Origin of the sequence: Nocardia asteroides, assembly GCF_021183625.1 — a bacterium.
GTDB lineage: Bacteria > Actinomycetota > Actinomycetes > Mycobacteriales > Mycobacteriaceae > Nocardia > Nocardia asteroides_A.
Map to the genome: position 1 here is coordinate 3,277,695 of NZ_CP089214.1, position 54,001 is coordinate 3,331,695.

A 54,001-nucleotide genomic window follows, 5' to 3' on the forward strand; every position below is an offset into this window, starting at 1 on the left:
GGGCCGCGCGGCGGGATGTAGGTGGGCGCGGGTTTGCCGACGCCGAGGTTGCTCAGCGTGGTGCCGATCTGCAGGTCGACCGAGAGCCAGGTGTTCGCCGAGCCGCCGAAGGTGCTCTTCATGGCCTCGTCCGGGAACGGGTAGGTCGGGATCAGCGGCAGCGCGGTGATCAGGTCCGGCGCCGCCTTGGCCAGCTCCTGCAGCGTCGGCCGCAGCGAGTTCAGGTCGCGGATCAGGTCGTCCTTCGAGGTGTCGACCACGTCGAAGCCCGCCTGGCCGAGCCGGTCCAGCTGCTGTAGCAGCCCGATCAGCTGCGGCCGCTGCTCCTCCAGGATCCGGACGCCCTCCGGCAGCTCGTCCAGGATGCCGGCGAGCTGGTCGTTCTGCGCGGCCACCCGGGAGCTGAGGGTGTCCAGCCCGTCCAGTGCCCGCGTGATGTCGTCGACCTGCTGGTCCAACCCGGCGATCAGGGTGTTCGCCTGCTCCAGCAGCGAGCGAACGGTGTCCTCGCGGCCGTCCAGGGTCTTGTTCAGCTCGGTGATCACCGGCTGCAGCTGGGCCACGCCGCCGCCGTTGAGCAGCAGCGACATCGCGCCGAGCACCTGCTCGACCTCGGTGGCGTGCCTGGTGTTGGTGACCGGGATGACCGAGTTGTCCACCAGCTTGGCCGGGTCGGGCTCCGGCGGCTTGCTCAGCTCGATGAACTTCTCGCCGAGCAGGCTGGACTGCCTGACCTCGGCGCGCGCGTTGGCGGGCAGGTCGACGCCCGCGTTCACCAGGGCCCGGACATTGGCCGTCCAGCCGTCCTCGGCCAGGCTGATCTCCTCGACCCGGCCGACCGGGACGCCGTCCACCTTGACCGCGGACTGCGGCACCAGGTCGAGCACGTCGTCGAAGCGGATGTCGAGGTGGTACGGGCTGTCGCCCACGTCGGCGCCGCCGGGCAGCGGGACGCTGTAGATGCCGTCCGCGGCGCACGAGCTCACCAGCAGGGCGGTCAGTCCGGCGGCCGCGGCGGCGGCCACTCCGCGAAGGCGGGTACGCGGGCTCATCGCTCGCCCTCCTGCTCGGTGGGCGGCACGGTGCCGGGAACGGGGGCCTGCTGCTGGTTCTCGTTGCTGAGGATGCCGAACGGCAGGATCAGCGTCGGGGTCTGCACGCCCGCGGTGATCTGGCCGGTGATGGCGGCACAGTTGTCGAGCACCGGCCGCAGCTGCCTGCCGAGCGCCTCGAACTTCGGGTCGCCGGGCATCAGCTTGGAGAGGTCGAGCAGGTTGCAGACGGCGCCGAAGGGGTCCTGCAGCTCGGGGATGTTGGCCCGCATGTCCAGGGTCCCGGACTCGCCGTTGTGGATGTTGATCAGGTTGCTCAGCGCCACCGGCAGCACCTCGACCGCGGCGGCCAGCTGGTCGCGCTGGTCGGCGAGGGTCTGGGTGAGCGTGGTGAGCTCGGCCGCGTTGTCCTGGATCAGGCCGCGGTTGGCGTCGACGAACCTGGCCACGTCGCCGAGCGCGACGGAGAGCAGCCGCAGCGCCGCGCCGAGGTTCTGCTTCTCGCCGGCCAGGAAGGTGGTGAGGTCGGCCAGCTGGCCGTTGAACTCGCGCACCTGCTGGTCGTTGCGGTTCAGCATGGCGACGAACTGCTGCAGGTTCTTCACGGTGTCGAAGATGTCGCCGCGGGAGTCGGAGAGGTAGCGCGCGGCGTGCGAGAGCTGGGTCAGGCTGTTCGCCAGCGCCTCGCCGTTGCCCGCCAGGTTGGCGGCGCCGGTGCGCACCAGGTCGTTCACCGCGCCGTCGGCGTTCGCGCCGTCCGGCCCGAGCGCCTGGGAGAGGTCGGTGATGCTGGAGTACAGCTCGTCGACCTCGACCGGGGTGACCGTGCGCTCGCGCGGGATGGTGCCGTCGCCGTCCATCTTCGGCCCGCCGCGGTAGACCGGGGTGAGCTGGATGTAGCGGTCGGCCACCACCGACGGGGTGATCTGCGCGGCCTTGGCGTCGGCGGGCACGTCGTACCCGCTGTCCACGTGCATGACGACCTTGACCTGGTCGCCCTGCGGCTCGACCGAGTCGACCTCGCCCACCGCGACACCGAGGATGCGCACCTCGGAGCCCTCGTAGATGCCGACCGAGCGATCGAAGTACGCCGTGATCTCGGTCCGGCCGACGCGGTCGAGGACCCACCAGAGCACGCCGGCCGCGATCAGCGCGGCGACCACGACCAGTGCGATGACCGACTTCGATGCCTTCCGCGCCGACCCGCGCCGGCCAGGGGATTCGGACACGTCAGTTCCCTCCCAGTGTGCGCACCGGCGGCCGGTCGCCCGGGATCTCCGGCAGTGCGGGCGGCAGCAGGTTGACGATGACCGCGTCGAACCAGCGACCGGTGCCGAGCACGTTCGCGTAGATGTTGTAGAAGGGCGCGGCCAGCTCCAGCGTCTTGGAGATGTTCTGCTGGTTGTCGTTCAGCAGCCCGATCGCGTCCCGCAGGTTGCTGAGCGCGGGGCCGATCTGCTGCTCGTTCTCCGCGACCAGGGCGCTCAGCTCGGTGGAGAGCCGCTGCGCGCTGGTGAGCAGCTGCGAGATCGCCTGCTGGCGCAGGTTCAGCTCGGCCAGCAGCTGGCCGCCGTTGCTCAGCAGCCGCTCGAACTCGGCGTTCCGGTCGGCGAGCACCTGCGTGGTCTGCTTGGTCGCGGCGAAGAGCTTCTTCAGCTCCTCATCCCGCTTGGCCAGCGTCTCGGAGAGCCGCGCGACGCCGTCGATCGAGCCGCGGATCTCCGGCGGCGTCGTCTCGAAGGCGTCCGAGAGCACCCGGAAGCTGGTGGCGAGCTGCGCGGTGTCGATCTGGTCGATGGTGCTCGCCGCGTCCGAGAAGGCGTCGATCACGTCGTACGGCGCCACCGTGCGGGACAGCGGGATGCGCTCGCCCGGGTCGGCGGGCTCGGCACCCTTGGGGTCGAGCGCCAGGTACTTCTGGCCGAGCACCGTCTTGATCTGGATGGAGGCGGTGGTCTCGTCGCCGATCCAGGCGTCCTGGGTGCGGAACTCGACCAGCACCCGGTCCTCGTCCAGCGAGACACCGGTGACCGCGCCGACCTTGACGCCCGCGATGCGCACCTCGTTGCCCGGCTTGAGCCCGGCCGCCTCGGTGAACTCCGCGGTGTAGCGGCTGGCCGCGCCGACGATCGGCAGCCGGTCGATGAAGAACACCGAGACCGTCACCAGCAGGACCAGGAGCAGGCCGAGCATGCCCATGAATGCCGGGCTGCGCTTGCCGAGCAGAATCCGGTCGTCCATCAGCGGGCCTCCCCCCGGCACCGGGGCGCCGTGTTGGTGTAGATGGGCTGGTTGACCGTCGGCAGCCCGACCGGCAGGTTCAGCTGCGGCGCGTCCGCGGTGCCGGGGCCGATCACCAGGTCGATACCGCAGAGGTAGAACTGGAACCAGGAGCCGTAGCTCCCGACCCGGCCCAGCTTCTCCATCTTGACCGGCAGGTTCTCCAGCGCGGTGTTCACGTCGTCGCGGCGCTCGGTGATCGTCCCGGCGAGCTGGCTCAGCCCGGCGATCGAGCCCTGCAGCGACGGCCGGGTCGGCTCCAGCAGGTCGGCGGTGGCGTCGGTCAGCCCGGCGAGCGAGCTCACCGACTGCCCGACCGTGTTCCGCTCCTGGGAGAGCCCGGAGACCAGGGCCTCGGTGTTCACGATGAGCTGGTCGAACTGGTCGTTGCGGTCGTTCACGGTCTGCAGCACGACGTTCAGGTTGCGGACGAGGTCGCCGATGACGGCGTCCTTGTCCGCGATCTTGTTGGTCAGGCTCGCGGTGCTCGCCACCAGGTCGCGGATGGTGCCCTGCTCGCCCTGGAAGACCTGGATGATCTCGTAGGAGAGCTTGTTCACGTCCTCCGCGGTGAGCGTGCGGAACAGCGGCCGGAAGCCGTTGAAGAGCGTGGTCAGGTTGAGCGCCGCCCTGGTGTTCTCCACGGCGATGGTGTCGCCCGCGTTGAGCTTGCGGCCCTGCTCGCCCGGGCCCTGGTCGAGCGCGATGTAGCGCTGGCCGACCAGGTTCCGGTAGCGGATGGTCGCGATGGTCGAGGCGGGCAGCCAGTCCCGGTCCTGCAGCTCGAACTCGACCTCGGCCATCCGCCGGTCCACGATCGAGACTGCGGTGACCTTGCCGACCCGCACGCCGGCGATGCGCACCTCGTCCCCCGGGTTCAGCGAGGTGACGTCGGTGAAGCGGGCCTTGAAGCCGTCGCCGCCGCCGGTGTAGTTGGCGATCGAGAGCCCGAGGATCGTGGTGGCCAGCAGGGTGACCACGATGAAGACGACGAGTTTGGTCAGCGCACCGCCGACGCCGCGCAGTGCCTTCATCGGATGCTCACCTCGCTACCGCGGAATGCGGGCGCGCCCACCCTGGTCAGCCAGCCGGGCACCTGCTCGGGTGCCACCCCGCTCGCGGCGCCGTAGATGGCCCCGAGCTGCTGCTGCTCCAGCGGCGAGCCCGCCGTTGTCGGAATGTCGGTCGCCGGGAAGGCGCCGTACTGCGGCTCCGCGAAGTACCCGGTGTCCTGGTCACCCGGGTTCCGGCTCGGGACCGGGTAGGAGCCGTCGTTGACCGGGCCGCCCGGGTACTGCCCCGGGTCGACGCCGCGCGGGAACTCCGGCACGCAGAACGGGCCGCGGTCGTCGAAGAAGCGCGGTTCGTCCTGGTTCGGGATATACCGGCCGCGCGGGTTGGTCAGCTCGATGCTGACCCGCGAGCCGGGCCTGCCGGTGCCCGGCCCGAACAGCTCGTCGATACGCGGCTTCAGCTGCGCGAAGTTCGCCATCGCGCAGGTGAAGGTCGGCGAGTACTTGGCCAGCGATTCCAGGGTGTGCCTGGAGTCGGCGGCCACGTCGATGATGTTGTCCCGGTTGGCGAGCAGGAAGTCCGTCGTGGTCGCCGCGGACGGGGTCAGCACCTGGAAGAGCACGTCGATGTCGGTGCGGCGCTGCACGATCGTCGCGTTGGTGGTGCGCAGGTTGTCCAGCGCGGTCACCAGCTGCGGCGCCGCGTCCGAGTAGGTCGCGGCCACCTGCGCGAAGCTGCGCAGGTCCTGCTGGATGTCCGGCAGGACGCCGTTCAGGTCGCGGAAGATCGAGTCCAGCTTGTCCACCGACTCGCCGAGCGCGGCGCCCTGCCCGGAGAGCGCCTGCGAGAGCGCGCCGAGCGTGGCGGCCAGGTCCTGCGGCGGGATCGCCTGCAGCAGCGGGAGCAGGTTGTCGAGCAGCTTGCTGATCTCGACGGCGTTGCCCGTCGTGTCCTGCCGCAGCGTCATCCCCGAGGTGAGGTGCTGCCCGCTCGGGGCCTCCGGGACGACCAGGTCGACGTACCGCTCACCGAACAGCGTCTTGGGCAGCAGCCGCGCGGTGACGTTGGACGGGATCTGCTCGGCCTTGTCCGGGTCGAGCGCGAGCGCGAGGGTGACCTCGCTGCCCGCGGTATCGCTCGACCGGACCGTGCCGACCTGCACGCCGCGCATCTTCACGTCCGCGTTGCGGGTGAGCGCGTTGCCGACGCTGTCGGTCTTCAGGTCCACGTCGACGGTGTCGACGAAGGTCTTGTTGTAGATCGCGATCGTCGACCAGACGAACACCGCGCACAACACGAAGAAGATGATCCCCAGCACGCGCACCCGAAGTTTCTCGGTCGCCCGCCAGGTCTGCGTCCCGCTCATGCCGAGCCCCCTCTCCGGATGAGCGAGAGCCCTCCGTGGCTACGCTTCGCTCCCGCCTCCGGGCTTGACTCGCTCATCCGGCCACCCGCACCGTCGTAGTAGTGCCCCAGATAGCAAGGCTGAGGAAGAAGTCCAGCACCATCACCAGCACGATCGCGGCACGCACCGCCCGGCCGACGGCGACGCCGACGCCCGCGGGCCCGCCGGTGGCGTGGAAGCCGTAGTAGCAGTGCACCAGGATGATGACGAACGCGAATATCAGGACTTTGAGGAACGAATAGAGCACGTCCTCCGGTGGCAGGAACAACCCGAAATAGTGGTCGTACGAGCCACTGGATTGTCCGTTGAACCAGACGTTGATCAACCGCGAGGCGACGAAGGTGCCGAGCAGCCCGACCACGTACAGCGGGATCACCGCGAGGAAACCCGCGATCACCCGGGAGGTGACCAGGAACGGCACACCGGGCACCGCCATCACCTCGAGCGCATCGATCTCCTCGGAGATCCGCATGGCGCCGAGCTGGGCGGTGAAACCACAACCCACCGTCGCCGAGAGCGCGAGCGCCGCGACCAGCGGGGCGATCTCACGGGTGTTGATGTAGGCGGTCAGGAAGCCGGTGAGCACCGAGCTGCCGAGCGCGTCCAGCGCCTTGAAGCCCTGCAGGCCGACGACGACGCCGACCGAGCCGGACATGAAGACGATCACGCCGATGGTGCCGCCGATCACCGCGAGCGCACCGCTGCCGAAGGTGACCTCGGCCAGCAGCCGCATCACTTCCTTGCGGTAGTGCACCGCGGTCTTCGGAATCCACGCGATCGCGCGCGAATAGAACGACATCTGTTCGCCGGCGCGGTCGATCACGTTCAGCGGAACGCGCGCGATTTCCCCTGCCCGGCGGCTGGCCTTCGCGAGAACCGGGGGGCGATAGTGAGTTGCCATCGATCAGGTGCCTTTGGCGGGAATGATCTGGAGGTACACGAGGGTGAGAACCAAATTCACGAAGAACAGAACCAAGAACGTGATGACCACGGATTGATTCACCGCCTCACCGACTCCTTTCGGACCGCCCTTGGGGTGCAGGCCCTTGTACGCCGCGATCACTCCGGCGAGCAGGCCGAATATCGCCGCCTTGATCTCGCCGATCCAGAGATCGGGTAGCTGAGCGAGCGCCGAGAACGACGCCAGGTAGGCACCCGGGGTGCCGCCCTGCAGCGTGACGTTGAAGAAGTAGCCGCCGGCGATGCCGACGACCGAGACCAGTCCGTTGAGCAGCAGCGCCACGAGCGTCATCCCGAGCACCCGGGGAACCACGAGCTTCTGGATCGGGTCGACGCCGAGCACCTCGAGCGCGTCGATCTCCTCACGGATGGTGCGCGAGCCGAGATCGGCCGCGACCGCCGACCCGGCGGCGCCCGCGATGATCAACGCGGTCACCACCGGAGCGGCCTGCTGGACCGTAGCCAGCACACTGGTCGCGCCGGTGAACGACTCGGCGCCCAACTGCTTGATGAGCGAGCCGGTCTGCAACGCCACCACAGCACCGAAGGGAATCGCGACGAGGGCGCTCGGCAGGATCGAAACACTGGCGATGAACCAGGACTGTTCGATGAAATCCCGCCATTGGAAAGGGCGCCGGAACGTCTTGCGAAACACGTCGAGCATCAGGGCGAAAATATTGCCGGCCTGTGCAAAGCCGGACTCGACCGGAGCCCGCAATCGCGACAGGGAAGAATCCACGATGGCGTATGTTACCCGTCGGTTCGGCTCTGGCGAACACTGGTGTCATATGACTGGGCACGGAATCTCTCGGTATCCGCTGTGCTGTATGCCATAACCTGCGTGTCGTTGCTCTGGTCGAGTGATTCGCGGATGGCGGCCTGCGCGGCGTGCGGCAGCGTGTGCATGATCTCGCGCACCCGCTCCTGCCGCCGCAGCACACCCTGACGCACCGGCATGCCGGGGGTGGCCCGCATCTGCGGAATGATCCCCTCGACCTCTTCCGCGCCACCGTGGTGGTGCCCGGCGTCAACGAGCGCCTGCTCGCGCGCCATCTGGGTCTCGTCCTTCTCCTCCGACATCCCGATCGGCCCGATCATGCGGCCGTTCAGGAACTGCTTCACCACCGGCTCCTCGGAGGTGAGCAGCACCTCGCGCGGGCCGAACATCACCAGCTGACGGCGGAACAGCATCCCGATGTTGTCCGGAACCGACCGTGCCAGGTTGATGTTGTGCGTGACGATCAGAATCGTCGCGTCGATCTGAGCATTGATGTCGATCAGCAGCTGCGACAGGTACGACGTACGCACCGGATCCAAGCCGGAGTCGGGCTCGTCGACCAGGATGATCTGCGGATCCAGCACCAGCGCCCGCGCCAGCCCGGCACGCTTGCGCATACCACCGGAGATCTCACCCGGCAGCTTGCCCTCGGCCCCGATCAGACCGGTCAGCTCCAGCTTCTCCATCACGATCTGCCGGATCTCGGACTCCGACTTCTTCGTGTGCTCGCGCAGCGGGAACGCGACGTTGTCGAACAGGTTCATCGACCCGAACAGCGCACCGTCCTGGAACAGCACCCCGAACAGCTTCCGGATCTCGTAGAGCTGCTTGTTCGAGCAGGTGGTGATATCCACCCCGTCGATGAAGATCGACCCGCGCTCCGGGCGCAACAGCCCGATCAGCGACTTCAGGAACACCGACTTGCCCGTGCCCGAGGGGCCGAGCAGCGCGCTGACCTCACCGGAGGGCAGCGTCAGCGAAACATCCTGCCAAATCCGCTGCGAGCCGAAGGACTTGGTAACTCCCTCGGTCCTGACCTCGACGCCCACGCGTACCTCCACACAGTTTCCGGCGAACGGTCCACTGTGGGAGCCGGCGAAGAGCGCCGGTGCGTCACATCACAGTGGGTCGGGCCACTGTATCCCATGCTTCTGACCGGGCACACCCCTACCTGACTGGTGAGTAACCCGTGTCGTCGCCGATATCCGCCCAGGTAGGCGCAGGAGAGGCCGAAAAAGCCGAACGGGCGGTTCCCTCCAGGGGAACCGCCCGTTCGCATGTCCTCCGCCGATTGGGGGCGGAAAAAGACCGTCTTACTTGACCGACACCTTGGCGCCGGCGCCTTCCAGCTTCTCCTTGGCGGCCTCGGCGGCAGCCTTGTCGACCTTCTCCAGGATGGCCTTCGGCGCGCTCTCGACGAGGTCCTTGGCCTCCTTCAGCCCCAGGCCGGAGACGATCTCGCGGACCACCTTGATGACCTGGATCTTCTTGTCGCCTGCGCCCTCGAGGACGACGTCGAACTCGTCCTGCTCGGCCTCGGCCTCGGCCGGGGCGGCAGCCGCGGCACCCGCGACGGCGACCGGGGCGGCGGCGGTGACCTCGAACTTGTCCTCGAACTTCTTCACGAAGTCGGAGAGCTCGAGCAGGGTCATGTTGCCGAAGGTCTCGAGCAGCTCGTCAACGTTGGCCATTGTTGTTCCTTTCGAAGTATGTGGTGTGGACGTGGGTGGCAACCACCCGGCGGATCACTCCGCGGTCTCGGCCTCGGGCTCGGCGGCCTCGGCGGGCGCGGCAGCGCCCGCAGCGCCTTCTTCGGAGCGCTTCTTCTCCTCCAGCGCGGCGGCCAGCCTGGCCACCTGCGAAGCGGGAGCGGCGAAGAGCCCGGCGGCCTTGGCCAGGTTGCCCTTGAGCGCGCCTGCCAGCTTGGCCAGCAGCACCTCGCGGGACTCCAGGTCGGCGATCCGCTCGACCTCGGACACGGACAGCGGCGCGCCGTCCATGTACCCGCCCTTGATGACGAGGGCCTTGTTGTCCTTCGCGAACGCCTTCAGCGCCTTCGCCGCCTCGACCGGCTCACCGCTGACGAAGGTGATGGCGGTGGGGCCGACGAACAGCTCGTCCAGGCCTTGCACGCCCGCTTCCGCAGCGGCGCGCTTGACCAGGGTGTTCTTGGCGACGGAGTAGGTGGCCTCGGAACCGAGGGCCCGGCGCAGCTCGGTCAGCTTGCCGACCGAAAGACCACGGTATTCCGTGATCACGGTGGCGGTGGAGCTCCGGAACTGCTCCGTGATCTCCGCGACCGCGGTGATCTTCTCGGCATTCGCCATACTTCGCCTCCTCTCTCGATGGTCGGTACGTGACGTACCACCGAACGAATGGGCCGGCGAAAGAACAAGCGCCCCGGACGCAGAGCGTTCCGGGGCGCACAGGAAACACCGTGCCGGACACTGCCCGGCGAACGGAATCCCGACCTCGGCTCTCCCTGCGTGGGCCGCCGGCACTCTGGCCGGACCTTCGACCGATTCCGTGCGGAATCGACGACCAACGGTCTTCGGTAGAACGATGGGGGGTGGGTGCGAACGTGCCGCACACCGTTGTCCAGTCTACATATGTCGTGGGTAAATCCCAAAACGGCCGGAAAAGCACAGCGGCGGGAACGCGAATCGCGTTCCCGCCGCGGCGGTTTCGTGCAGGGCGAGGACTACGCCTCGTCCTCCAGGAGGTTGCGGGTGCGGTTCGGGTCCACCGGGATGCCCGGGCCGGTGTTCGTCGACACCGTCACCTTCTTGACGTAGCGCCCCTTCGCGGTCGACGGCTTGGCGCGCAGGATCTCGTCCAGCGCGGCGCCGTAGTTCTCCACCAGCTTGGCATCGTCGAACGAGGCCTTGCCGATGACGAAGTGCAGGTTGGCCTGCTTGTCGACCCGGAAGTTGATCTTGCCGCCCTTGATGTCGGCCACGGCCTTGGTCACGTCGTTGGTGACCGTGCCGGTCTTCGGGTTCGGCATCAGGCCGCGCGGGCCGAGGACGCGCGCGATCCGGCCGACCTTGGCCATCTGGTCCGGGGTGGCGATCGCGGCGTCGAAGTCGAGCCAGCCGCCCTGGATCCGCTCGATCAGCTCCTCGGCGCCGACCGCGTCCGCACCGGCGGCCTCGGCCTCGGCGGCCTTCTCGCCCGCGGCGAATACGATGACCCGCGCGGTCTTGCCGGTGCCGTGCGGCAGGTTCACGGTGCCGCGGACCATCTGGTCGGCCTTGCGGGGATCCACCCCGAGCCGGACAGCGACCTCGACGGTCGCGTCGGTCTTGGTGGTGGCGGTCTCCTTGGCCAGCTTCGCGGCGGCCAGCGGGGAGTAGAGCGTGTTGCGATCGACCTTCTCGGCCGCGGCGAGGTACGCCTTGCTGCGCTTTGCCATGTTTGTCTGTCCTCTTTCGAAAAGTCAGCGGTGGTTGTCGGGCCTGGCCGGCCCTCCCACGGGGAGCGAGCGGAGTGCGCTCAGCTCTGGACGGTGATCCCCATCGACCTGGCGGTGCCTGCGATGATCTTGGTCGCCTGCTCCAGGTCGTTGGCGTTCAGGTCTTCCTGCTTGGTCTTGGCGATCTCGCGCACCTGGTCCAGGGTCACCGTGGCGACCTTGAGGCGGTGCGGCTCGGCCGAGCCCTTCTCGACGCCTGCGGCCTTCAGCAGCAGCTTCGCGGCAGGCGGGGTCTTCAGCTTGAAGTCGAAGGACCGGTCCTCGTACACCGAGATCTCGACCGGGATGACGTTGCCACGCTGCGACTCGGTCGCGGCGTTGTACGCCTTGCAGAACTCCATGATGTTGACGCCGTGCTGGCCGAGCGCGGGGCCCACCGGGGGGGCGGGATTCGCCATTCCGGCCTTGATCTGCAGCTTGATGATCCCGGCGAGCTTCTTCTTCTTGGGGGGCATCTTTCTTTCCTCGGTTGTCGGTCGTGCTTTCCTACAGAGCGGCTCTGCAAGTACTAGATCTTCGCGACCTGCGTGAAGGCCAGCTCGACCGGGGTCTCCCGGCCGAAGATCGAGACGAGCACCTTGAGCTTCTGCTGCTCGGCGTTCACCTCCGAGATGCTGGCGGGCAGGGTGGCGAACGGGCCGTCCATCACGGTGACCGACTCGCCGACCTCGAAGTCGACCTCGATGACCGGCTTCGGCGCGAGATCGCCGCCGGAATCCGCGCTCTGCGCGGCGGCGGCGGGCTTCTTCTGCTGCTGCGCCGCGGGGACCAGGAACTTCACCACGTCGTCCAGGGACAGCGGGGAGGGCCGGGAGGTCGCGCCGACGAAGCCGGTGACGCCGGGGGTGTTCCGCACCGCGCCCCATGACTCGTCGTTCAGCTCCATCCGGACCAGGATGTAGCCGGGCAGCACCTTGCGGCTGACGTTCTTGCGCTGGCCGTTCTTGATCTCGGTGACATCCTCCGTCGGCACCTCGACCTGGAAGATGTACTCCTCCAGGTCCAGGTTCTGCACGCGGGTCTGGAGGTTGGTCTTCACCTTGTTCTCGTAGCCGGCGTAGGAGTGGATGACGTACCAGTCACCGGGGGCGCGCCGCAGCGCGGCCTTCATCTCGGCGACCGGATCGGCGGGCTCCTCGGCGACGGCGGGGGCCGGCTCCGGCTCCGGCTCGGCGGCTGAGGTCTCCGCGGGCTCCGCGGCTTCCGCGGTCTCCGCGGGCTCGGCCGCGTCGTCCGATGCGGCGGCGTCCTGCTCGTCCGCACCGGCGACGACGGAATCCTCGACGGACTCCGCGGGGTCGGCCGGGAACTCGTCGCTGGTGTCGTTCTCCGGGGTGGTCACCGGTGCGCTCGCTTCCTGTGTCGTCACAAACATCTTCTGCCTGCCGGAGTGGCACGGCGGATCACGCCGCCCGGCTTCCCTGGGATCGGCTCCCGGTGTCGGCGTCGTCCCGCCCGGCCGGTGGGCCGGTCAGCCGAACAGCCAGTCGACACCCTTGATGAACGCCACATCGACCCCGGCGATGAACGCGACCATGAAGACCACGAACACCAGAACAACGATCGTGTAGGTGATCATCTGCTTCCGGTTGGGCCAGATCACCTTGCGCAGTTCCGCGACGACCTCGCGCAGGAACTTGATCAGGCGCTTGAACGGATTGCCCGTTCCCTCGCGCCGGGCCTTGGCGGCGGGCTTGGCAGCCGGACGTTCGATCGTGGCCACCGAACCGGCGTCGGCCGACGAGACAACGCGGCTCCGCCGCGCGGACCGTTTGCCGCTCGGCCGAGTCGATGCGGCGGTGTCCTCACCGTCGTCGGACGCATGCGCGCCGTGGCGAGTATCCCGCTCGTCGCTCACGTCGATCCTCTCTCGTCGCCGGCATTGAGGGCAGGGGCGACAGGACTTGAACCTGCAACCTGCGGTTTTGGAGACCGCTGCTCTGCCAGTTGAGCTACGCCCCTTCGGTCGGACCGATGCTGCCCGTGAGCTCGCCGGGCCCGACCACATTTCCCATCTGAAATTATAGTTTCGGTCCCACACAACACGCGCGCCACTCCTCAGAGCAGCGCGCTACGACCGGTGATCCCAGATTCCCGAGTGTACGTTACCGTCCACCCGATAAGCCAATCCGGCACCGAGCCGCAGGTCAGGACAGCTGCACCGTCGCGGTCGCGCGGCCGAAGATCTTGCGGCCCGCCGACTTCGCCACGATGGCGACGACCGCGGTCCGCGCCTCCGGATCCACCGACTTCACCTTACCGGTGTACTCGATCTCGGCGGGAGAGTCGGCGCCGACGAAGACCGGGCTGGTGAACCGGACGTTGTACTCCTTGACCGCGCCCGGATCGCCGAGCCACGAGGTGACGAAGCCGCCGCCGAGCCCCATGGTGAGCATGCCGTGGCCGACCACGTTGTCCAGCCCGACCAGCTTGACGACCTCGTCGCTCCAGTGGATCGGGTTGGCGTCGCCGGAGACGCCCGCGTAGTTCACCAGGTCGCCGCGGGTGAGCCGGACGGTGCGCGGCGGCAGCTCGGCGCCGACCTCGACGTCGGCGAGGGACAGCGCGTGCTTGCTCGCGGTGATGCCGTCGGCCGGCGGCACCGGCGCCGCCGTGACGGTCGGCGCGCTGTGCGCGGGCTCGTCGTCGCCCATGCCGTGCATGAGCACCTTGCGGACGGCCACGTTCACGTTCGGGTCGATGTCGCCGCCGGTGCGGCCGACCAGCGTGGTGTAGGTGGTGAGCACCAGCTCACCCGCCGCGTCCGAGACGATGTTCTTGGTGACGATGATGTCGCCGCCGAACGCCTGCCGGAACGAGTCCAGGTAGACGTCGCAGATCAGCTTGTCGCCGACCGCGATCGGGCGGTGGAACTCCAGCACCTGGTCGGTCTGCATGATCTGGCTCAGGTCGTAGCCGGTGACCACGTTCTCGAACAGCTTGCGCTGGGCCAGGATGCCGACCAGCGAGATGAAGGTGAGCGGAGCGAGCAGCCCGGGGTAGCCGTACTCGCGGGCGACATCTTCCTCCCAGTGCACCGGGTGGTAGTCCTGCACGGCCCGCGCGTACTCGCGCACCTTCTCGCGCCCGACCTCGTAGTAGTCGTCGACGCGGTAGTGATGACCGACCATCGCCGCCGCGTGCGCGGCCGGATCGACTTCGGTGGTGCCGGTGTTCGATGTCACGGGAGGGACTGTACCTATCTGACCCCGGACGCCGGGATCTCGTCGGACGGTTACCGCCACGGTCCGCCAACGCGAGCGGGGCCGGACATGACGTCCGACCCCGGCGGGCTGTTCACGCGGCAGTGGTCACGCGTGCCAGATCAGCGCGATTCGCGGTGCGCCCGGTGCGTACCGCAGTTCGGGCAGAACTTCTTGAGTTCCAGCCGATCCGGGTCGTTGCGCCGGTTCTTCTTGGTGATGTAGTTGCGATGCTTGCACTGCTCGCAGGCCAGAGTGATCTTCGGCCGGACATCAGTGGACTTCGCGGCCACGGCTTTGCCTTCTTTCCGGTGTTCGGTGCGTACTCTCTACATGGTAGCGATGGCCGGACTTGAACCGGCGACACAACGATTATGAGTCGTTTGCTCTACCGACTGAGCTACACCGCCTTGTGCACGGGAATTGCGAGCCCCCTAACGGAATCGAACCGTTGACCTTTTCCTTACCATGGAAACGCTCTACCGACTGAGCTAAGGGGGCATGACTGCGCTCGCACCGAACTCGGAGGACGTCCGTGTCGGTGGCTCGAAGTCTTGAACGAGGTTACACACTCCCCCGTCGCCGCACCAAATCGCCTGGTGAGAGGCGGTAAACGGCGAAGTCCCCGCCGACCGTGATCGACGGGGACTTCGGGGTGGCAGATGTAGGATTCGAACCTACGTAGGCTTTCGCCGACGGATTTACAGTCCGCTCCCATTGGCCGCTCGGGCAATCTGCCGTGGCACCTCAGTGCGATGAGCAGAATACATCCCGGGGCCCCCCGGATTGCAAACCACCAGGTCACGCGCGCTAATGTGCCCGGTGCATACATACCTCGGGGACAGGAGCACAGCGTGGCCGATTCGTCGTTCGATGTCGTGAGCAAGGTCGACCGCCAGGAGGTCGACAACGCGCTGCAGCAGGCCGCGAAGGAGCTGGGCACCCGGTACGACTTCCGCGGCACCGGCGCCTCCATCGAGTGGTCCGGTGACGACAAGGTCGTGCTCAGCGCCGACGCCGAGGAGCGGGTGAAGGCGGCGCTCGAGGTCTTCAAGGAGAAGCTGATCCGGCGGGACATCTCGCTCAAGGCGTTCGAGGCGGGCGAGCCCGCGGTCTCCGGCAAGATCTACAAGGTCACCGGGACGCTGGTGCAGGGCATCGACACCGAGCACGCCAAGAAGATCACCAAGAAGATCAGGGACGAGGGGCCGAAGGGCGTCAAGGCCCAGGTCCAGGGCGAGGAGCTGCGGGTGAGCAGCAAGAAGCGGGACGACCTGCAGGCGGTGATCTCGCTGCTCAAGGGCGAGGACTTCGGGATCGCGCTGCAGTTCGTGAACTACCGCTAGGGCAGGCGGCGGCCGCCGGCCAGCTCCTCCAGCCGGGCGATCCGGTCGGCGATCGGCGGATGCGTGGAGAAGAGCCTTGCGCCGCGCTCGCCGACCCGGAACGGGTTGGCGATCATCAGGTGCGACTGCGCCGTGAGCTGCGGCTCCGGCGGCAGCGGCGCCGCCTGCGTGCCGCGCTCCAGCTTGCGCAGCGCGGAGGCGAGCGCCAGCGGGTCGCCGGTCAGCTCGGCGCCGGACTGGTCGGCCTGGTACTCCCGCGACCGGGAGACCGCCAGCTTGACCAGCGCGGCCGCGATCGGGCCGAGCAGCGAGAGCAGCAGCACCCCGATCAGGTTCGGCCCGCCGTCCCGGTTGCCGCCGAAGAACGAGGTGATGTAGGCCAGGTTCGCCAAGCCGGAGATCACCGCGGCGAGCGCGCCGGCGACCGACGAGATCAGGATGTCGCGGTTGTAGACGTGCGAGAGCTCGTGGCCGAGCACCGCGCGCAGCTCACGCTCGTCGAGCAGCTGCAGGATGCCGCTGGTGCAGCAGACCGCGGCGTGCCGCGGGTTGCGGCCGGTCGCGAAGGCGTTCGGGGCGTTGGTCGGGCTGATGTAGAGCCGCGGCATGGGCTGGCGGGCGAGCGTCGCGAGCTCGCGGACGATCCGGTAGATGACCGGCGCCTCCAGCTCGGAGACCGGCTGGGCGTGCATGGCCTTGAGCGCCAGCCGATCGCTGTTGAAGTACGCGTACGCGTTGGTGCCGACGGCGATCAGCACCGCGATCACCAGGATCACCGGATTCCGGAACAGGGCGCCGGCCAGCACGATCAGGGCGGAGAGCCCGACCATGAGGCCGAAGGTCTTCAGTCCGTTGGCGTAGCCGTGCCCGTGCATTCCGCTCCTCGCCCCCCGCGATCCCCCTTCTCACCCTTGCTGTCCTAGGCGACAACGACCCGGACCCCGTGCGGAGTTCCGCACGGGGTGGGTCGATCGGGGTGATTCAGCCGACGCGCTCGATGGTGTAGCGGACCAGCTGCTCCAGCGCGTCGTTGGCCGGGCCCGCGGGCAGCGCGGCCAGCTCGGCGTAGGCGAGGTCGGCGTAGCCGCGCAGCTTCTCCCCCGCCTCGACCAGGCCGCGCGAGCCGGCGAGCAGGGCAAGCGCCTCGCTCACCTCCTCGTCGCTGCTCAGCGGGCGGGCGAGCAGGGTGCGCAGCCGGTCGCCGACCGGCCCCTCCTCGCGCAGCGCGTACAGCACCGGCAGGGTGTGCACGCCCTCGCGCAGGTCGGTGCCTGGCGTCTTGCCGGACTGCTCGGCGGCCGAGGAGATGTCGATGATGTCGTCGGAGATCTGGAAGGCGGTACCGACCGCGTCGCCGAGCCGGGCCAGCCGCTCGACGTGCTCGGGATCACCGCCGGAGAAGGTGCCGCCGAAGCGCCCGGCCGCGGCGATCAGCGAGCCGGTCTTCTCCCAGACCACGCGCAGGTAGTGCTCGACCGGGTCCTGCCGCTCGGCGGCGCCGATGGTCTCCCGCATCTGGCCGGTGACCAGCTCGGCGAAGGTCTCGGCGATGATCCGCACCGCGTCCGGGCCGAGCGTGGAGGTGAGCCGGGAGGCGTGCGCGAAGAGGTAGTCGCCCGCCAGGATGGCGAAGCTGTTGCCCCAGCGGGCGTTGACGCTGGGGGCGCCGCGGCGCAGCTGTGCCTCGTCCATCACATCGTCGTGGTAGAGCGTCGCGAGGTGCACCAGCTCGACCACGGTGCCCGCGGTGATCAGGTCCGGGTCGGTGGGGCGCGGGCCGAGCTGTCCGGTGAGGATCGTGAAGAGCGGGCGGAACCGCTTGCCGCCCGCCTTGGCGAGGTGCAGCGCGGCCTCCTGGAGGAAGTCCGCGCCGTCGGAGAGCTCCTCGACCAGCAGGTTCTCCACGGCGGCGAGGCCGGTGCGAACGGTCTCGGCGAGTTTGTCGTCGCCGAGTTCGACCCCGCCCACCACCGTGTTCCCCGCGCTCACAGCCGATGTACTCATCTCTTCTCCCAGCGACGCGTCCGACCCCACGGTAGAGAACCTAGCCTGTCGCGGCACGGCCGCCCATGAACACCGTCACTTGCGCGCGGGCGCGGCCCTGCGAGGATGGAGCAATGGAAGCACCGGACGTCATCCCCGCCGCGGTCGAGGTGCTCGTGGTCGGCGCGGGCCCGGCGGGCTCGGCGGCCGCCGCCTGGGCGGCCAGGGACGGCCGTGACGTGCTGCTGATCGACGGCGCGGTCTTCCCGAGGGACAAGACCTGCGGCGACGGCCTCACCCCGCGCGCCACCGCCGAGCTCGAGCACCTCGGGCTCGGGCCGTGGCTGCGCGCGCACACCGTCAACCACGGTTTGCGGATGACCGGGTTCGGCCGGGAGGAGCTGCTGCCCTGGCCGGTCGGGTCGTTCCCGACCTACGGCAGCGCGGTGCCGCGCACCGAGCTGGACGACACGCTGCGGCAGACGGCGGTGAAGTCGGGCGCGCGCATGCTGGACGGCACCAAGGCCGTCGAGGTGCTCCGCGACGGCGAGCGGGTGCGCGGGATCACCGTCAAGACCGGTTCCGGCATGCACACCGTCGAGTGCCGGACCCTGGTGGTCGCCGACGGGGTGCGCTCGCCGATCGGCAAGCAGCTCGGCCGCAGCTGGCACCGCCGCTTCGCCTACGGCACCGCGGCGCGGGCCTACATCCGCTCGGCGCGCAGCGACGACCAGTGGATCACCTCGCACCTGGAGCTGCGCAACGCCGACGGCGCGCTGGTGCCCGGGTACGGCTGGATCTTCCCGCTCGGCAACGGCGAGGTGAACATCGGCGTCGGCTCGCTGGCCACCGAGCGCAGGCCGTCGCACATCGCGCTGAAGCCGCTGCTGGAGCACTACACCGCACAGCGAAGGGACGAGTGGGCCTTCGACGGCGAGCTGCGCGCGGTGGCGTCGGCGCTGCTGCCGATGGGCGGCGCGGTGTCGAACGTCGCCGGGCCGAACTGGGTGCTGATCGGCGACGCCGCCGGCTGCGTGAACCCGCTCAACGGCGAGGGCATCGACTACGGGCTCGAGGGCGGGCACATGCTGGCCGCGCTGCTGGACGAGCCCGACCTGAGCACCGTCTGGCCGGAGCTGCTCCGCGCCCGCTACGGCCGCACCTTCTCGGTGGCGCGCCGGATCGCCGGCATGGCGACGCACCCGCGGATGGTGCCGCTCGGCGGGCCGCCGCTGATGCGCTCGGCGCTGCTGCGCCGCACCGCGGTGCGGGTGATGGGCAACCTGGTGACCGACGAGGACGCCGACCTCACCGCCCGGCTGTGGCGGGCGGCGGGGCGCGGGTCGATGCGCGCCGACGACCTCGTCCCCTTCGCCTGAGATGCCCGCCAGGCCGCCGCTGGCGCTGCTGCCGCACCTGCGCCGGGCCCGCGACCTGGCCGACCGGCACTACGCCGAGCCGCTCGACCTGACCGCGCTGGCCGCGGCGGCGGGCGTCTCCAAGTTCCACTTCCTGCGCGCCTTCGCGGCGGTGTACGGCCGGACCCCGGCCGCGTACCTCACCGAGCGCCGGATCGAGCGGGCGCAGGATCTGCTGCGCGCGACCAACCTGACCGTGACCGAGGTCTGCATGCTGGTCGGCTACAGCAGCCTCGGCTCGTTCAGCAGCCGGTTCCGCGCGCTGGTCGGGGTGGCGCCATCGGACTACCAGGCCAAGTTCGCCGACGGGGCGCCGCGCATCCCCGGCTGCTACGTCTTCATGCACGGGCTCTCGGACCGGACCGCAATTCCGGAGAAGCGGGAACCCGGCTCCGGCTCCTAGCCTCGGCGGTATGACGATCACCAATGTTTCCCTGGTCACCGTGTACGTCACCGACCAGGAGGCCGCCAAGCAGTGGTACCTGGAGAAGCTGGGCTTCGTCGGGGCCGCCGACATCAGCATGGGCGACAACGGCTTCCGCTGGGTCACCATCGTGCACCCGGACCACCCGGAGCTGGAGATCACGCTCATGGTGCCGGGCCCGCCGCTCGACCCGGAGCTGGCCGACGCCATCCGCCGGTCGCTCGCCAACGGCACGCACGGGGCGCTCGGCCTGCGGACCGACGACTGCCAGCGGACCTTCGAGGAGCTCACCGCGAAGGGCGTGGAGTTCGTGCAGCCGCCTGCCGAGCGGCCCTACGGCACCGAGGCCATCGTCCGGGACAACTCCGGGAACTGGCTGGTGCTGGTGGAGCGGAAGGAGTTCACCCCCGCCGACTTCGCCTGAGCCTCACCCCTCGGGGTGCTCGGCGAGCCACGTGCCGAAGAACTCGCGCTCGTTCTGCACCACGCGCTGGTGCAGTTGCTCGACCATGCGCTCCAGCGCGCCGCCGACCACCGGGACGTCGAACTTGGCCTCGCCGCTGATCTCCAGCACGGCGCCCTCGGCGGTGGGCCGGAGCAGGTAGTCGCCTGCGAGCTCGCCACGCACCCCGGTGGTGGCGGCGGTGAAGAAGCCGGTGGCGCGCTCGCCGTCCAGCCGGTTCCAGGTGTCGGTGCGCTCCAGGGTGAACTCGCGGCCGAGCACCGAGCGGACCACCTTGGGCACGGCGTCGCCGCCGACCCGCTCGGACATGTGGATGCGGATACTGCCCTCGCCGTCGGGGTGCTCGAGGTCGTAGTTCGCGGACTTGGCCTCGGCGAAGCGCGCGCGCCAGGCCTCGGGATCGGTGTATGCCCGGTGAAGCAGGGTCACCGGGGCGGAATAGGGCACGGTGAAGCTATAGGTGCGGGACATGGGCGCACACGCTAGCGGACCCGTCCATTAACCTGGCCCGGTGTCGGAAACCAGCCTCCGCGTGGCGCGTTCGGGTTCGCTGGGGCGGGGCGGGCTGACGGTGCTCGTCGTCGCCGCGGCGATCAGCGCGCTCATGGTGCTGCTCGTGCTCGCCGCCTTCCGCAACGACTACCTGATCAGCTCGGATCGCGGCGTGACCACGGCCGAGGTGCTCTCCGCCGGGCGGCTGCGCTCGGCCGTCATGTACGTGACGCCGGACGGCGTGACGCACAACCCCAAGGTCGGGGTGCTGTACCCGACCAACCTGACCGCCGGGCAGAACATCAATGTCGAGTACAACCGGGCCGACCCGGATCTGGTGCGGGTGGCCGGGCGCGACGCCACCGTGGCGATCATCCCGGCGGGGTCGGTGATCGTGGTCGTCTGGCTGATCGCCCTTCCGCTGCTGTGGTACCTGCCGCGGCGCAGGAAGAACTGAGCGTTCGCCGGAACTTTCCGCGCCCTTCACGAAGCCGTGGCGCCGCCGGTCACCGGAATTGCGAGGCTGGACGGGTGCGCGTAGCCATCGTCGCGGAGTCGTTCACGCCGAACATGAACGGTGTCACGAACTCCGTCCTCCGGGTGCTCGACCATCTGGACCGGCTCGGCCACGACGCCATCGTGGTCGCGCCCGACACCGTGCGCGGGCTGCCGCCCGCCCCGGATCACCAGGGCAGATTCCGGGTGCACCGGGTGCCTGCGGTCATGGTGCCGAAGATCAGCTCGCTGCCGGTCGGGCTGCCGCAGCCGGGCATCACCGCCGCCATCGCCGCCTTCGACGCCGACGTGGTGCACCTGGCCTCGCCCTTCCTGCTCGGCGCGGGCGGGCTCGGCGCGGCGCTGCGGCTCGACCTGCCGAGCGTCGCCGTCTACCAGACCGACGTGGCCGGCTTCGCCGCCAGCTACGGGCTGAGCCTGGCCGCACGGGCCGCCTGGGGCTGGACCAGGCGGATCCACGAGGGCGCCACCCGCACGCTCGCGCCGTCCAGCGCGGCCGCCGCCGATCTGGCCGCACACGGCATCCCCCGGGTGCACCGCTGGGGCCGAGGCGTCGACATCGCCCGCTTCGCGCCCTCGCGGCGCAGCCGGGAGCTGCGCGAACGCTGGCTCGGCGGCACCGAACGGATGCTGGTCGGCTTCGTCGGCAGGCTGGCGCCGGAGAAGCACGTGGACCGGCTGGCCGCGCTCGCCCGCGATCCCGGCGTGCGGCTGGTGATCGTCGGCGACGGCCCGGAGCGCGCCCGGCTCGAACAGCTGCTGCCCGGCGCGGTCTTCACCGGCGAGCTGGGCGGGCTGGAGCTGGCCGCGGCGTACGCGAGCCTGGACGTCATGGTGCACCCGGGCGAGCACGAGACCTTCTGCCAGGGCGTGCAGGAGGCACTGGCCGCGGGCGTACCGGTGATCGGGCCGGACGCGGGCGGCCCGCGCGACCTCGTCGCGCACTGCCGCAACGGCTACCTGCTCCCGGTGGAGCGGTTCGAGGAGCTGCTGCCGAGCGCGGTCGAGGCGCTGCGCGATCCGGCGCTGCGCGCCAGATACGCCGTCGCGGCCCGCAAGTCGGTGCTGCACCGCACCTGGCCCGCGATCTGCGACGAGCTCATGGGGCACTACGCCGCGGTCACCGGCTGGACGGAACGCACATCACACACGGCCTGAAGGGTGAAACACCCGTGACCGGATAGGGTCGCGGTGTGGCGAAAACAGGACAGCGCGAGACGATCCGGGCCTCGCTGGAGAAGCGGCCGGACGAGGTCGCGTCGATGTTCGACGGGGTCGCGAAGCGGTACGACCTCACCAATACCGTGATCTCCGGCGGGCAGGACCGGTACTGGCGCTGGGCGACCAGGCGCGCGCTCGATCCGCGCCCCGGCGAGCGGGTGCTCGACCTGGCCGCAGGCACCGGCGTCTCCACGGTGGAGCTGCGCCGCTCCGGCGCCTGGTGCGTCGCCGCCGACTTCTCGCAGGGCATGCTGGCCGCGGGGCGCGGCAGGCAGGTGCCGATGGTCGCGGGCGACGCCATGGCGCTGCCCTTCGCCGACGATTCCTTCGACGCCGTCACCATCTCCTTCGGGCTGCGCAACGTCGCCGACATCGACCTCGCCATGCGCGAGATGCTGCGCGTCACCAAGCCCGGCGGGCGGCTGGTGATCTGCGAGTTCTCCACGCCGGTGCTCGGGCCGTTCCGCACGGTCTACATGGAGTACCTGATGAAGGCGCTGCCCCGGGTGGCGCGCGCGGTGAGCAGCAACCCGGACGCCTACGTCTACCTGGCCGAGTCCATCCGGGCCTGGCCCGCGCAGCGCCAGCTGGCGCGGCGGATCACCGAGGCGGGCTGGTCCACGGTGAAGTGGCGCAACCTGACCGGCGGCGTAGTCGCCCTGCACCGGGGTTTCAAGCTCGGCTGACCTGCGCTTTCGTGATTCCCGCCACAGCTCACCGGAAGAATTTCCGCCGGTGAGGCGGAATGTCACCTGTCGATAACGTCGGGTAAAAACCGCGCAACCGCGCCGCAGCACCATGGACTCCATGCGGGAAGCGGATACGGTGCGCACACAGTGCTCGTACTGCGGTGTCGGCTGCGGCATCACCGTGGCGACCGGGGTCGAGCGCGGCGTGCCGGTGATCGCGAAGGTCGCGGGCGACAAGCTGCACCCGGCGAACGCGGGCAGGCTCTGCACCAAGGGCGCGACGCACGCCGAGCTCATGCGCACGGACGGGCGGATGAGCACCGCGCTGCGGCGTCCGGCGCGGGACCGCGAGCCGGAGCCGGTTCCGGTGGACGACGCCGTCGCCGAGGCCGCGGCCCGGCTGAGGGCGATCCTGGACGAGCACGGGCCGGACGCCGTCGCGCTGTACGTCTCCGGGCAGATGTCGCTGGAGGCGCAGTACCTGGCCACCAAGCTGGCCAAGGGGTACCTGCGCACGGTGCACATCGAGGCCAACTCGCGGCTCTGCATGGCCAGCGCGGGCACCGGCTACAAGCAGTCGCTCGGGTCGGACGGCCCGCCCGGCTCCTACGACGACATCGACGCCGCCGACCTGTTCTTCGTGATCGGCGCCAATACCGCCGACTGCCACCCGATCGTGCACCTGCGGATGGCGGACCGGCTCAAGGCCGGGGCCAAGCTGATCGTGGTCGACCCGCGCCGCACCGAGACCGCGGACCGCGCCGACCTCTTCCTGCAGATCGCGCCCGGCACCGACCTGGCGCTGCTGAACGGCCTGCTGCACCTGCTCGTCGCCGACGGCGCGATCGACGCCGAGTTCATCGCCGCACACACCGAGGGCTGGGACGCCATGCCGGAGTTCCTGGCCGAGTACCCGCCGGAGCGGGTCGCCGAGCTCACCGGGCTGGCCGAGCCGGACATCCGTACCGCGGCGCGGATGATCGCCGACGCGGGCGAGTGGATGTCGCTGTGGACGATGGGGCTGAACCAGTCCACGCACGGCACCTGGAACACCAACGCGGTGGTCAACCTGCATCTCGCCACCGGGGCCATCTGCCGTCCGGGCAGCGGGCCGTTCTCGCTCACCGGCCAGCCGAACGCCATGGGCGGGCGGGAGATGGGGTACATGGGGCCGGGGCTGCCCGGCCAGCGCAGCCTGCTCTCCCCCGCCGACCGCGCCTTCGTGGAGACGGCGTGGGAGCTGCCGCCGGGCACCATCCGGGACGAGGCCGGGCCGGGCACCATCGAGATGTTCCGGGAGATGAGCGCGGGGCGGATCAGGGCGGCCTGGATCATCTGCACCAACCCGGTGGCGACGGTGGCGAACCGGACCACGGTGATCGCCGGGCTGGAGGCCGCGGACCTGGTGATCACCCAGGACGCCTACGCCGCGACGGCGACCAACACCTACGCCGACATCGTGCTGCCCGCCACGCTCTGGGCCGAGGCGGAGGCCACCATGGTGAACTCCGAGCGCACGGTGACGCTGCTCCGGCAGGCGGTGCCGCCGCGCGGCGACGCCAGGCCGGACTGGCTGCTGATCGCGCAGGTCGCGCGGGCCATGGGCTTCCCCGGCTTCGAGTTCGAGACGGCGGCCGAGGTCTTCGCCGAGATCACCCGCTTCGCCAACCCGGCCACCGGCTACGACCTGCGCGGCATGAGCCACGCGGCGCTGCTCGACGGGCCGATGCAGTGGCCGTGCCCCGACCCGGAGCGGCCGCGCAACCCGATCCGCTACGTCAACGACGGGGTCAGCCAGACGCTGTTCACCGCCGCGGACGGCAGCACCCCGCGGTTGGCCTTCGCCACGCCGAGCAGGCGCGCGGTCTTCCTCGCGCGGCCGCACCTGCCGCCGCGGGAGATGCCGGACGACGACCACCCGTTCCTGCTCAACACCGGCAGGCTCCAGCACCAGTGGCACACCATGACCAAGACCGGGCGGATCGGCAAGCTCACCAAGCTCACCGGGGAGCCGTTCCTGGAGATCTGCCCGGCCGACGCGGAGCGGCTCGAGATCCGGCCGGGCGACGGGATCGAGATCACCTCGCGCCGGGGCCGGGCGGTGCTGCCCGCCCGGATCTCGGATCGGGTGCGGCCCGGTGACTGCTTCGCGCCGTTCCACTGGAACGACGAACACGGCGAGTACCTGACCATCAACGCCGTCACCAACGACGCGGTCGACCCGGTCTCCTTGCAACCGGAGTTCAAGGCCTGCGCGGTGGCGCTGCGCCGGGTGCCCGCCGCACCCCGGCCCGCGCCGCAGCCCGCCCCCGCGGCGCACCCGCTGGCCGCGGCGCTCGGGCTGGACGGCACCGCGCCGACGCTGAGCGAGGCGGAGCGGATCTACCTCTCCGGCTACCTCGCCGCGCTGCAGTCGCTCCCGGTGACCGGGCAGCCGGTGCTCCCGGTGACCGCGCCGATCTCGCCGGGCAGCCGGATCTGGATCGACGGGTTGCTTGCCGGGATGTACTCGCGGGCGGGCGAGGCCGCCGACGCGGCGCCGGAGCGCGCGGTGACGGTGCTCTGGGCCTCGCAGACCGGCACCGCCGAGGAGCTGGCGGCGAGCGCAGCCGGGCGGCTCACCGCGGCCGGGTTCAGCCCCCGGCTGCGCGACATGGACGCCTGCGACCCGGCCGAGCTCGGCGGCGACGTGCTGGTGGTGAGCAGCACCTTCGGCGACGGCGGGCCGCCGGACAACGGCCGCGACTTCAGGGAGCGGCTGGCCGAGCATCCCGGGCGGTTCAGCGGCATGCGGTACGCCGTCTTCGCGCTCGGCGACTCCTCCTACGACGACTTCTGCGGGCACGGCCGCAAGCTGGACGAGACCTTCGCCGCCCGCGGCGCGCAGCGGTTGCTGACCAGGGTGGACAGTGAGCCGGAGTACGACGAGGCGGCGGATGCCTGGTTGGACGCGGTGCTCGCGGCGCTCGGGTCGGGTGGTCCCGATGCCGGGCCCGCGGGCGATAGCGCTGGTCGCGGCCCCTCGGGCGCTGACGGCGGCCCCTCGGGCGCGAACGGCGGCCCCGCGGGCACCGGCGGTGTGCCGGTCGGCCCCGGCGGGTTTCCCGGCGGCGCCGACGGCCGCCCGGTCAGCACGGGCGGGGTACCGGCCAACGCCGGCGGCGCACCGCTGAACAGGGGCGGCATCCTGCTCGGCGCGGGTGGTGGCCCGGGCAGCATGCGCGCCGGAGCGGGGGGTGCCTCCAGCCCGGCCGGGGGCGGGATCGCGACGGCGGTGCGCCCGGCGACGAAGCGCGCCGCGCGGTTCACCCGCAACGCGCCGGTCCGCGCGCCCCTGGTGCGCAACGAGGTGCTCTCCGCGGGCAGCGCCAAGGAGGTCCGCCGCTTCGGCTTCGACCTGCGCGACCTCGACGTCCGCTACGAGGCGGGCGACGCGCTCGGCATCTGGCCGCGCAACGGCGACGCGCTGGTCGCCGAGTGGCTCGCCGCCACCGGCCTCGACGGCGCCCGCCCGGTCGAGGTGGACGGCGCCGACCTCCCGCTGGCCGAGGCGCTCGCCACCCGCTACGACATCACCAGGGTCAGCAACGACCTGCTCACCTTCGTCGCCGAGCACCATCCCGGCAACAACCAGCTGGCGAAGCTGCTGCGCCGGGACAACCGCAACGAACTCGACAGCTACCTCTGGGACAAGCAGGCGGTCGACGTGCTGCGCGACTTCCCGGTCCGCGCCGACCTGGTGGAGTGGCTCGGCGCGCTGAAGAAGCTGCAACCGCGCCAGTACTCGATCTCCTCCAGCCCGCGGGTGAGCCCGCACGAGGTGGAGCTCACCGTCGGCGTCGTCCGCTACGCCGAGCGCGGCGGCGTCTGCTCCACCTTCCTCGCCGACCGGGCAGGCACCGAGGTCCCGATCTTCCTGCAGCGCGCGCCGCACTTCCGCCCGCCGCTGGACCGCACCGCCCCGATGATCATGGTCGGCCCCGGCACCGGCATCGCCCCCTTCCGCGGCTTCCTGCACGAGCGCCGCGCGCTCGGCGCCCCCGGCCGCAACTGGCTCTTCTTCGGCGACCAGCACGCCGCGCAGCACTTCTACTACCGCGCCGAGCTGGAGGACATGTTCCGCTCCGGCTTCCTCACCCGGCTCGACCTGGCCTTCTCCCGGGACCAGCGGGAGCGCGTCTACGTGCAGCACCGGATGATCGAGCACGGCGCCGAGCTGTGGTCCTGGCTGCGCGACGGCGCGTACTTCTACGTCTGCGGGGACGCGGCCAGGATGGCGACCGACGTCGACGAGGCGCTGCTCACCATCGCCAGGGTGCACGGCAAGCTCGACGACGACGGCGCCCGCGCCTTCCGCAAGCAGCTCGTCGCGGAGAAGCGCTACGTCCGGGACGTCTACTGAGCGGCGGCCAGCGGCGGGTCGAGCCGGGCGAAGTCCGGCAGCCGGTGGTAGGGGTAGCGCGGATAGGGCGGGGTGGTCGCGCTGGCGGCGTCCAGCCGGGCCAGCTGCTCCGGCGTCAGCGCGACCTCGAGCGCGCCGAGATTCTGCCGCAGCTGCTCCTCGTTCCGCGCGCCGACGATCACGCTGGTCACGGTCGGCCGGGTGCGCAGCCAGGCCAGGGCGAGCTGCGGCACGGCGTGGCCGGTCTCGGCGGCGAGCTCGTCCAGCACGTCGACCACCCGGTACAGCCGCTCGTCGTCCACCGGCGGGCCCGCGGCGGCGGTTCGGTGCAGCCTGCTGCCCGGCGGCAGCGCGGCGCCGCGGCGGATGTGCCCGGTCAGCCGCCCCCACCCCAGCGGTGACCAGACCAGCGCGCCGACGCCCTGGTCGTGGCCGAGCGGCATGAGCTCCCACTCGTAGTCCCGGCCGACCAGCGAGTAGTAGACCTGGTGCGCGACGTACCTGGTGAGCCCGTTCCGGTCGGCGGCGGCGAGCGACTTCATGAGCTGCCACCCGGCGAAGTTGGAGGCGCCGATATAGCGGAGCTTGCCCGCGTGCACCAGGTCGTCGAGCGCGCTCAGCGTCTCCTCGACCGGGGTGCGCGCATCGAAGGCGTGCAACTGGAACAGGTCGATGTGCTCGGTGCCGAGCCGGCGCAGCGCCGCCTCCACCGCGCGCACCAGCCGGGCGCGGCCGGTGCCGGCCTCGTCGGGGCCGGGGCCGGTCGGCAGCCCGGCCTTGGTGCTGATCAGCACCCGGTCGCGGCGGCCGCGCAGCGCCGCGCCGAGCACCTCCTCCGAGGCGCCGTCGGAGTAGACGTCGGCGGTGTCGAAGAGGGTGACGCCCGCCTCCAGGCAGATGTCGACCAGCCGCCGGGCGGCGGCCACGTCGGTGTCGCCCCAGGCGCCGAAGAGTTCGCCGCGGCCGCCGAAGGTGCCCGCGCCGAATCCGAGCACGGGCAGGACGAGACCGGAGGCACCGGATCGCCGATACTCCATGACCACTCCTAAAGGGTCTATAGTTCCGTTAACTCGTCCGACGGTACGCCCGAGCGGCTACAAATGGAACTGGAGACCCGTTATGACTTCGGACCCGGGGTCGGTCCGGCCCGGCGGGCGCACCGCCCGGGTGCGCGCGGCGGTGCTGCGGGCCGCGGGCGACCTGCTGGCACAGCGCGGCCTCGGCGCGCTGGATCTCACCGAGGTGGCCGCGCTGGCCGAGGTCGGCAAGACCACCGTGTACCGGCGCTGGGGCACGCCCGCCGGGCTGGTGACCGACCTGCTGGTGGCGATGGCGGAGGAGTCGGTGCCGCGCGCCGACACCGGCACCCTGCGCGGGGATCTGCTTGCCAATGCCCGGCTGGTGCTCGGCACGCTCACCGACGCCAGGCAGGGACGGCTGTTCCGCGCGGTGATCGCGGCCGGGACGGCCGACCCCGCGACCGAGGTTGCGCTGCGGCGCTTCTACGACGTGCGGCTGGCGGAGTGGGCGCCGTGTGTCACCGACGGGATCGCGCGCGGGGAGGCGCCGGTCGGCACCGATCCGCGGGCGGTACTCTCCGCGGTCTCGGCTCCGCTCTACTACCGGCTGTTGATCAGCGGCGATCCGCTCGACGATGCCGCCGCGGTGCGCGCCGCCGAAGCGGCCATGGACGCGGTCGCAGCGGGCCGGTTCGTCGCGTCGACCCGAGCCGCGGCGGAGTAGGCGCGACCCGGGCCTGCGCCTCAGGCGGCCCAGTCGGCCCTGCGACCCGTGCGGGCCAGCACCCGGTCCAGGCGGGAGGCGTCCCCAGCGACCGGCTGGACCGGGCCGAAGAGCCCCGGCGTCCCCTCCGCGGGCACCTCGGCGAGGAACTCCTCCAGCACCTCCAGCTCACCCGGCGTCACGTCGAAGGGCAGCCCGGTGGCGCGGGCCAGGTCCCACCCGTGGATGACGAGCTCGTCCAGCGCCACCGCCGCCATGGCCGGCGCGGGCGCGGTGACCCCGCCCGCCTCGGTCTCCCCTGCCCACGCCGCCGGCTCGCGCCAGGCACTGACCAGCGCGTTCAACCGCGCCGGGATGAGCGTGCGCCAGTCAGCGGGCAGCTCGCTCGCGGCCACCTCGGGCGGCTGCGAACCACCGGCCTCCTTGACCGCGGCCTGCCGGAATGCCTCGGTGAGCCCGGCGACGTGCCCGAGCAGGGCGGCCACCGGAACACCGGGGCACGGGGTCGGGCCGGTGAGCTGGTCGTCGCCGATCCCGGCGACCAGGGCGGCCATCCGGTCGGCGGCGACGGCGAAATCGAAGGTGGGGGCGGCAGTGGTCACGGCGGATCTCCTGTTCTCGGAACGGGCTCTCCCCGATACCGACGGAGCCGGCCCGCGGAATTCATCGCCGCGCCGTGGGTATGCCTGGTGCGGACGGAAACCCCCGAGGAAGAGGAGCGCACGATGGTAGATCGCAGCACGCCCGCCACGTTCGAGGTGTCCGAGGCCGATCAGGCCGATCTGGCCGACCAGTCCCGCCCGGTCGCCCCGGACGACGACGCGCCGCCGCCGGAGGTGCCGGGCGACCTGTGGAGCGCCGACCCCGCCGACGTGGTGGAGCAGCGCATCGAGGTCCCGCTCGACGACGAGCGGGAGTAGCGCTCAGCCGATGGCGGCGCGCACCGAGGCGTGCAGCTCGCGCAGCCCGGAGCGCTCGGTCGCGACCTCGAGCACCCGCACCCCGTGCGCGTGGCCGGTGAGCGCCGCCGCCAGCTCGGCGGTGTCCACCTGCCGGTGCGGGATGCGGTAGGCCGCGCAGAGCGCGGCCAGATCCATGCCGTGCGGGGTGCCGAAGACCCGCTCGAAGACCCCGGCGTACTGCGGGTCGCCCTGTTCGAGCAGCTCGAAGATGCCGCCGCCGTCGTCGTTGGCGACCACGATGGTGAGGTCGTCCGGGCGCGGCTCACCGCGGCCGATGAGCAGCCCGGCGGCGTCGTGCAGGAAGGTCAGGTCGCCGATCAGGGCGAAGGTGCGGCCGTCGTGCCGCATGGCGGCGCCGAGCGCGGTGGAGACGGTGCCGTCGATACCGGCCACGCCGCGGTTCGAGACCACGGTGATGCCCGGCCGCGGCGCGGAGACCAGCGCGGTGTCGCGCACCGGGTTGGAGGCGCCGAGCAGCAGCTGGTCGCCATCGCGCAGCGCGTCGGCGACCACGGCGGCGACGTGCAGCCCGGTCGGCTTGGGGTGCCTGGCGAGTTCGTCCCGGACGGCATGGTGCGCGCGCACGTCGAGGTCGTGGCAGCGGGAGAGCCATCCCGGGTCCGGAACGCCGGAGACGACGGCCCTGGTCCCGGTGCCGACGACATTGCCGGAGACGTCCGGCCAGCGCGGGCCGGTGGTCAGCGCGTAGACGGTGACCTCGGGGTCGGCGAGCAGCTTGGCGACCGGGCGGTGCAGGGTCGGGCGGCCGGTGATGATCGCCTGCTTCGGCCGGAGCAGCGGCAGCGCCAGCGGGTGCAGGGCGGGGCCGTGCAGCGGCGCGGTCGGCTCGGCGACGGTCGGTAGCGCGGCGAGCTCGGGCCGTAGCCCGGCGCCGTGGCCGGAGATCACCACGGTGTCCGCGGTGAGGTCGATGGCGAGCGGGACGTCGAGCGTGGCGTTCTGGGTGCGGGTCCACGGGGCATCGCCCGCGCGGCCGGGGATCGCGGGCGCGTCCGGGTCGGGGACCAGCGGCTCGCGCAGCGGGATGTCGAAGTGCACCGGCCCGGCATTGCCGGAGCGGGTGCCGCGGGCGGCGGCGAGCACCCGGCAGACCGCCGAGCGCCAGACGCTGTTCTGCCGCGGGTAGCTGCGCCCTCGCTCGGCTCCGCCGAGAGGATCGGACTCTTCTTCCGCGAGCCCGAGGCTGATGGTGGCGCGCACCTGGCTGCCGAAGAGCCCGAGCTGCTCGACCGTCTGGTTGGCGCCGGTGCCGAGCATCTCGTAGGGCCGGTTGGCGCTGAGCACCACCAGCGGCACCCTGGCGTAGTTGGCCTCCAGCACGGCGGGGCCCAGATTGGCCACGGCGGTGCCGGACGTCATCACCACCGGCACCGGGGCGCGGCCGGACAGGGTGAGCCCGATCGCGAGGAATCCCGCGGTGCGCTCATCGATGCGCATGTGCAGCCGGAGCCGCCCCGCCGCATCCGCGGCCTGCAGTGCGAAGGCCAGCGGGGCATTGCGGGAGCCGGGGCACAGGACCACGTCCAGCACCCCGCCGCGCACCAGTTCGTCGACGACGACCTGAGCCTGCGCTGTTGACGGATTCACGTCTCCAGACTTCCAGACTCGGGCCGGTGCCGCCGCGTCGCCCTGCTCACAGCCGGGCGACGCTCGCGCCGCCGGCGACAGCGGCGGCGGCGCGAGACACGGGTCAGGCCGTCGCGTGCCGCTGGACCAGCGCGCCCACCCGCGGCAGCGCCTCGACCACGTTCTTCTTGGCCGAGGAGCGCAGCGAGGAGTACACCTTCTGCAGCGCGGGGCGGGTCGAGGCCTTCGCCCGCTCGTCGGTCACCGCGAGCAGCGCCTCGGCGACCTCGTCGGACTTGGCGACCAGCAGATCGGCGAAGCTGCCGGTGCTGCCGGACGCGGTGTATTCCTGCCAGTACGGCTCCAGCTGGGCGACCAGGCGCGGAGCCAGGGACTCCAGGGCGTCGGGGACGATGGACGGGCCGATCTTCTTGACCGCCGCGTAGCCACCCTTCACAGCGAGGCCGGACGCACCACCCTTGTCCGAGACCTCGGCATCCAGGACCTCGACAGCGTCGGCAAGGAAGGCCGGCCGCTTGGCATCGTCGAGCAGGGATTCAGACAGTGCTGCAACCACTTTCAGGTTCCTCCGGAATCGGTTCGTTGTACGAGCACGCGCCACTATACGCACCGCCGCCCGCATCCACCCGGCTACGGCTGCCCCGGCAGCAGTTGAATCATCAATCCTTCGGCATCCGCGAGCAATTCGCCCTGATCATCGCGGAGCTCCGCGGTGACGAAGGTCTTCCGTCCTTCGACCCGATCGACCCGTCCGCGAACGGCCAGCGTCCGCTCCAGCGGGGTTACCTTGCGGTAGTTCACGTGCAGGTAGCCGGTTCGGCTGATCGGCCTGCCCGCGTAGTGCAGCACCGAGCCGAAGAGCTCGTCGAAGAGCAGCGGGAGCACCCCGCCGTGCGCGGCGCCGTTGCCGCCGAGATGGAAGCGGCGGAAAACGCCGGTCATCGCGACCCCGTCCGGCCCGGCCTCGGCCGTCTGCCACGGGAGCAGCAGCAGGCTGCCGCGGCCGGGCAGCTCCACCGCGCGCCCCGCCGGGCCCTGCAGCTCCGGCGCCCGGTGCGGCTCCAGCAGCGCGGCCAGCCGCTCGGCGAGCGCCGCGGCCTCGGCGTAGACCCCGTCCGGCGCGTCGACGCTCACCGCGAGATCCTGCACCCGGCGCAGCGCGTCGACGAACGGCCCGAAGCTCGGGCCGATCGGCTCCCGCGACACCTTCGGGAAGAACCGGGCGTGCTGCTCGTACCGCTCCGGGTCGATCGCGCTCAGGTCGATAACCGGTTCTATTTTCTCGCTCATCCCTGCACGCTATCCGGGTGTTGTACACCGTCCGAACGGGGGCGCTCCCGCGCTGTTTCGCCGAGCGCCGATAATCGCGGGGTGACCTTCGATCCCGCGTTGTGGCGCCCGGTACCCGGCTTCGAGAACCTGACCGACATCACCTACCACCGGCACCTGTCGCAGGGCACGGTGCGGGTGGCGTTCGACCGGCCGGAGGTGCGCAACGCCTTCCGCCCGCACACGGTGGACGAGCTGCACCGGGCGCTCGACCACGCCAGAATGACCTCCGACGTCGGCGCGGTGCTGCTCACCGGCAACGGCCCGAGCCCGAGGGACGGCGGCTGGGCCTTCTGCTCCGGCGGCGACCAGCGCATCCGCGGCCGCAGCGGCTACCAGTACGCGGACGGCGAGACCGCGGAAACGGTCGACCCGGCGCGCGCCGGGCGGCTGCACATCCTGGAGGTGCAGCGGCTCATCCGGTTCATGCCGAAGGTGGTGATCGCGCTGGTGAACGGCTGGGCCGCGGGCGGCGGGCACAGCCTGCACGTGGTCTGCGACCTCACCCTGGCCAGCCGGGAGCACGGGAAGTTCAAGCAGACCGACGCCGACGTCGGCAGCTTCGACGGCGGCTACGGCAGCGCCTACCTGGCCAAGATGGTCGGGCAGAAGTTCGCCAGGGAGATCTTCTTCCGCGGCCGCCCGTACACCGCCGAGGAGATGCACCGGATGGGCGCGGTCAACGAGGTGGTCGACCACGCCGAGCTGGAGAACGTCGCGCTGGAGTGGACCGCCGACATCCTCGGCAAGTCGCCGCAGGCGCAGCGCATGCTCAAGTACGCCTTCAACCTGGCCGACGACGGGCTGGTCGGCCAGCAGCTCTTCGCGGGCGAGGCGACCAGGCTGGCGTACATGACCGACGAGGCGGTCGAGGGGCGGGACTCCTTCCTGGAGAAGCGCGCGCCGGACTGGTCCCCCTACCCCTGGTACTTCTGATGGACATCCTGAGCAGCCGGATCATCCTGCGCCCCGGCGACTACGAGGCGACGCTGGCCTTCTACCGGGACGCGCTCGGGCTCGCGATCGCCAGGGAGTATCCGGGCGGCACGGTCCTCTTCGCGGGGCAGTCCTCGATCGAAGTCGCCGCGCACGGCGGCTCCGGCGAGCCCTCGCACTTCGGCGGCGCGATCTGGCTGCAGGTGCGCGATATCGCGGCTGCCGCCGCCGAACTCGCGCGGGCGGGGGTGCGCGTCGACCGGGAGCCGAAGCGGGAGCCGTGGGGGTTGCTGGAGATGTGGATCGCCGACCCGGACGGGGTGCCGATCGTGCTGGTCGAGATCCCCGCCGAGCACCCGCTGCGCCGCGATTCGCGCTGAGCTCGCCACCTTCGAGTTGCCAGCAAGCAAACCGAAAGGGACGATAACGACTCGGGCGAGACCCGACCGCCGACGTCCGGGAGCCATCTCGCCGCGTTCCGTCGGACGAGAGAATCGCGGTTTCGATGCCTGTCGTACCTGAGCCGTTGTCGGCCCGCTCCCGGGCGCGCCGCGCGGGTTGCCGGACCACCCGTTCCGTGTGCACGCACGCGGACATGACACGATCGCTCTCGTGAGCAAGCCCCTTCGGATCCTGCCGATGCCGACCGGGTCCGGCGTCGGCGACGTGCTCCCGCACCTGCGCGACGCGCTCGAGGGCACCGGCCCGGCATGGCTCCCGGTGCCGAACAGCGACCGGCGCGAGGCGCGCAGGCTCGGTGACGCGCTCGCCCCCGGCGAGCCGATCGACGAGGACGTGGCGCTGGTCGTCACCACCTCCGGCACGACCGGGGTGCCCAAGGGCGCCATGCTCGGCTCCGCCGCGCTGCGGGCGAGCGCGAGCGCGACGCACGAGCGGCTCGGCGGGCCGGGGCAGTGGTTGCTGGCGCTGCCGACGCACCACATCGCGGGCGTCCAGGTGTTGCTGCGCAGTATCCAGGCGGGGACCGAGCCGGTCGTGCTCGACGTCGGCGGCGGATTCCTGCCGGAGGCGCTGGCCGGGGCGATCCGGGCCATGGGCGGGGAGCGGCGGTACACCTCGCTCGTGCCCACCCAGCTGATCAAGGCGCTGGAATCGCCCGTCGCGGCGGCCGCGCTGGCCGGGCTGGACGCGGTGCTCGTCGGCGGCGCGGCGACGCCGGCCCGGGTGCTGGAGCGGGCGCAGGCCGCCGGGATTCGCGTCGTCCGCACCTACGGGATGAGTGAGACCTGCGGGGGGTGCGTCTACGACGGGATCCCGCTCGACGGGGTCAGGTTGCGGATCGAGGACGGGCGGGTGCTGCTCGGCGGGGCCACCGTCGCCATCGGGTACCGCAACCACCCGGAGCACCCCGCCTTCGCCGAGCCCGGATGGTTCCGCACCGACGACGCCGGTGTCCTCGAGGACGGGGTGCTCCGGGTGACCGGCCGGTTGGACGAGGGGATCAGCACCGGGGGGTTGCTGGTTCTCCCGCAGGTCGTCGAAGCGGTGCTCGGGACGCATCCCGCCGTCGCCGAGTGCGTCGTGCTCGGGTTGCCCGACGACCGTCTGGGTCAGCGGGTAGCCGCCGTCATCGTCCCGGTGCCAGGCGCCGAGCCCCCGAGCCTGGACGAGCTCCGCGCCCACGTCACCGCCGAACTCGACGCCATCGCCGCCCCCCGCGAACTCGCCGTCCTCGACGAACTCCCACTGCGAGGTCCGGGCAAACCGGACCGCGCCGCCCTCCGCGACCACCTCCTGGCGCACAGCTCCCGGTGAGCTCGGGCTGTCAGTTTGCCCAGGTCTCTCGTTCGGGGTTCCAGGTCGAGGTGACATCGGCGGAGGGCAGTGCGCCGAGGATGTGGTTGTAGCAGCGGCCCGCGGCGGCGAGCGCTGTATCGAGGTCGTGATGCGCCTCGGCGAGCGGGCTCCGGCGCGCGTTCTTCGGCCAATTCTTCGGCCAGGTGGGACCGGGGCTTTCGAGTTCGCGCGGTAGGGAGGGGATACCGCGGAACTCGCGCTCACGTTCGAGCGCGGCGGTGGTTTGCACGAGGTCTATGGCGAGGAAATCGCTGATCAGCAGGAGGTCGATCAGGTCGCGGTAGCGTCCCGATTCGGTCCCGGCCGAGCCGTGTCGTTCGTACATCGCGCAGATCTTGTCCGCGATCTGGTCCGCGAGCGGGTAGAGCTTAGCGGTAGCTTCCCGAGGAAAGTCCTCGCTGTCCACCAGCCGGGGAAGGGGGTGGCGCTCCACCGGCCCGACCAGTTCGCGGGTCCCGGCGACGAGGTCGATCGAGAAGGCGTCGAGTTCGGTGGTGCCGAGCAGAGCCCCGACCCGGACCTCGGCGCCTTTGCCGTTACTCAGTTCCGTCGCGGGACCGACTTCGAAGACGAAGTGGTCGATGTCGTGGTCCCGTCCGATGCGGCGCAGCTCCGCCACCGCCTCCGGTATCGCAGTGGCGGCCACGATGTCGATGTCCTTGCTGTGCCGCGCCTCCGGCAGACGCACCATCATGCTGACGCCGCCCTTCAGAATCCAGCCGTCGGGGTCGGCGTCGAAGATCCGTGCCAGAAAGCGGGCCATGACGAAGCGGCGCAGCACGGCCGGGTACGGCTGGTCATGCGCTCTCGCGAAAGACTTCAGCCGATCGGTCAGGCTCGTTCGAACCGCGGAGGGAAGGCGTGACGAGGACGCCATCAAGGGGTGCTCCTTGCTGTCGGACCGTGCTTCTCAGGACTCGAGACGTCTCGCGATGTCGGCGAGAGCGAGGGTGTTGAGCGGGACGCCGGCTTCCGCGATGAGTGCGTCGAGGAAACCCGCGCCGTCGAGGGCCCGGTGCCCGTAGCGGAAGGCGTGCGGGGCCAGAGCCTCCACGGCCTGGTCGATCGTGAGCATGCTGCCGGTGAGCGCGTCCCGTACGACCGAGGCCAGATGTCCGGAGTCCAGAGAATCCTCCGCGAGGTCACCGATCGTGCGTCGGGCCGTGGTCACCGGTAGGCCGTCGACGATCTGCCAGTCGTCGCGGACGAGGGGGCCGCGATGAATCACCACGTCGGGCAGGGATAGCCGAATCCGGCGGGTGGTGGTCAGTTCGACCTCGTCGGCCTCCAGATCTCCCAGGCGGTGCAGGCGGGCCGCGCTGCGGTGCGACACCACCCCCGTCGGCACCTCCTGGCGCGCCCGCTCCCAGGTCACGGTGCCCGGATCGAGGGCGAGCCACGCCACCCGCATCTCCAGGTGGTCGTCGGGTGGAACGCGAGCGAGCCGGTAGATGCCGTGGTGCAGCCGCTCCAGCACTCCGGAGTCGGCCAGGCGCTTGAGCTGTTGCGGAGTCGCCGAAGCCACGCGACCCGCCTGGCGGCTGGTAACGAGCCCCCGCTGATCTGCCGCGAGAGAAATCAGGTGAGAACTCTTTGACGGCATGGCGCAATAATAGCCAAATTGGGTAACTCTCGAGACACAATAAGTAATTTTACTGCCAGCACAGCGCCGTGCAAGAGCGGTGCAAGAGGTGTGCGGGCGGTGCAAGGGCGCCCGCGCACCCTTGCGACATGACAGATTCCGCACCCCTCGCGGTGGAAGCCACCGATCTGGTCAAGGTGTTCGGCACCCAGCGCGCCGTCGACGGCGTGAGCCTCGCCGTCCCCGAGGGCTCCGTGTACGCGGTCCTCGGCCCCAACGGCGCGGGCAAGACCACCACGATCCGCATGCTCACCACCCTGCTCCCCCTCGACGGCGGCGCGGCCAGGATCTTCGGCCACGACGTGGCCGAGGAGCCGACCGCGATCCGCTCGCTGATCGGCGTCACCGGCCAGTACGCCTCGGTGGACGAGGACCTCTCCGCCACCGAGAACCTGATCGTCTTCTCCCGCCTGCTCGGCCTGAGCCGCCGGGACGCCAGGCGCAGGGCGACCGAACTGCTGGCGGAGTTCGGCCTCACCGACGCCGCGACCAAACCGCTGAGAACCTTCTCCGGCGGCATGCGCCGCCGCCTCGACCTGGCCGCGAGCCTGATCGCGACCCCGCCGCTGCTCTTCCTGGACGAGCCGACCACCGGCCTCGACCCGCGCACCCGCGCGCAGATGTGGGACACCATCCGCCGCCTGGTCCGCGAGGGCGCCACGGTCGTGCTCACCACCCAGTACCTGGACGAGGCGGACCAGCTCGCCGACCGGATCGCCGTGATCGACCACGGGAAGGTGATCGCCGACGGCACCGCGGACGAGCTCAAGGAATCGGTCGGCGGCTCCTCGCTGCACCTGGTGCCCGCCGATCGGTCCCGGCTGGCGGAGGCGCGGCAGCTGGTCGCGACCTTCCTCGACGCCGAGGCCACCGTCACCCCGGAGGCCGGCCGGATCACCGCCCCGCTGCGCGACGCCGATGTCACCACCGACCTGCTGATCCGGCTGCGCGCGGAGCGGATCGCCATCGCGGAGATCAACGTCAGCAAGCCGAGCCTGGACGAGGTCTTCCTCACCCTCACCGGCCGCCCCTCCGAGGACGCGGCCGAGACCGAAAAGGACGCAGCATGACCGACACCCTCGTCTCCCCGGCCCCGCCGAAGCGGGTCTCCGCGGTGCGCCCGGCGAGCAACAGCGTGAGCCTGGCCGCCACCGTCTCGGCCTCGCTCACCATGGCCTACCGCGGGCTGCTCAAGATCAGGCACAAGCCGGAGCAGCTGTTCGACGTCACCATCCAGCCGATCCTGTTCACCGCGCTGTTCGCCTACATCTTCGGCGGCGCGATCGGCGGCAGCGTGCAGAACTACCTGCCGGTCCTGATCCCCGGCATCCTGGTGCAGACCGTCGTGCTCACCTCGGTGGTCACCGGCACCCAGCTGCGCGAGGACATGGACAAGGGCGTCTTCGACCGCTTCAAGTCGCTGCCCATCGCCAGGATCGCCGCGCTCGCGGGCGCGCTGATCGCCGACATGGTGCGCTACACGCTCGCCACCGTGCTCACCGTCGTGGTCGGGCTCGCCATCGGCTACCGGCCCGCGGGCGGGGTGGTCGGCGTGGTCGCGGCCGGGGTGGTGATCGTGCTCTGCTCGTTCGCGGTGAGCTGGATCTGGGCGCTGGTCGGGGTCACCGGGCGCAGCGCGGCCGGCGTGCAGGGCATCTCGATGATGGTCATGTTCCCGCTGACCTTCATGTCCGGCGCGTTCGCGCTGACCAGCACCATGCCCGGCTGGATGCAGGCGATCAACCACGCCAACCCGGTCTACTACATGGTCAACGCCTGCCGCGACCTGATGAACGGCAACGGCTTCGGGAGCAGCACGGTGTATTCGCTGCTCGGCGCCGTGGTGGTGATCGCGGTGTTCGCGCCGCTCGCGGTGCGGGCCTACATGCGCCGCGCGTGAGTTCCGCCGGGGGCGTCCGGTTCGCCGGGCGCCCCCGTCGTCGTCCCGGCGATCAGCGCGAGCACGCGGTGCAGCAGCCGCATCCGGCGCGCGGGGCCGAGTGCCGCCTCGGCCTCGGCGACGGCCGCGGGGCCGAGCCTGGCCTCGGCGAGCTCCAGGTGCCTGCGCACGAGCATGGACGGGAAGTCCTGCCTGGCCGGCAGCCGGGGCGCGGCGAGCAGCAGCCGCAGCCCGGTCTCCGGGTCGTCGCCGGTGGCGATCAGCCTGCTGCCGAGCGCGCAGGCGATGGCGCCGACCTGCGGGACGTCCTGGAAGGCGCCGAAGATCCGGCCCGCCGCCTCGGCCAGCTCGCGGGCGATCTTCCCGGCCGCGACCGGGTCGCCGTACAGCACCTCGGCGTCCAGTGTCGCCGCGACCAGCATGAGCACCCACGCCCCCGGCCCCCGCGAGGTGCCCGGCCAGCCGGAGACGGCGAGCGCGCGCCGGTACCGGCGCATGCCGTCCTCGATCCGGCCGCGCGCGATCAGCAGCTCCGCCTGCGCCTGGAAGAGCACGCCGAGCAGCCCGCTGACGGTGCCGTCCGGCGCCTCCGGGTCGAGGTCGGCGAGTTGCACGGTGCGCTCCAGCTCGGCGGCGGCGCGGTCAAGCGAGCCGCAGCCGATGAGCACGCCGACCAGCGCGGTGCGCGCCTCGATCAGCTCGTCGTAGGCGCCGATCCGCTCCAGCAGCCCGATCCCGCGCTCGTAGTGCCCGACGGCCTCGGCGTACCGGCCCGCCTGGCCGTGCAGCTGCGCCAGGTGCCGGTGCGCCGAGGCCAGGCTCCAGCCGTCGCCGGGGCGGAGCAGGGTGAGCGTCGTCGCCGCGTCCCGCAGCGAACCGCGCAGGTCGCCGAGGTTCTCCCGGATATTCGCGCGCAGGATCAGCGCGTTCACCCTGGCGTCCCGGTCGGGTGAGCGCACCGCCGCGGCCACCAGCCGCGGGATCCCGGTGCCGCGCGGCGGGCTCACCAGCAGCCGGGCCGTGAGCAGCACCGACGCCGAGAGGTCGGTGCGCACGGCGAGCAGCCGCCGGGTGCGCAGCCGCACCCGGGCCAGCCTGCGCAGCTCGGAGCGGTCGCCGAAGGCGGCGTGCAGGATCTGCAGCGCGGAGCCGATCACCAGCAGGTCGCCGGGCGGGTGCGGCGCGTCCGGTGGGGGCAGCGGAACGTGCAGCAGCCGCTCGGACCAGGCGATCACCTCGCCGTGCGCGCCGCGCATCATCCAGAGCACGCCGAGCGTGGGGAACACGGTGTACACGGTGACGCCGTCGGCGCGCTCGGCGGCCCAGCGCAGCGCGGCGAGCAGGTTGTCCTGCTCGGCGTCGAGTTCGCCGCCGAGCTGCAGCTGGTCCTCGCGGTAGGCCCGCGCCCCCAGGTCCTCGCAGCAGGCGCGGGCCCAGCCAAGGGTGCGGGTGATGATCTCCTCGCCCTCCCCGCTCGCGGCCAGCTGCTCCTCGCCGTACTCGCGGACCGTCTCCAGCATCCGGTAGCGCAGCCCCGCCGCGGAGTCCTGCACGGTGAGCAGGGACTGGTTCACCAGCCCGTCCACCGCGGCGGCGACCTCGCCGACCTCGGCGCCCGCGGCCACCACCTCGGCCGCGGCCAGGGTGAAGCCTGCCGGGAAGCGGCAGAGCCTGCGCAGCGCCACCCGCTGGCCCGGCTCGAGCAGGTTCCAGCTCCAGTCGATGACGGCGTGCAGGGTGCGGTGCCGCGCCGGGGAGCTGCGGTCGCCGGAGCGGAGCAGGGCGAAGCGGTCGTGCAGCCGGTCGGCGATCTCCTCGACGCTCATGGTCCGCACCCGGGCGGCGGCGAGCTCGATGGCGAGCGGCAGGCCGTCGAGGGTGTGGCAGAGCCTCGCCACGACGGCCGGGTCGATCCGTACCGACGGCCGGACCGCGCGGGCGCGCGCCGCGAAGAGCTCGGTGGCCGGGGAGCCCGAGGGGTCGATGTGCAGCGGGGGAAGGGGGTAGACCGCCTCGGCGGTGATCATCAGCGGGGCGCGGCTGGTGGTGAGCACCCGGAGCCGGGGGACGTGCGCGATGAACTCGGCGACCAGCGTGGCGACGGCGTCGATCAGGTGTTCGCAGTTGTCCAGGACGAGGAGCGTCGGCCGGGCCGAGACGGCGTCGAAGAGGCGCTGGCGCAGCTCCACCGGGCCGGTGCGCAGCGTGGAGCTGTCGAACGGCGCCTCGGAGACGCCGAGCACCGCCGCGATCGCGCTCTCGATCTCGGCGCGCGCGATCTCCGGTTCGGCGGCGCGGATGGAGGCCAGCTCGACCAGGGCGACCGCGCCTGCCTCGCGGGCGCCGAGTTCGTGAGCGACGCGAGTCTTGCCGGTGCCGCCGGGGCCGAGCACGGTGGTCACCCGGGAGCTGCGCAGCAGCACTTCGAGTGCGGTCAGGTCGGTGTCGCGGCCGAGTAGCGGGTTGGGTGCGGCGCGGACGCCGAGGCCGAGAAACGGCGCGCGCTCCGGCGCACCGGGCGCGGGTCCGGCAGCGGTCCCGTGGCGACCGGCGGGCGGCGCCGGGTGGACAGCGGCGGCGGCGTTCCCCGGCGCGATCTCGACGGCCGACGCCGGGCCGACGACCGCTCGCGGGTGCGGGGTGACGGGCGGGAGGTGGTCGCCGAGCGGCGCGATCCGCTCGCCGCGCAGGACGGCGGTGTTGAGCTCGGTGAGTTCGGGGCCGGGGTCGGCGCCGAGGCGGTCGGCGAGGCGGTCGCGGAAGGTGGCGACGGTCTCCAGCGCGGCGGCGGAGCGGCCGGTGGCGGCGAGCAGCCGGACCAGCTCGACGTGCGCGGGTTCGTCCAGCGCCAGCGCGGCGGCGCGGTGCGCGGCGAGCCGGAGCGCGCCGTCGGGGTCGCCGGTGCCCGCGCGGGCGGTGATCTCCAGCCCGTCGAGCTCGCCCGCGTAACCGGCGGCGCGCTCGCGCAGCTCGTCGGCGAGCGGGCCGGGTGGCAGGTCGGCGCCGGGTTCCCCGCGCCAGAGCGCGCGGGCGGCGAGCACGGTGGCGAGGGCGGCGGCGTAGGCGCCGGAACCGCACTGTGCGCGGGCCTGGTCGACGAGGCGCGCGCAGCGGGTCAGGTCGACCTGGTCGGCGTCGAGTTCCAGCCGGTACCCGGCCGGGCCCGCGCTCACCGCGCCGCCGGGCAGCACCGAGCGCAGCCGGGAGATCTGCGTGTGCAGCGCGTTCATCGGCGCCCGCGGCGCAGCCGCGCCCCACACATCCTCGATCAACCCCGCCGCGGCCCGGCTGCGCCCCGGCCGCAGCGCCAGCGCCGCCAGCAGCGCACGGGCCCGCGCCCCAGGCAGCGGCCACAGCGCGCCATCCCGGCGCACCGCCACCGGCCCGAGCAACCCGACCTCGAGCACCGCGAACCCGTCCTCGCCCGGCACGAAAACACCCCCCGCGTCCACCGGCGGAGACGCACCGCCGCGCGGAGTCACCACGCGCCCGATCGGGCCACTGCTCTCCGGCACCATTCCGGGATCGATCCTAGGGTTCACGCGACCGATGCGGCGCGCGTCCCGCGCGGCTCCGGTGCTCGGCTTAGAGTCGGCCCATGGCCGACTTCGAGGTTGCCAGGCGCACCGTGATCGCCGCCGAGCCCGCGCGCGTCCACGGGTTGATCGACGACTTCCACCAGTGGGTGCACTGGTCGCCGTGGGAGGACATCGACCCCGAGCTGAACCGCCGGTACGCGGGCCCCGAGTCCGGGGTCGGCGCCTCCTACTCCTGGAACGGTAACCGCAAGGCGGGCAGCGGCACCATGACTATTACCTCCAGCACCGAGCAGGAGATCGGCGTCCGGGTGGAGTTCCGCAAGCCGATCGCCGCCACCAACGACGTCCGCTTCGAGCTGGCGGGCGTGGCGGGCGGCACCGAGGTGACCTGGCGGATGACCGGCAGGCGCACCGGCTTCCTCGGGCTGGTCGGCCGGGTGGTCCCGATGGACAAGTTCATCGGCAAGGACTTCGAGAAGGGGCTGGCCAGGCTGAAGACGGCCGCCGAACAGCCCGCCTGAGCCCGGGCGCGCACCGCGCCGGATTAGGCTGCGCGCATGGCAACTGCAGCGCAATGGCTCGAAGGCGCCCGGCCGCGGACCCTCCCCAACGCGATCGCCCCTGTGCTCGCCGGTACCGGCGCCGCCGCCGCGCTGGACGCCGCGGTGTGGTGGAAAGCACTGCTGGCCCTTGTGGTCTCGGTCGCCCTGATCGTCGGGGTGAACTACGCCAACGACTACTCCGACGGCATCCGCGGCACCGACGACGTCCGGGTCGGCCCGGTGCGGCTGGTCGGCCAGCGGCTGGCCGAGCCGAAGGCGGTGCGCAACGCCGCCGTCGCGAGCCTGCTGGTCGCCGCGCTCGCGGGACTGGTGCTCGCGCTGCTCACAGCCTGGTGGCTGCTGCTCTTCGGCGCCGCCTGCCTGGCCGGCGCCTGGTTCTACACCGGCGGGCGGAACCCGTACGGCTACAGCGGCTTCGGCGAGATCGCGGTTTTCGTCTTCTTCGGTCTGTTCGCCGTGCTCGGCACCCAGTACGTGCAGGCCGAGCGGGTGGACTGGGCCGGGCTCGCCGCGGCGGTCGCGGTCGGCGCCTTCTCCAGCGCGGTGCTGGTCGCGAACAACCTGCGCGACATCCCCACCGACACCGAGTCCGGCAAGACCACGCTCGCGGTCAAGCTCGGCGACCCGCGCACCAGGACGCTGCACGCGGTGCTGCTGGCGCTGCCCTTCGCAATGACCCTCGCCCTCGCGCTGCGCACGCCGTTCGCGCTGCTGGCGCTGGTCGCCGTCCCGCTCGCGCTGCGCGCCAACGCACCGGTGCGCGGCGGCCGCGGCGGGCCGGAACTGATTCCGGCGCTGCGCGATTCCGGCCTCGCCCTGCTGGCCTGGTCGGCGGTGACCGCCGCCGCGCTCGCCTTCGGCTGAGCCCGGGATCAGTCGTCGCCGACCAGGAGCCCGAGCCCCCAGTTGACGATCGAGATGATGAGCGCGCCGACCAGCGCGGCCCAGAAGCCGTCCACCCGGAGGCCGTAGTCGGTGACCTCGGTGATGGCCGCGGTCAGCATCAGCATGAGGGCATTCACCACCAGCAGGAACAGCCCGAGCGTGACGATCACCAGGGGCAGCGACAGCACCTGGACGATCGGCTTGACCAGGGCGTTCACCAGGGTGAAGACCGCGGCGACGGCGAGCAGGACGATGATCTTCCAGCCGATCTCGTCCTCCGGGCTCACCACCTCGATCGCGCCGACGAGGTAGGCCGCCAGCCAGATGGCGAACGCGTTGATGATCAACCGGAGCGCTAGCTGCATGCCGCCATGCTAGGCGGGCGGGGTGTCGCGCAGGGGTCACAACGCGAGAGCGCTCAGGCGGCCCGGTCGAGCAGCGCGTGGATCCGGGGGCGCAGCGCGTCCCGCGCGGCGGGGCCGCCGAGCAGTTCGGTGGTGACCTCGTTGGCCCCGCGCAGGATGCCGAGCAGCAGATGCCCGGACTCGATCGAGCGGTCCTTGCGGGCGAGCGCCTCGCGCAGCGCCAGCTCCAGCGTCTTCTTGGCGTCCCTGGTGAACGGGATGTGCCCGCCGCTCCACCGGGCGAACCGCCCGCGCGGCTCCGGCGCCGCCTGCGCCAGCGCGTCGGCGCCGAACCCGGCTTCGAGGCTGGCCCGCACGGCGTCCAGGTCGATGCCGATCGAGCGCAGCGCCTCGGCGTCCTCCTCGCCGAGCGGCTCGCCGCGGCCGCGCTCGGCCAGCGCCGCCGCCACCGCGTCCCTGGTCACCCCGGACTCCGCGAGCAGCGTGCGCAGCGCGGGCTCGGCGTGGCCGAGCAGCCCGAGCAGCACGTGCTGCACATCGATCACCGGGGAGCGCAGTTCGCGGGCGTCCTCCTGCGCCAGCACGATCGCGACCCGCGCCTGTCTGCCGAACCGTTCGAACATCAGCGTCTCCTCGTGTGCTTCTGGTGGACGGCCTGTTTGCTGACCTCGAGCGCGTCGGCGATCGCCTGCCAGGACCAGCCCTGCGCCCTGGCATTCGCGACCTGGATGGCCTCCAGCCGTTCCAGCAGCCTGCGCAGCGCGAGCACCGCGCGCAGCCCGACCGTCGGGTCGGGGCTGCCCGCGGCCGCCGCCAGCGTTGTCGCTTCACTCATGCCGTCAATTTTGATTGACACCGCGGGCGTTTGTCAACAAAAATTGACGAACGGGAGGCTCAGCCGGTCCAGACCCCGGTGGCCGCGAACTTCTCCAGCACCGCCCGCGCGGGCTCCAGCCGGAAGCCCTGGGCCACCACCCAGGGGTCGTCGTAGTACGTGGTGGCGTAGCGGTCGCCGCCGTCGCAGAGCAGCGTCACCACGCTGCCGGAGCGCCCCGCCGCCAACAGCTCCGCGATCAGCGCGAAGGCCCCCCAGAGGTTGGTGCCGGTCGACCCGCCGACCCGGCGCCCGAGCACACCGCTCGCGTACCGCATGGTGGCGATCGACGCGGCGTCCGGCACCTGGATCATCCGGTCGACCACCTGCCCGACGAAGGAGGGCTCGACCCGGGGCCGCCCGATCCCCTCGATCCGGGACGACATGCCGGTGCCGAACCCCGCGTCGCCGGTCTCGTAACCGCCGAAGAAGGCGGAGTTCTCCGGGTCGACGACGGCGAGCCGGGTGTGGTGCCTGCGGTAGCGGATGTAGCGGCCGATGGTTGCGCTGGTGCCGCCGGTGCCCGCGCCGACCACGATCCACTCCGGCACCGGGTGCGCCTCCAGCCGCATCTGCTCGAAGACGCTCTCGGCGATGTTGTTGTTGCCGCGCCAGTCGGTGGCCCGCTCGGCGTGCGTGAACTGGTCCATGTAGTGCCCGCCGCACTCGGCGGCCAGCCGCGCGGCCTCGGTGTACATCTCCGGCGGCCGCTGCACGAAGTGGCAGCGCCCGCCCTGCGCCTCGATCAGCGCGATCTTCCGCGGCGACGTGCTCGCCGGCATCACCGCGACGAAGTCGAGCCCGAGCAGCTTGGCGAAGTACGCCTCGCTCACCGCGGTCGACCCGGACGATGCCTCGACGACGGTCGTCCCCTCGCCGACCCAGCCGTTGCAGATGGCGTACAGGAAGAGCGAGCGGGCCAGCCGGTGCTTCAGGCTGCCGGTGATGTGCGTCGACTCGTCCTTGAGGTACAGCTGCACCCGCCAGGCGGCGGGCAGCGGGTAGCGCAGCAGGTGGGTGTCGGCGCTGCGCTGGGCGTCGGCGTCGATCAGCCGCACCGCGTTGTCCACCCACCCGCGCGGGGTGCTGCGGTCGCAGGTCTTCACGGCGTCACGCCGGCTCGTCGTCCTCGCCGCGCAGCCGGGCGCGCAGCCTGGCCTTGTCCTGCCGACGTTTCCGGTCGACCGTCGCGATGTCCTCGTTCACCCGCGACCGCAGCGATTTGAAGAGCGTCAGCGAGAGCGGCATCGCCACGATGATCGCGAACAGCGCCGCCACCACCAGCGGGATCTCGATGCCTGCCAGCCGCGCGGCACCGACGATCAGGCCCGTGATCAGCACGACCAGGCCGAGCCGGGCCAGGGTGTAGAGGCCGAGGTTCAGCGCGAGCCGCCTGCCCGGCGCCGGCTCGCCCGTGCCTGCTCCGTCGCGCGATGGGGTTGCGTCACTCACGCCGTCAAGCCTATGCCACAAGGTTGCGCGGTCCGGGATGACCGCTTCGCACCAGGTGGGAGGTGTATCCGATTTGTCTATTACCTCCCCTTTACCAACCGTAGATCAATCGAGTACCTAGGGGTCTTCGTGCCACGATGGCGCTGTCCGATGAGGGACTGTCGAAGACGGAGAGGTTTGCTCATGACTGCTGCGACGACCGCCCAGGACGCCCTGCTCACCCCGGGCCAGGTGGCCGCGCTCTTCCACGTCGACCCGAAGACGGTGACCCGGTGGGCGCACGCGGGTCGGCTCGGGTCGCTGCGCACCCCGGGTGGGCATCGCCGATTCCGCGAATCGGAGGTCATGCGGCTGCTCGCCTCGCTCACCACCGAGGCCACCGCGCGCTGACCGTGCACCGCGCCGCCGACCGCCCGCACGTGGGCGGCGGGCGCGGTGACGCCGCGGTGAACGCCGCCCGAAACTGGGCTTAACCGCACGCCGCCGCTACCCTCGTAGCCAGGAGGTGAGCGACGTGATGTACCTGTTGGCACTCATCGCGGTGGTAGCTATCGCGGTGCTGTGCTGGAAGGGGTTCGGCCCGGCCGGGAGCAGTGCTCCCCAGCGCACGCGGACCGTCGGCCCCGACGACGATCCCGATTTCCTGTGGCGGCTCTCCCGCCAGCAGCACCGGGACGGCGAATCGGGTAAAGGTGGCGCCGGCGACCGCTAGGTGAGCCCCGCATAGCTGTGCAGCCCGCTGATCACCAGGTTGATGATGAACAGGTTGAACAGCATGGCGACGAAACCGGCGATGTTGATCCAAGCCGCCCTGGTATCGCGCCAGCCCGAGGTCGCGCGGGCGTGCAGGTACGCCGCGTAGAGCACCCAGGCGATGAAGGAGCAGGTCTCCTTCGGGTCCCAGCCCCAGAACCGGCCCCAGGCCGCCTCGGCCCAGATCGCGCCGAGGATGACCCCTGCCCCGAAGAGCGGGAAGCCGATGATCGTGGTCCGGTAGGCGATCCGGTCCAGGGTGCGGGCGTCCGGCAGCCTGCGCGCGACGGCGCCGAGGAGGTTCTCCGCTTCGCCGCCCTCCGGCTGCCGCAGCCGGTACAGGAAGAGCAGGCTGGCGATGCCGGAGACCAGGAAGACGCCGCTGCCGATGCTCACGATGGTCACGTGGATGGGCAGCCAGAACGAGCGCAGCGCGGGCACCACCGGCGCCGCGTCGGCGTAGAGCACGGTGCCGCCGAGGAACATCAGCACCAGCACCGGCACCAGCAGGAAGACCCACATCGAGCGGTACCGCTGCTCGCGCAGGAAGACCATGCCGACCAGCACCGCGGCCGCCGTCGCCATGGTGACGAACTCGTACATGTTGCCGAGCGGGAAGCGGTTGGTCGCGAAGCCGCGCAGCACGATCGAGCCCAGGTGCAGCGCCGCGGCCACCACCAGCACCGAGAAGGCCATGTTGCCGAACCGGTCGGCCAGCGGCCGCTGCGGCGGCGCCACGATCTTGCCCGGCACCGCCGGGTCGTTCCCCGCCCCGACCAGCGCGGGCTCGCGGGCCGCGACCTGCCTGGTGCGCGCCGAGGCGTACTGCACCAGCAGCAGTACCAGCACCAGCGCGTACACCACGATGGCCGACTTGAAGGCGAGGTCGCTGTACCCCGCGAGGGTCGCGTCGATCTCCATCACTGTTCTCCCGTGCTCGGGTCGATCAAGCGGGTGCGCAGCCGGTCGAACTCGGAGCCCCAGCCCGCCTGGTCGGTGCGGGCGAGCCCACCCATCTCTACTACGGTGCGTCGTTGGTCAACGGTACCGGGTGCGCTCGCGGCCGGGTAGACCCGGACCCAGACCCGCCGCCGCTTCACCAGCAGCGAGACCAGCAACCCGGCCATCATGGTCACCGCGCTGATGAGCACCCACTGCTGCGCCGGGTCGTGCGACACCTGGATGTTCACGAACTCCTTCGCGCCGTCGAAGGTGACCGTGGTGCCGTTGGCGAGCTGGGTGGACTCGCCCGGGCGCAGGTTCACCCGCGCCTCCTTGGTCAGCCTGCCCTGCCGGACCAGCTCCTGATCCAGCGCGAAGAGGTTCTGCGGGCGGCCGGTGTCCAGCCCGGTGTCGCCGCGGTAGATGTCGACCGCGACCGCCGGGTCGTCCATCCGGGGGAAGGACGAGGTGAGCAGGGCGCCGTGCAGCAGCGCGGTGGGCGCGAAGAGCCCCTCGATGGCGATCTGGTTGCGCCTGCGTTCTTCCTCGTTCGCGAAGAGCCCGCCGGGCGGGTCGATCCGGAGCACGCCGCTGGAGAGGAAGGTCCGCGCGTCGTCCGGGCGCCACTGGATGGTCTCGGTGCGGGTCTCGCCGTTCGGGAAGCGGACCGTGAAGGTCGGCGCGTAGCCGTGGCCCTGCAGGTAGACGCGGTCGCCCGCGACCCGGAGCGGGTGGTTCACCCGGAGCGTCGTGTCCCGCCAGGTGCCCGCGGCCAGGTCGGCGCCTGCCTGGTAGGAGATGTTCGAGGTGAACATCTCGGCCTGGCCGGTGTCCAGGTAGTCGGCGCGGAAATCTTTCACCCGGACGCACAGCGGGGTCATTCCGGTGCCGTCGTTCACGTTGCCCGCGCGGAACGAGTCGAAGGCGGCGGGCGAGGTGCTGCAGAAGCCGGGGCCGTCGTCGGCGATCACGATGACGGTGCCCTCGTAGCCGAAGAGCTTGCCCACCGCGATCGCGACGAGCAGCCCGACCAGGGCGAGGTGGAATACCAGGTTGCCGAGCTCGCGGGTGTAGCCCTTCTCCGCGGAGAGCGTCAGCTCGCCGGGGCGCTCGCCCGCGCGGCGGCGCACCCGCCAGCCCTTCAGCCCGGCCTCGGCGGTGGCGAGCACCTGCTCGGGGTCGCGCTCGTCGGCACCGGACCAGTGGTGCGGCAGCCTGCCGAGGTTGCGCGGGGCGCGCACCGGCGGGGTGCGCAGCGCCCGCGCGTGCTCCACCGTGCGCGGCAGGATGCAGCCGACCAGCGAGATGAAGAGCAGCACGTAGACGGCGGTGAACCAGAAGCTGGAGAAGACGTCGAACAGCTCGAACCGGTCCATCCACGGGCCGAGCGTGGGGCGGTCCGCGATGTACTCCGCGACCTTCTGCTCGTTCAGGCTCCGCTGCGGCAGCAGCGCGCCGGGGATGGCGGCCAGCGCGAGCAGGAAGAGCAGCACCAGCGCGGTGCGCATGCTGGTCAGGCCACGCCAGGTGTTGCGCACCGCGGCGAGCGCGCGGCCGAGCGGGGACTGGCGCGGCGGCGGCGTAGGCGTGGCGGCGGGCGGGCTGTCGGTCACGGTCATATCGGCAGGGTCACCTCGGAGACGAAGGCGTCGCGCACCCACGCGACGAACTGGTCCCAGGCCCCGGTCACCAGGGCGACCCCCACCGCGACCAGCAGGATTCCCCCAATGAGCTGAATGGTGCGGGAGTTGCGGCGCAGCCAGCCGACACCGTGCAGCGCCCCCGCCGAGCCGAAGGCGAGCACGACGAAGGGCAGCCCGAGCCCGAGGCAGTAGGCCACGATCAGGGTGACGCCGCGCACGGCGGTCGCGCCCTCGGTGCCCGCCGCCACCGCCATCACGCCGGAGAGCGTCGGGCCGAGGCACGGGGTCCAGCCGAGCGCGAAGACCCCGCCGAGCAGCGGGGCGCCGAGCAGCCCGGTGATCCGGCGCGGCTCCATCCTGGTGTCCCGCTGCAGCGCGGGGACCAGGCCGATGAAGACGAGCCCCATCAGGATGGTGAGCACGCCGCCGAGCCGCTGCAGCAGCTCCCGGTTCACGTTCAGGGTCTGGATCAGGCCGAACACCGTCGCGGTCGCCAGCACGAAGACCACGGTGAAGCCGAGCACGAAGAGTCCGGCCGCCCCCGCGATCCGCAGCCTGCCCGCGCGCGCGGCGCGTTTCTCGGCTGCCGGGTCGGCGGCACCCGGCTCGGCGGCACCTGGCTCGTGCGCCGGCTGCGCGATCGCCGACCCGCCCGCGGCCGCGGCACCGCGCGCCCGGCCCCATGCGGCGCGTCCGCCGCGCCGGTCCCGCGCCTCGGTCGGCGTCACCGGTGGCGCCTCCGCGCCGACCAGCCCGGCCAGGTAGGAGAGGTAGCCGGGGACCAGCGGCACCACGCACGGCGAGGCGAAGGAGACCAGCCCGGCCAGCAGGCACGCGCCGAGCGCGAGCACGAGCGGCCCGCTCGCCGCCGTCTGCTGGAACGAATCCCCCACCCCCGCCAGCACCACAGCGGTGCTCACGACGGGTCCTCGCCCGCGAGCCGCTCCACCACCGGCTGCAGGTCCTCGGCGAGCAGGGCGCGCAGGAAGACCGCCGCGACCCGGTGCTGCCGGTCGAGCACGAGCGTGGTCGGGATGACGCTGGTGGGGAAGTTTCCGCCGAGCGCGAGCAGGGTGCGCATGGACGGGTCGTAGATCGATGGGTAGCCGACCCTGTTGTCGACCACGAAATCCTTCGCCTTGTCCTGCTGCGGGTCGCGGACGTTGATGCCGACGAAGGCGACGCCCCGATCCCGCGTCCGCTCGTAGACCTGCTCCAGCGCGGGCACCTCGGCCCGGCACGGCCCGCACCACTGCCCCCACAGGTTCAGCACCACGACCTGGCCCGGGAAGTCGGCGACCGAGACGGTCTTCCCGTCGTTCATCAGGTCGGGGCCTGCCAGCGTGCCGATGGTGCCCCGGCTCGCCGGCGGGTCGTAGACGATGTCGGTCTTGCCGCCGGGCGAGACGAAGTCGAAGGTGCCACCGGACGCCACCGCGTCGGTACCGGTCGCGCAGCCCGCGAGCGCGGCCACCAGGGCCACGCACGCGAGCAACACCGGCCCGATCCGCGCGGTGGAACGGTTCATGCTGTGTCCCTCCGGCATGAGCGAGGGCCCTCCGTGGCTACGCTCGCTACCGCCTCCGGGCCTGACTCACTCATGCCCCGGTCTTCCTCGGATCCGAACTACCCGCAGGCTCGGAGTAGACGATGTCGACCAGCGTGTCGCCCTCGTACACCAGCGAGGTCAGCGAGGCGAGCGAGCACTGCCTGCTGCGCGGGTCGTGCCAGAGCCGCTGCCCCTGCAGGAAGCGGCGCAGCGTCCAGACCGGCAGCTGGTGCGAGACCAGCACCACCTCGCGGCCGCTCGCCTCCACCCGCGCCTTGTTCACCGCGGCCAGCATGCGGTGCGCGATCTGCAGGTAGGGCTCGCCCCAGGACGGGGTGAACGGGTCGCGCAGCTTCCACCAGTGCCTCGGCTTGCGCAGCGCGCCGTCGCCGACCGAGACGCGCAGCCCCTCGAAGGTATTGCCCGCCTCGATCAGGTTCTCGTCGGTGCGGATCGCGATGCCGTGCGCCGCGGCGATCGGCTCCGCCGTCTCCTGCGCGCGCTGCAGCGGCGAGGCGATGACCAGCGCGAGGTCGTGGTCGGCGAGCGCGCGGGCGACGGCGCCCGCCTGCGCCCGCCCGGTCACCGAGAGGCCGAAGCCGGGCAGCCTGCCGTAGAGGATGCCGTTCGGGTTGTGCACCTCGCCGTGGCGCAGCACGTGCACGATGGTCTCCACCGGCTCGGCCACCGCGGGCGGCTCGTGCTGGGTGACCGGCCGGACCGCGGGGCGGTCGGCGGCGGGCTCGGCGGGGACGTCGGAGGGGGTGGGCTGATCGGAGCTCACGCGCGGGTTCCTTCGGGGGTGGCTGCGGCCGCCGCGCGAGCGGCGGCGGGCAGAGCGGCGGCGATGCGGGCGAATGCGTCCTCGTCGAGCGCCGCCGACACGAACCAGGCCTCGAACGCACTCGGCGGCGGGTACACCCCGGCGCTCAACAGGGCGTGGAAGAAGGCCGGGTAGCGCCAGGTCGCACTGGCCTTGGCGGAGGTGTAGTCGGTGACCGGGCGGTCGGCGAAGAACACGCTCACCATATTGCCCGCGAACTGGACACGGTGCTCGACCCCCGCCGCGCTCAGCGCGTCGGTGAGCAGCCCGCCGAGCCGCTCGGCATTGCGGTCGAGCGCCGCGTAGACGGCGTCGTCGGCGGCGCGCAGGGTGGCCAGCCCGGCCGCGACGGCGACCGGGTTCCCGGAGAGCGTGCCCGCCTGGTAGACCGGCCCGAGCGGCGCGAGCCGCTCCATGACGTCGGCCCGGCCGCCGAACGCCGCGGCGGGCAGCCCGCCGCTCATGACCTTGCCGAAGGTGTAGAGATCGCCCGCGACCCCCTCGCGGCCGTACCACCCGGACCGGCTCACCCGGAACCCGGTCATGACCTCGTCCATGATCAGCAGCGCGCCGTCGGCCTCGGTGAGCCGCCGCAGCCCGGCGTTGAAGCCGTCGGCCGGGGCCACCGCGCCCATGTTGCCCGCGGCCGCCTCGGTGATCACGCAGGCGATCTCGCCCTGGTTCGCGGCGAAGGCGGCGGCGACGGCGTCCAGGTCGTTGTAGGGCAGCACGATGGTGTCGCTCGCCTGCGCGCCGGTGACGCCGGGCGAGGTGGGGAGCCCGAGGGTCGCGACCCCCGAGCCCGCCTCGGCCAGCAGCGCGTCCACGTGGCCGTGGTAGCAGCCGGCGAATTTGATGATCTTGGTGCGGCCGGTGAAGCCGCGGGCCAGCCGGACCGCGCTCATGGTGGCCTCGGTGCCCGAGTTCACCAGCCGCACCCGCCGCACCGGCTCGACCCGCTCGGCGATGGCCTCGGCCAGCTCGATCTCGGCCTCGGTCGGCGCGCCGAAGGAGAGGCCGCCGCCCGCCGCCGTGCGCACCGCGTCGACCACGGCCGGGTGCGCGTGGCCGAGGATCATCGGACCCCACGAGCAGACCAGGTCCACGTAGTCGTTGCCGTCCGCGTCGGTGAGCGTGCAGCCCCGCGCCGAGGCGATGAACCGCGGCGTTCCGCCCACCGAGTGGAAGGCCCGGACCGGCGAATTGACACCACCGGGGATGATCCCGGCGGCCCGGTCGAAGAGCTGGGCGGAAACCGGGACCGAACCCTCGGCCGCGCGCGGAGAAGAACTCACGAACTCCAGTGTGTCAGCCGCCGCGCGCGGCTTCGACGACAGGGTGTAGTGGAGTGATCCACACCGCAGATCGTCAGCTGTACATGCAGGGGAACTGCGGGGAGACCGTGTGCAGGAGGCACATCGCGTGGTTGTACGGCCCCGCCGAACCCGACTCCGGCACGAACCCGGCCTGCACCGGCCCGGCCGGCTGCGCGGCCGCGGGCTCCAGCGGCAGCCCCGGCGCGGCGACCGCCTGCCCCGCGCCGAACCCGACCGC

Annotated in this window: 58 protein-coding genes and 4 tRNA genes (2 of these 62 only partly in view); 19 read left to right on the forward strand and 43 right to left on the reverse strand. The window is 71.5% G+C overall.

Annotated features, from left to right (window positions below; genetic code table 11):
• The 20 genes from LTT61_RS15500 to LTT61_RS15595 form a co-directional block, all read right to left on the reverse strand.
• On the reverse strand, positions 1-1,052 hold the 5' portion of the coding sequence (locus LTT61_RS15500) for an MCE family protein (RefSeq protein ID WP_233020667.1). The gene continues 193 nt to the left of window position 1, outside the view; the window shows 1,052 of its 1,245 coding nt (coding positions 1-1,052); it begins with the start codon at positions 1,050-1,052; the stop codon falls past the left edge of the window.
• Entirely contained in the window at positions 1,049-2,281 is a 1,233-nt protein-coding gene (locus LTT61_RS15505; protein ID WP_233020668.1) for an MCE family protein, read from the reverse strand. Before LTT61_RS15505 ends, LTT61_RS15500 begins: the two co-directional genes overlap by 4 nt.
• Before the next feature lies 1 nt (position 2,282).
• Positions 2,283-3,293 carry an MCE family protein gene (locus tag LTT61_RS15510; RefSeq protein ID WP_233020669.1) on the reverse strand — a complete coding sequence of 337 codons (1,011 nt, stop codon included), beginning with the start codon at positions 3,291-3,293 and terminating at the stop codon, positions 2,283-2,285.
• Positions 3,293-4,366: an MCE family protein gene (locus LTT61_RS15515; RefSeq protein WP_233020670.1), complete on the reverse strand. Its 1,074-nt coding sequence runs from the start codon at positions 4,364-4,366 to the stop codon at positions 3,293-3,295. The genes LTT61_RS15510 and LTT61_RS15515 overlap by 1 nt, the downstream gene beginning before the upstream one ends.
• Positions 4,363-5,712, reverse strand: coding sequence for an MCE family protein (locus LTT61_RS15520; RefSeq protein WP_233020671.1), 1,350 nt, complete (start codon positions 5,710-5,712; stop codon positions 4,363-4,365). The genes LTT61_RS15515 and LTT61_RS15520 overlap by 4 nt, the downstream gene beginning before the upstream one ends.
• Positions 5,713-5,785: 73 nt before the next feature.
• Positions 5,786-6,652 (reverse strand): MlaE family ABC transporter permease, encoded by an 867-nt coding sequence (locus tag LTT61_RS15525; protein ID WP_233020672.1) that lies wholly within the window; start codon positions 6,650-6,652, stop codon positions 5,786-5,788.
• 3 nt (positions 6,653-6,655) lie between these two features.
• Positions 6,656-7,375: an MlaE family ABC transporter permease gene (locus LTT61_RS15530; RefSeq protein ID WP_233021027.1), complete on the reverse strand. Its 720-nt coding sequence runs from the start codon at positions 7,373-7,375 to the stop codon at positions 6,656-6,658.
• A gap of 86 nt (positions 7,376-7,461) precedes the next feature.
• A complete protein-coding gene (locus tag LTT61_RS15535; RefSeq protein ID WP_269821889.1) occupies positions 7,462-8,550 on the reverse strand; it encodes an ABC transporter ATP-binding protein in 1,089 nt (362 codons plus the stop codon).
• A 252-nt stretch (positions 8,551-8,802) separates the two neighbouring features.
• Entirely contained in the window at positions 8,803-9,180 is a 378-nt protein-coding gene (gene rplL / locus LTT61_RS15540; protein WP_233020673.1) for a 50S ribosomal protein L7/L12, read from the reverse strand.
• A gap of 54 nt (positions 9,181-9,234) precedes the next feature.
• Positions 9,235-9,816: a 50S ribosomal protein L10 gene (gene rplJ / locus LTT61_RS15545; RefSeq protein WP_233020674.1), complete on the reverse strand. Its 582-nt coding sequence runs from the start codon at positions 9,814-9,816 to the stop codon at positions 9,235-9,237.
• 374 nt (positions 9,817-10,190) lie between these two features.
• Positions 10,191-10,904, reverse strand: a complete 714-nt coding sequence (gene rplA / locus LTT61_RS15550) for a 50S ribosomal protein L1 (RefSeq protein ID WP_233020675.1) — start codon at positions 10,902-10,904, stop codon at positions 10,191-10,193.
• Positions 10,905-10,984: 80 nt separating this feature from the next.
• Positions 10,985-11,419 carry a 50S ribosomal protein L11 gene (gene rplK, locus LTT61_RS15555; RefSeq protein WP_233020676.1) on the reverse strand — a complete coding sequence of 145 codons (435 nt, stop codon included), beginning with the start codon at positions 11,417-11,419 and terminating at the stop codon, positions 10,985-10,987.
• Between the two features lie 53 nt (positions 11,420-11,472).
• Entirely contained in the window at positions 11,473-12,306 is an 834-nt protein-coding gene (gene nusG, locus LTT61_RS15560) for a transcription termination/antitermination protein NusG (protein WP_233021029.1), read from the reverse strand.
• A 129-nt stretch (positions 12,307-12,435) separates the two neighbouring features.
• Positions 12,436-12,822 (reverse strand): preprotein translocase subunit SecE, encoded by a 387-nt coding sequence (gene secE, locus LTT61_RS15565; RefSeq protein ID WP_233020677.1) that lies wholly within the window; start codon positions 12,820-12,822, stop codon positions 12,436-12,438.
• Positions 12,823-12,853: 31 nt separating this feature from the next.
• Positions 12,854-12,926 (reverse strand) — tRNA-Trp (locus tag LTT61_RS15570).
• Between the two features lie 185 nt (positions 12,927-13,111).
• A complete protein-coding gene (locus tag LTT61_RS15575; RefSeq protein ID WP_233021030.1) occupies positions 13,112-14,095 on the reverse strand; it encodes a fused (3R)-hydroxyacyl-ACP dehydratase subunits HadA/HadB in 984 nt (327 codons plus the stop codon).
• A gap of 194 nt (positions 14,096-14,289) precedes the next feature.
• A complete protein-coding gene (gene rpmG, locus LTT61_RS15580; protein ID WP_011211653.1) occupies positions 14,290-14,460 on the reverse strand; it encodes a 50S ribosomal protein L33 in 171 nt (56 codons plus the stop codon).
• Positions 14,461-14,501: 41 nt separating this feature from the next.
• Positions 14,502-14,577: transfer RNA gene (locus LTT61_RS15585), tRNA-Met, on the reverse strand.
• An 18-nt stretch (positions 14,578-14,595) separates the two neighbouring features.
• Positions 14,596-14,668, reverse strand: a tRNA-Thr gene (locus LTT61_RS15590).
• 155 nt (positions 14,669-14,823) lie between these two features.
• A tRNA-Tyr gene (locus LTT61_RS15595) sits at positions 14,824-14,906 on the reverse strand.
• Between the two features lie 115 nt (positions 14,907-15,021).
• On the opposite strand from LTT61_RS15595, the gene LTT61_RS15600 reads away from it, so the two are divergent.
• Positions 15,022-15,513 carry a YajQ family cyclic di-GMP-binding protein gene (locus LTT61_RS15600; RefSeq protein WP_233020678.1) on the forward strand — a complete coding sequence of 164 codons (492 nt, stop codon included), beginning with the start codon at positions 15,022-15,024 and terminating at the stop codon, positions 15,511-15,513.
• On the opposite strand, the gene htpX is transcribed toward LTT61_RS15600, so the two are convergent.
• A complete protein-coding gene (gene htpX, locus LTT61_RS15605) occupies positions 15,510-16,388 on the reverse strand; it encodes a zinc metalloprotease HtpX (protein WP_233020679.1) in 879 nt (292 codons plus the stop codon). The two genes, LTT61_RS15600 and htpX, sit on opposite strands and share 4 nt — an antisense overlap.
• Before the next feature lie 106 nt (positions 16,389-16,494).
• On the reverse strand, positions 16,495-17,517 hold the full coding sequence (locus LTT61_RS15610; RefSeq protein ID WP_233020680.1) for a polyprenyl synthetase family protein: 1,023 nt from the start codon (positions 17,515-17,517) through the stop codon (positions 16,495-16,497).
• Between the two features lie 113 nt (positions 17,518-17,630).
• On the opposite strand from LTT61_RS15610, the gene LTT61_RS15615 reads away from it, so the two are divergent.
• Genes LTT61_RS15615 through LTT61_RS15625 form a run of 3 tightly spaced genes read left to right on the forward strand, consistent with a single transcriptional unit; the run spans position 17,631 to position 19,762 of the window.
• Complete coding sequence (locus tag LTT61_RS15615) at positions 17,631-18,875, forward strand: geranylgeranyl reductase family protein (protein WP_233020681.1); 1,245 nt, start codon at positions 17,631-17,633, stop codon at positions 18,873-18,875.
• 1 nt (position 18,876) lies between these two features.
• A complete protein-coding gene (locus LTT61_RS15620; protein WP_233020682.1) occupies positions 18,877-19,317 on the forward strand; it encodes a helix-turn-helix transcriptional regulator in 441 nt (146 codons plus the stop codon).
• A gap of 10 nt (positions 19,318-19,327) precedes the next feature.
• The gene (locus LTT61_RS15625) at positions 19,328-19,762 is read left to right on the forward strand and encodes a VOC family protein (RefSeq protein WP_233020683.1); all 435 of its coding nucleotides are present in this window, start codon (positions 19,328-19,330) and stop codon (positions 19,760-19,762) included.
• 3 nt (positions 19,763-19,765) lie between these two features.
• On the opposite strand, the gene LTT61_RS15630 is transcribed toward LTT61_RS15625, so the two are convergent.
• Entirely contained in the window at positions 19,766-20,272 is a 507-nt protein-coding gene (locus LTT61_RS15630) for a DUF2505 domain-containing protein (RefSeq protein WP_233020684.1), read from the reverse strand.
• A 40-nt stretch (positions 20,273-20,312) separates the two neighbouring features.
• Between LTT61_RS15630 and LTT61_RS15635 the strand changes: the two genes are divergently transcribed.
• The 4 genes from LTT61_RS15635 (at position 20,313) to LTT61_RS15650 (ending at position 27,121) form a co-directional block, all read left to right on the forward strand.
• The gene (locus tag LTT61_RS15635) at positions 20,313-20,750 is read left to right on the forward strand and encodes a DUF3592 domain-containing protein (RefSeq protein WP_378642845.1); all 438 of its coding nucleotides are present in this window, start codon (positions 20,313-20,315) and stop codon (positions 20,748-20,750) included.
• A 74-nt stretch (positions 20,751-20,824) separates the two neighbouring features.
• Entirely contained in the window at positions 20,825-21,967 is a 1,143-nt protein-coding gene (locus LTT61_RS15640; RefSeq protein WP_233020685.1) for a glycosyltransferase family 4 protein, read from the forward strand.
• A 35-nt stretch (positions 21,968-22,002) separates the two neighbouring features.
• A complete protein-coding gene (locus LTT61_RS15645) occupies positions 22,003-22,716 on the forward strand; it encodes a demethylmenaquinone methyltransferase (RefSeq protein WP_269821890.1) in 714 nt (237 codons plus the stop codon).
• Positions 22,717-22,837: 121 nt separating this feature from the next.
• Positions 22,838-27,121 (forward strand): bifunctional nitrate reductase/sulfite reductase flavoprotein subunit alpha, encoded by a 4,284-nt coding sequence (locus LTT61_RS15650; protein WP_233020686.1) that lies wholly within the window; start codon positions 22,838-22,840, stop codon positions 27,119-27,121.
• On the opposite strand, the gene LTT61_RS15655 is transcribed toward LTT61_RS15650, so the two are convergent.
• Entirely contained in the window at positions 27,115-28,158 is a 1,044-nt protein-coding gene (locus tag LTT61_RS15655; RefSeq protein WP_233020687.1) for an aldo/keto reductase, read from the reverse strand. The genes LTT61_RS15650 and LTT61_RS15655 overlap by 7 nt on opposite strands.
• Positions 28,159-28,240: 82 nt before the next feature.
• Between LTT61_RS15655 and LTT61_RS15660 the strand changes: the two genes are divergently transcribed.
• Positions 28,241-28,864, forward strand: a complete 624-nt coding sequence (locus LTT61_RS15660; protein WP_233020688.1) for a TetR/AcrR family transcriptional regulator — start codon at positions 28,241-28,243, stop codon at positions 28,862-28,864.
• Between the two features lie 20 nt (positions 28,865-28,884).
• Here LTT61_RS15660 and LTT61_RS15665 read toward each other — a convergent pair whose 3' ends face one another.
• Entirely contained in the window at positions 28,885-29,466 is a 582-nt protein-coding gene (locus LTT61_RS15665; protein WP_269821891.1) for a TIGR03086 family metal-binding protein, read from the reverse strand.
• 123 nt (positions 29,467-29,589) lie between these two features.
• On the opposite strand from LTT61_RS15665, the gene LTT61_RS15670 reads away from it, so the two are divergent.
• Positions 29,590-29,784 (forward strand): hypothetical protein, encoded by a 195-nt coding sequence (locus LTT61_RS15670; RefSeq protein WP_233020689.1) that lies wholly within the window; start codon positions 29,590-29,592, stop codon positions 29,782-29,784.
• A gap of 3 nt (positions 29,785-29,787) precedes the next feature.
• Here LTT61_RS15670 and menD read toward each other — a convergent pair whose 3' ends face one another.
• The 3 genes from menD to LTT61_RS15685 form a co-directional block, all read right to left on the reverse strand.
• Positions 29,788-31,434: a 2-succinyl-5-enolpyruvyl-6-hydroxy-3-cyclohexene-1-carboxylic-acid synthase gene (gene menD / locus LTT61_RS15675; RefSeq protein WP_233020690.1), complete on the reverse strand. Its 1,647-nt coding sequence runs from the start codon at positions 31,432-31,434 to the stop codon at positions 29,788-29,790.
• Positions 31,435-31,537: 103 nt separating this feature from the next.
• Positions 31,538-31,990, reverse strand: a complete 453-nt coding sequence (locus LTT61_RS15680; protein WP_233020691.1) for a DUF6918 family protein — start codon at positions 31,988-31,990, stop codon at positions 31,538-31,540.
• Between the two features lie 74 nt (positions 31,991-32,064).
• Positions 32,065-32,724 (reverse strand): PaaI family thioesterase, encoded by a 660-nt coding sequence (locus LTT61_RS15685; RefSeq protein ID WP_233020692.1) that lies wholly within the window; start codon positions 32,722-32,724, stop codon positions 32,065-32,067.
• Between the two features lie 81 nt (positions 32,725-32,805).
• On the opposite strand from LTT61_RS15685, the gene LTT61_RS15690 reads away from it, so the two are divergent.
• From LTT61_RS15690 to menE, 3 genes are all read left to right on the forward strand, one after another.
• Positions 32,806-33,699, forward strand: a complete 894-nt coding sequence (locus LTT61_RS15690; protein ID WP_233020693.1) for a 1,4-dihydroxy-2-naphthoyl-CoA synthase — start codon at positions 32,806-32,808, stop codon at positions 33,697-33,699.
• Positions 33,699-34,079 carry a VOC family protein gene (locus LTT61_RS15695; RefSeq protein ID WP_233020694.1) on the forward strand — a complete coding sequence of 127 codons (381 nt, stop codon included), beginning with the start codon at positions 33,699-33,701 and terminating at the stop codon, positions 34,077-34,079. The genes LTT61_RS15690 and LTT61_RS15695 overlap by 1 nt, the downstream gene beginning before the upstream one ends.
• 259 nt (positions 34,080-34,338) lie before the next feature.
• Positions 34,339-35,475, forward strand: coding sequence for an o-succinylbenzoate--CoA ligase (menE, locus tag LTT61_RS15700; RefSeq protein ID WP_233021034.1), 1,137 nt, complete (start codon positions 34,339-34,341; stop codon positions 35,473-35,475).
• A 10-nt stretch (positions 35,476-35,485) separates the two neighbouring features.
• On the opposite strand, the gene LTT61_RS15705 is transcribed toward menE, so the two are convergent.
• Complete coding sequence (locus tag LTT61_RS15705; protein ID WP_233020695.1) at positions 35,486-36,394, reverse strand: nucleotidyl transferase AbiEii/AbiGii toxin family protein; 909 nt, start codon at positions 36,392-36,394, stop codon at positions 35,486-35,488.
• A 33-nt stretch (positions 36,395-36,427) separates the two neighbouring features.
• Positions 36,428-37,120, reverse strand: coding sequence for a type IV toxin-antitoxin system AbiEi family antitoxin domain-containing protein (locus tag LTT61_RS15710; RefSeq protein ID WP_269821892.1), 693 nt, complete (start codon positions 37,118-37,120; stop codon positions 36,428-36,430).
• 128 nt (positions 37,121-37,248) lie between these two features.
• Here LTT61_RS15710 and LTT61_RS15715 point away from each other — a divergent pair, with 128 nt between their 5' ends.
• Both LTT61_RS15715 and LTT61_RS15720 read left to right on the forward strand, forming a co-directional pair.
• Entirely contained in the window at positions 37,249-38,229 is a 981-nt protein-coding gene (locus LTT61_RS15715) for an ATP-binding cassette domain-containing protein (protein ID WP_233020697.1), read from the forward strand.
• A complete protein-coding gene (locus tag LTT61_RS15720; protein ID WP_233020698.1) occupies positions 38,226-39,059 on the forward strand; it encodes an ABC transporter permease in 834 nt (277 codons plus the stop codon). The genes LTT61_RS15715 and LTT61_RS15720 overlap by 4 nt, the downstream gene beginning before the upstream one ends.
• On the opposite strand, the gene LTT61_RS15725 is transcribed toward LTT61_RS15720, so the two are convergent.
• Positions 39,041-42,490 carry an AfsR/SARP family transcriptional regulator gene (locus tag LTT61_RS15725; RefSeq protein ID WP_233020699.1) on the reverse strand — a complete coding sequence of 1,150 codons (3,450 nt, stop codon included), beginning with the start codon at positions 42,488-42,490 and terminating at the stop codon, positions 39,041-39,043. The two genes, LTT61_RS15720 and LTT61_RS15725, sit on opposite strands and share 19 nt — an antisense overlap.
• Positions 42,491-42,657: 167 nt before the next feature.
• On the opposite strand from LTT61_RS15725, the gene LTT61_RS15730 reads away from it, so the two are divergent.
• Positions 42,658-43,119, forward strand: coding sequence for an SRPBCC family protein (locus tag LTT61_RS15730; RefSeq protein WP_233020700.1), 462 nt, complete (start codon positions 42,658-42,660; stop codon positions 43,117-43,119).
• 36 nt (positions 43,120-43,155) lie between these two features.
• The gene (locus LTT61_RS15735) at positions 43,156-44,025 is read left to right on the forward strand and encodes a 1,4-dihydroxy-2-naphthoate polyprenyltransferase (protein WP_233020701.1); all 870 of its coding nucleotides are present in this window, start codon (positions 43,156-43,158) and stop codon (positions 44,023-44,025) included.
• Positions 44,026-44,033: 8 nt separating this feature from the next.
• Here the strand turns inward: LTT61_RS15735 and LTT61_RS15740 are convergent, their stop codons facing one another.
• Genes LTT61_RS15740 through LTT61_RS15760 form a run of 5 tightly spaced genes read right to left on the reverse strand, consistent with a single transcriptional unit; the run spans position 44,034 to position 46,737 of the window.
• Positions 44,034-44,411: a phage holin family protein gene (locus LTT61_RS15740; protein WP_233020702.1), complete on the reverse strand. Its 378-nt coding sequence runs from the start codon at positions 44,409-44,411 to the stop codon at positions 44,034-44,036.
• A gap of 53 nt (positions 44,412-44,464) precedes the next feature.
• On the reverse strand, positions 44,465-45,034 hold the full coding sequence (locus tag LTT61_RS15745) for a Clp protease N-terminal domain-containing protein (RefSeq protein WP_233020703.1): 570 nt from the start codon (positions 45,032-45,034) through the stop codon (positions 44,465-44,467).
• Positions 45,034-45,246, reverse strand: coding sequence for a hypothetical protein (locus LTT61_RS15750; RefSeq protein ID WP_067653721.1), 213 nt, complete (start codon positions 45,244-45,246; stop codon positions 45,034-45,036). The genes LTT61_RS15745 and LTT61_RS15750 overlap by 1 nt, the downstream gene beginning before the upstream one ends.
• A 59-nt stretch (positions 45,247-45,305) precedes the next feature.
• On the reverse strand, positions 45,306-46,391 hold the full coding sequence (locus LTT61_RS15755) for a PLP-dependent cysteine synthase family protein (protein ID WP_233020704.1): 1,086 nt from the start codon (positions 46,389-46,391) through the stop codon (positions 45,306-45,308).
• Positions 46,392-46,395: 4 nt separating this feature from the next.
• The gene (locus LTT61_RS15760) at positions 46,396-46,737 is read right to left on the reverse strand and encodes a DUF4229 domain-containing protein (protein WP_233020705.1); all 342 of its coding nucleotides are present in this window, start codon (positions 46,735-46,737) and stop codon (positions 46,396-46,398) included.
• A 183-nt stretch (positions 46,738-46,920) separates the two neighbouring features.
• Between LTT61_RS15760 and LTT61_RS15765 the strand changes: the two genes are divergently transcribed.
• Together LTT61_RS15765 and LTT61_RS15770 are read left to right on the forward strand one after the other, a co-directional pair.
• Positions 46,921-47,127 (forward strand): BldC family transcriptional regulator, encoded by a 207-nt coding sequence (locus tag LTT61_RS15765; protein WP_233020706.1) that lies wholly within the window; start codon positions 46,921-46,923, stop codon positions 47,125-47,127.
• Positions 47,128-47,251: 124 nt separating this feature from the next.
• Positions 47,252-47,449: a hypothetical protein gene (locus tag LTT61_RS15770; RefSeq protein ID WP_233021035.1), complete on the forward strand. Its 198-nt coding sequence runs from the start codon at positions 47,252-47,254 to the stop codon at positions 47,447-47,449.
• On the opposite strand, the gene ccsB is transcribed toward LTT61_RS15770, so the two are convergent.
• From ccsB to LTT61_RS15805, 7 genes are all read right to left on the reverse strand, one after another.
• A complete protein-coding gene (ccsB, locus tag LTT61_RS15775; RefSeq protein ID WP_233020707.1) occupies positions 47,446-48,411 on the reverse strand; it encodes a c-type cytochrome biogenesis protein CcsB in 966 nt (321 codons plus the stop codon). The two genes, LTT61_RS15770 and ccsB, sit on opposite strands and share 4 nt — an antisense overlap.
• The gene (gene resB / locus LTT61_RS15780) at positions 48,411-50,051 is read right to left on the reverse strand and encodes a cytochrome c biogenesis protein ResB (protein ID WP_233020708.1); all 1,641 of its coding nucleotides are present in this window, start codon (positions 50,049-50,051) and stop codon (positions 48,411-48,413) included. The genes ccsB and resB overlap by 1 nt, the downstream gene beginning before the upstream one ends.
• The gene (locus LTT61_RS15785; protein ID WP_420094791.1) at positions 50,048-50,995 is read right to left on the reverse strand and encodes a cytochrome c biogenesis CcdA family protein; all 948 of its coding nucleotides are present in this window, start codon (positions 50,993-50,995) and stop codon (positions 50,048-50,050) included. Before LTT61_RS15785 ends, resB begins: the two co-directional genes overlap by 4 nt.
• Positions 50,992-51,603, reverse strand: a complete 612-nt coding sequence (locus tag LTT61_RS15790; protein WP_233020709.1) for a TlpA disulfide reductase family protein — start codon at positions 51,601-51,603, stop codon at positions 50,992-50,994. The genes LTT61_RS15785 and LTT61_RS15790 overlap by 4 nt, the downstream gene beginning before the upstream one ends.
• A gap of 70 nt (positions 51,604-51,673) precedes the next feature.
• Positions 51,674-52,312: a histidine phosphatase family protein gene (locus tag LTT61_RS15795; protein WP_233021037.1), complete on the reverse strand. Its 639-nt coding sequence runs from the start codon at positions 52,310-52,312 to the stop codon at positions 51,674-51,676.
• Between the two features lie 92 nt (positions 52,313-52,404).
• Positions 52,405-53,742 (reverse strand): glutamate-1-semialdehyde 2,1-aminomutase, encoded by a 1,338-nt coding sequence (hemL, locus tag LTT61_RS15800; RefSeq protein ID WP_233020710.1) that lies wholly within the window; start codon positions 53,740-53,742, stop codon positions 52,405-52,407.
• A 73-nt stretch (positions 53,743-53,815) separates the two neighbouring features.
• Positions 53,816-54,001: the 3' portion of a hypothetical protein gene (locus LTT61_RS15805; RefSeq protein ID WP_233020711.1), read on the reverse strand. Its footprint extends 48 nt past the window's final position; 186 of the gene's 234 nt are visible here — the last part of the coding sequence; its start codon lies off the right edge, out of view; its stop codon occupies positions 53,816-53,818.

What these genes read in the sequence shown, in the direction of transcription:
- LTT61_RS15510 (WP_233020669.1), bottom strand. Translation starts at nt 3,293, where the DNA reads ATGGACGACCGGATTCTGCTCGGCAAGCGCAGCCCGGCATTCATGGGC.
- LTT61_RS15515 (WP_233020670.1), bottom strand. Translation starts at nt 4,366, where the DNA reads ATGAAGGCACTGCGCGGCGTCGGCGGTGCGCTGACCAAACTCGTCGTC.
- LTT61_RS15520 (WP_233020671.1), bottom strand. Translation starts at nt 5,712, where the DNA reads ATGAGCGGGACGCAGACCTGGCGGGCGACCGAGAAACTTCGGGTGCGC.
- LTT61_RS15525 (WP_233020672.1), bottom strand. Translation starts at nt 6,652, where the DNA reads ATGGCAACTCACTATCGCCCCCCGGTTCTCGCGAAGGCCAGCCGCCGG.
- LTT61_RS15530 (WP_233021027.1), bottom strand. Translation starts at nt 7,375, where the DNA reads ATGCTCGACGTGTTTCGCAAGACGTTCCGGCGCCCTTTCCAATGGCGG.
- rplL (WP_233020673.1), bottom strand. Translation starts at nt 9,180, where the DNA reads ATGGCCAACGTTGACGAGCTGCTCGAGACCTTCGGCAACATGACCCTG.
- rplJ (WP_233020674.1), bottom strand. Translation starts at nt 9,816, where the DNA reads ATGGCGAATGCCGAGAAGATCACCGCGGTCGCGGAGATCACGGAGCAG.
- rplA (WP_233020675.1), bottom strand. Translation starts at nt 10,904, where the DNA reads ATGGCAAAGCGCAGCAAGGCGTACCTCGCCGCGGCCGAGAAGGTCGAT.
- rplK (WP_233020676.1), bottom strand. Translation starts at nt 11,419, where the DNA reads ATGCCCCCCAAGAAGAAGAAGCTCGCCGGGATCATCAAGCTGCAGATC.
- LTT61_RS15575 (WP_233021030.1), bottom strand. Translation starts at nt 14,095, where the DNA reads ATGGTCGGTCATCACTACCGCGTCGACGACTACTACGAGGTCGGGCGC.
- htpX (WP_233020679.1), bottom strand. Translation starts at nt 16,388, where the DNA reads ATGCACGGGCACGGCTACGCCAACGGACTGAAGACCTTCGGCCTCATG.
- LTT61_RS15610 (WP_233020680.1), bottom strand. Translation starts at nt 17,517, where the DNA reads ATGAGTACATCGGCTGTGAGCGCGGGGAACACGGTGGTGGGCGGGGTC.
- LTT61_RS15615 (WP_233020681.1), top strand. Translation starts at nt 17,631, where the DNA reads ATGGAAGCACCGGACGTCATCCCCGCCGCGGTCGAGGTGCTCGTGGTC.
- LTT61_RS15620 (WP_233020682.1), top strand. Translation starts at nt 18,877, where the DNA reads ATGCCCGCCAGGCCGCCGCTGGCGCTGCTGCCGCACCTGCGCCGGGCC.
- LTT61_RS15625 (WP_233020683.1), top strand. Translation starts at nt 19,328, where the DNA reads ATGACGATCACCAATGTTTCCCTGGTCACCGTGTACGTCACCGACCAG.
- LTT61_RS15630 (WP_233020684.1), bottom strand. Translation starts at nt 20,272, where the DNA reads ATGTCCCGCACCTATAGCTTCACCGTGCCCTATTCCGCCCCGGTGACC.
- LTT61_RS15650 (WP_233020686.1), top strand. Translation starts at nt 22,838, where the DNA reads ATGCGGGAAGCGGATACGGTGCGCACACAGTGCTCGTACTGCGGTGTC.
- LTT61_RS15655 (WP_233020687.1), bottom strand. Translation starts at nt 28,158, where the DNA reads ATGGAGTATCGGCGATCCGGTGCCTCCGGTCTCGTCCTGCCCGTGCTC.
- LTT61_RS15660 (WP_233020688.1), top strand. Translation starts at nt 28,241, where the DNA reads ATGACTTCGGACCCGGGGTCGGTCCGGCCCGGCGGGCGCACCGCCCGG.
- LTT61_RS15670 (WP_233020689.1), top strand. Translation starts at nt 29,590, where the DNA reads ATGGTAGATCGCAGCACGCCCGCCACGTTCGAGGTGTCCGAGGCCGAT.
- LTT61_RS15685 (WP_233020692.1), bottom strand. Translation starts at nt 32,724, where the DNA reads ATGAGCGAGAAAATAGAACCGGTTATCGACCTGAGCGCGATCGACCCG.
- LTT61_RS15695 (WP_233020694.1), top strand. Translation starts at nt 33,699, where the DNA reads ATGGACATCCTGAGCAGCCGGATCATCCTGCGCCCCGGCGACTACGAG.
- menE (WP_233021034.1), top strand. Translation starts at nt 34,339, where the DNA reads ATGCCGACCGGGTCCGGCGTCGGCGACGTGCTCCCGCACCTGCGCGAC.
- LTT61_RS15705 (WP_233020695.1), bottom strand. Translation starts at nt 36,394, where the DNA reads ATGGCGTCCTCGTCACGCCTTCCCTCCGCGGTTCGAACGAGCCTGACC.
- LTT61_RS15710 (WP_269821892.1), bottom strand. Translation starts at nt 37,120, where the DNA reads ATGCCGTCAAAGAGTTCTCACCTGATTTCTCTCGCGGCAGATCAGCGG.
- LTT61_RS15715 (WP_233020697.1), top strand. Translation starts at nt 37,249, where the DNA reads ATGACAGATTCCGCACCCCTCGCGGTGGAAGCCACCGATCTGGTCAAG.
- LTT61_RS15720 (WP_233020698.1), top strand. Translation starts at nt 38,226, where the DNA reads ATGACCGACACCCTCGTCTCCCCGGCCCCGCCGAAGCGGGTCTCCGCG.
- LTT61_RS15730 (WP_233020700.1), top strand. Translation starts at nt 42,658, where the DNA reads ATGGCCGACTTCGAGGTTGCCAGGCGCACCGTGATCGCCGCCGAGCCC.
- LTT61_RS15735 (WP_233020701.1), top strand. Translation starts at nt 43,156, where the DNA reads ATGGCAACTGCAGCGCAATGGCTCGAAGGCGCCCGGCCGCGGACCCTC.
- LTT61_RS15740 (WP_233020702.1), bottom strand. Translation starts at nt 44,411, where the DNA reads ATGCAGCTAGCGCTCCGGTTGATCATCAACGCGTTCGCCATCTGGCTG.
- LTT61_RS15745 (WP_233020703.1), bottom strand. Translation starts at nt 45,034, where the DNA reads ATGTTCGAACGGTTCGGCAGACAGGCGCGGGTCGCGATCGTGCTGGCG.
- LTT61_RS15750 (WP_067653721.1), bottom strand. Translation starts at nt 45,246, where the DNA reads ATGAGTGAAGCGACAACGCTGGCGGCGGCCGCGGGCAGCCCCGACCCG.
- LTT61_RS15765 (WP_233020706.1), top strand. Translation starts at nt 46,921, where the DNA reads ATGACTGCTGCGACGACCGCCCAGGACGCCCTGCTCACCCCGGGCCAG.
- ccsB (WP_233020707.1), bottom strand. Translation starts at nt 48,411, where the DNA reads ATGGAGATCGACGCGACCCTCGCGGGGTACAGCGACCTCGCCTTCAAG.
- resB (WP_233020708.1), bottom strand. Translation starts at nt 50,051, where the DNA reads ATGACCGTGACCGACAGCCCGCCCGCCGCCACGCCTACGCCGCCGCCG.
- LTT61_RS15790 (WP_233020709.1), bottom strand. Translation starts at nt 51,603, where the DNA reads ATGAACCGTTCCACCGCGCGGATCGGGCCGGTGTTGCTCGCGTGCGTG.